Below are 57,671 nucleotides of genomic sequence, written 5' to 3' on the forward strand. Positions count from 1 at the left end.
GGGAATAAAAATATCGACTTCCCGCTTCAGCTCACTTGAACGCAATATACCATCAATAATTGCCTGATTACGGATAATTTCGGAGCCAGGAATCGGGGCGGGCCGTCCCTCTTGGATCGCAGTAACGAAATCACGTACTTTTTCATAAAAAATACTGATCTGATGCTGCTTGACTGGAAAAGCGCTCTCGGTGTGGTGACCCATAATATCATGGAACAGCGATACCGATGTAATCCCACCGTCCCAAGCTCCATTACCGGAAGGGGTAACCTTCAAGCCGGCATCCGTACCCAAAAACAGTGTCGGTCCCAGCGTGTCCATGTGCATAGCCCAGCCAATTTTGAAATTGACAACAAGATCACCTTCAAAGCGGATCATCGCCATTCCGAAGTCCTCAACCTCAAATGCGCTAGCCTGCGGATGATAATGCGGATTCGTACCAAAATGATTGCTGGTCATCGCTGAAACCGTCAGCGGCTTCGGATATCCAAGTGCGTTCAGCACCATATCCAACGAATAACAGCCGATATCGGCTAGCGCACCTGCCCCAGCCAACTGCTTCGAGATAAATGTTCCTTTCGGCATCCCTCTGCGCCGTCCACCGCCCGTTTGTACATAATATACATTGCCTAGTTGACCGGATCGAACGATATCACGAATCATCTGCATGTTCGGATCATAACGGGGCTGAAATGCAATGGAAAGCATTTTTTCGGTTTTTTTGGATGTCTGCACCATGTCAACCGCCTGCTCCATCGTAACCGCCATCGGCTTTTCCACGAGCACATGCTTACCCGCGCGAAGCGAGTCCACACTGATCGAATGATGCGAGACGTTAGGGGTACATACACTGACTCCGTCCAGATCCAATTCCAATAACTTGTTATGATCATCAAACGCCTTGACACCGTTAAGCTCATGCCTGGCTATGAATTCCTCAGCCTTGCCTGGGATGATATCTGCGATCCCAACAATCTCCACATCATTCATTAGCTGATAAGCCTTTAAATGCGCGCCTGCAATATTCCCACTGCCAATAATTCCGATCTTAATTGTCTTTACCACCTATGTCGCCTCCTGTACTAGTAACCAAACTTGATTGATAAGCCAAATTTTATCATGTTCCGGGTATGCTTCCTATTGCGAAAAGGTGACAAGAAGCTTCAACATTGCGACCTACACCCGATGCATTTTACGATAATGGGAAGGGCTTACCTTCATTTTCCTGGTAAATACGCGGCTCAAATAAAAACCGCTCTCATACCCGCAGCGTTCGGCGATTTGCTCTAGCGTCATCTCGGTTTCAAGCAGCAGCTTCTGGGCTTTCTGTATGCGAAGGGTCGTCAAATAATCGATCGGCGTTGTGCCGTGAGCCGCATGAAACTTTCTCGTAAACTGCACAGGGCTTAAATCCAGACTAGCACTCAGCTCCTTCAGGCTAATCGGTTCGTAAGCATATTGCTGCAGCCGTCTGGTTGCTTCCACGATCTTGGAGTCCTTGTCCTTGCGGTCGTCTGCCTGCTGGGAAAAACCACTCTCCATCTGGTACTGCTGCCACAGATCATTCAGATAATGGTCCCACAGCAGCAGCCTTTGCTCATCCGGCAGTCTTGTCAATTGGTGCATATAGGAGTAGGTAGAGGACAGCCGATTATGATCGATAAAAGTAAGCTGAACGGGCGGGGTAAAATGGGATACTTCCTCGTTACGAGAGGATGCTGCATTCGAGCGCACTAGAGGGAATGAGTCTGTTGGCCAGCCAAGCCTAATAAAATGGAACGAAACCGGATCCAACACCTCCCGTTCGAATACAACGCCAGGCGGACATAGAATGGCATCGCCAAATAAGGCGGTCCCAGCTGTCTCTCCGATCCTGTAACGGAAAGAACCATTCTCAACGGCGAACATCACCCATTCCGCATAGCTGTCCTGCCTGAATTGGAATTTGTCCTTCTTGTGCCAATACGCATAGCTGATAAAATAAGGCTTCCATTCCCATAACGGTATGTGCATGTGGCCCCTCCTCTGAAATCACTTGTCACCCTCTAACCCAGCAGCAGCGTTCGATTCTTGAATTACGAAATAAAGGGTATGTCTGATGTATAATCCGTGCATGTTCACCGTAAGTATAGGATTCTATAATGAAATTATAGATATTAATCATTATACTACCGAGGTGATCCTATTGAAAAATGAAACTGTGCAAACCGATATTACTATCGTTGGCGGCGGCTTATCCGGCGTAAATGCAGCTGTCGCAGCAGCCCGCTTGGGCAGGAAGGTAGCTCTGATTCAGAACCGCCCCATGCTCGGCGGCAATTCCAGCAGTGAGGTTCGTGTCTGGGTATGCGGCGCCACCTCTCATGGTGTTAATCGCTATGCGCGCGAAACCGGCATTATGGGTGAGATGTTCGTCGAGAACCAATACCGCAATCCCGAAGGCAATCCCTATTTATGGGATATGGTCGTGTTGGAAACCGTTTTGGCTGAGCCGAATATCCAGTTGTTTTTGAATACGGATGTGCATGAGGTCGAAGCGTATGGTGCTGAGGATGACCGTCGGATTGCTTCTGTCACAGGCTGGATGATGGGCTCCGAACGGAGAATTCGTTTTGAAAGCGAGCTATTTTTGGACTGCACGGGCGATGGGCTGGTAGGCTTCCTTGCAGGGGCGCAGCACCGGATCGGCCGTGAGGCGAAGAGTGAATATAACGAGGATTGGGCGCCTGAGGCCGCTGATAATATTACACTGGGCAGTACACTGTTATTTTATACCAAGGATGTCGGTCATCCGGTCCGATACGTACCGCCGAGCTTTGCCAAGGATATTGCAGCCACGACCATTCCGCTCAAAAGGGTGATCCGCAGCGGCGACAACGGCTGCAGCTACTGGTGGATCGAATGGGGCGGCGAGCTGGATACGGTGCATGAGAATGAGCGTATTCGCGATGAGCTGTGGTCGGTCGTATACGGCATCTGGGATTATATTAAAAACTCCGGACAATTTGAAGCCGAGACGATGACATTGGAATGGGTCGGCTCGATTCCCGGCAAACGCGAATACCGCCGTTTTATCGGTGATTACGTGCTGAACCAGAACGATATTCTCGCGCAGCGGGAGTTCGAGGACCGGATCGCCTTTGGCGGCTGGTCGATTGATCTGCATCCCCCAGGGGGCATGTACGCGACGGAAAGCGGCTCGAAGCACCTGCATCCCGATGGGATTTATCATATCCCATTCCGTTCGTTGTACTCCGTCAACGTGTCGAATCTGATGTTCGCCGGGCGCAACATCAGCGCCTCGCACGTAGCCTTTGGCACGACGCGCGTGATGGCCACATGCGCGGTCATTGGCGAGGCCGCGGGTACCGGCGCGGCCCTCGCCGTGCAGCACGGCGTGACGCCACGCGCCGTGTACGAGCAGCACCTGACGCAGCTGCAGCAAACGCTGCTGCGTCAGGATGCCTCGGTCATCGGCCTGCGAAGCAGCGATGACAGGGATCTCGCGCGCCGTGCGAAGCTCACGGCGTCGAGCACATTGCGACGGCTGGCGGTCGAAGACGCCGCGGAGCCGTGGTCACTGCAGGGCGGGGACGTCGCCCTGCTGGTGCCGGTGGCGCCGGAGCTGCAGCGAATTGAGCTGCTGCTCGACGCAGCGGCGGCAACCAAGCTTGAAGTGGAGGTGTGGAGCACCGGCCGCGCAGAGAATTATATCCCGCATCGGCTTGAATTCAGCGGCTTGGCTTCCATCGTATCCGGTAAACAGCAATGGGTCAGCATTCCGCTGGAGTGGAAGCCGATGGCTGCACAGCATGGTTTTATTATTGTCAAAGCCAACGAGCATGTGACACTATATGTATCCCATCAGCCACAAACCGGCGTGCTCTCGTTCATTAAAAATACGTCAACGACGACCTCTATAGACTTCAGCAATCATGATCCGGAGCAGCCCGTCGTGTTATGGAGTATGAAAAAGCTGGTGCGCAAGCCATTTTGCTTCCGCTTGTATCCGGAAACGTCCGCCTTTGAGGTCGATCATGTAACCGATGGTTATATCCGAACTTACGGTGAGCCCCACATGTGGCTCTCTGAGGCTCTGAACCCAGCTGGAACCGTCCCTGCTTCCCTTGAGCTTTGTTGGCCAGAGCCTGTGCAGATTAGTGAAATCCACCTTACATTTAATGACGATGTGAATGAGGATCTGATTAATTTGCATCATCATCAAACGTCGTTTCCAATTATACCCGAGCTGGTTCGGGATTATCGTCTGGAAGCCTATGTGGACGGCCAATGGGTAATCGTGCATGAGGAACAAGCCAACCGAAAACGCAAGCAAATCCACCAACTGCCAGCATCCATAAACACCCATCAGCTGCGATTGGTTATCGAGACGACCAACGGGAGCATGCACGCGGAAGTCATTGAAATACGTGTCTATGGTTAATTCATAAATAAGGCTGTCCCCATGCAAAGCACCAGCTGTAACCCGAAAGATAGACGCTTTGAAAAAGTATCCTTACGGGTCACAGTTCAGCATATGCTGGAGGACAGCCTTTTTATCTGCTTATACCTTAAGCAGCTTCTCGATATATAAAGACGGCTCCTGACTAAGATCAATAAAGCCACCTTCGACTTCAACTAACGGATTCACCGGATTCTTATCATTCAACATTACGATTCTACCTTGCTGACCATCTGATAGAATTACCTCGCATCCTATCAAATAAATCATCAGCTTTTCCATAAAGCTATGCACGACAAGAGGATCCATGGCCCCATAGGCATGTACCCACATGTTTCTTAATACCTCATACAAAGGCAGCTCTTCCCTGTAAGCTCTTTTCGAGGTCATCGCATGAAACACATCCGCAACAGCCACAATTTTACTCCATGGATCCATCTCGGAGCCTTTGATGCCGGAAGGATATCCACTGCCGTCTTCGCGTTCATGATGCTGCAAGGCTACAAGAGCAACTCGAGTGTCCACTTCGGATTGACTCATCAAGCAGGCGTAGCCAAGCTCAGGATGACGCTTCATTTGTTCATACTCCTCACTCAGCAAACGTCCAGGCTTCTGCAAAATAACAGGGGAAACAAATAGCTTACCCACATCATGCAGCATCCCTGCCATCGCCAGTCGAGGAATCTCATCCTCCGGAAGCTGCATCCATCTTCCGATCATCGCAGCCATCATCGCTACGCCCGCGCTATGTCGATACGTATAATCATCTACCTGCTGGATATTGAGCATAAATCCAATAATCCCAAAGTCTTTGGACAGGTCACATAGGGAAGGAAGTATGGTTTGCTTGATCTTCTCAAATGGAATGTAGCCACTGTGCTCGATTTCTGCAAAAATCTGCTTTACTTCCAGTACGGACTGATCCATAATCTGTTCCATTTCATCTAATGCCGGTTCCAGATCCTCTTGGCTGAGATGAATACAGTGTTCCAACAGCAAACGGCTTGATCTCTCATTAAGCAGCGTCGATGCGGGAAGCAGCAGAGCACTCTGGGATGTATAAATATCCTTTTTAATTCTCCGCCCTTTAAACGCATCGAAAGAATCGGATTTTTTCTTAGATATGACTTTTCCCCCTCTTTAACCTGCATTGGTCAGATTCGCTTCCAAGTAGCTTCGACCTTGTCCTCCTTCCATCAGGGAGTTCGCAGCTGCTGCATGATCCAGAATTTATCTATGGTCTGATTCTCGATGGCATCTAGTAAATCGACGCAAAAGTTATCGATGCATACGCGACCCGAAAACATTTTGCGAATCATGATCTTTTCTCTCGATTTCAATTGCGACAAGGAGCCGGTAACCCCCCCCACAATTGAAGCCGATATCATGCCGTCTGCCTCCAATCGGGAGCCTCTACACACAGCATCATTGTGATAAAATATAATGTTGTCTACAGAACGGAGTTCACTTTGCAGCACGCCTTCCTTGCGGATTAGAATATCTCCTTGTGACTGCAGCATAGAAAGATGGCATTGATCGATATCAATTTGCACGTTGGTTTCTTTCATGTTGTTAATCTTTTCGACGGTTTTTTTTAGATCCTGAATCAGGCTAAGCCAAATCTCTTCGGAACCCTGCGAATACATTTTTGATAAATCAGAGAAAATTTGCAGCTTATCAATCAAATACTGCCAGGCTTCTTGATCCTGGACAGGTATGCTGTGAACATTGGTGAGCAGCTTATGGATCAACTGTGGTATTTCCTTGAATTTATTATCGACCAGCAATTTGACAACTTGACCGAAAGCCGCATTTTGGCCTTTCTGCCTGACCTGATCGGTTAACAGCTTGGCGGCTTCCATCAACAGCGTCAGCTTCACGGACAATGCCTGTGAGCCTTCCCCAATACGAACGATCCTTTCACCACAGTAACCTGCGAACAGCTTGCTTTTAACAACATTGCCTTTAACAATGATGCTTCCCGTAGCTGTCAGCACGGCATTATACACACAGCCAACCACATAAATATTGCCGAGCGCTTCAATCGTCATATTTTCCGTTACATCCCCATATACCATCACATCCCCAGAGAAAACAATATTCCCAGTGCTTAGATTAACGTCACCCGAAACGATGTAAGCGGTTGAAATATCCAAATATAAAATCTGGGTACCGGTTACCCGCGGCCTGCCTTCTTTCATAGCAACAAAAGTATCGTCACGTAGTTCGACATGTTCTCTGGCTGCAATGATTACGTCATGCGGTTTGGGGGGAATCACCAATTGACGGTACACATTGTAGCCTGTAATACCTTCTATAAGCGGAATTTTTCGGGCAATAACCTGACCTTTACGTACAGAGGGAATTTTGAGCGAGTTTCGATAATCAATTCCACCATCGACCTCCATGAAGCTTCTTTCTACCCCTTCGGTGAAAAACAGCTCCATTCGTGCATCCTTACCCGGTACAGGGTAGCTGCCTTGAGCAACGAGGACAGGTTTAAAGGTAGGTGTCTGCAGCTCTTGATAAATACTCCCGATATCCAGATTGTGCGAAATCGATTGAAGGGCCAACTCCTGTGTCACATCAGCCAGCTCCAATTTTTGGATCAGCTCTCCAGTCTCCCGATCCAGCTCAAGTGTCACTTTAGAAGCCGGCTCTGTATTTTTCAACCTGGGTTGAACGAGCTCCGTTTGACGTACAATCAGGAACGCCTTCATCTGATCCTCAGATACAAGAATCTGAAACAAGGGCTCCGCTTCCGCTCTCCATTCGATTCGGTCATTACCCCTGACAGTATAAGGGCCCTCTACCACTTGGTCGTTAATGATTAAGCTTATCGGGTATCTGGCTTCGATAACAGGCAGAGCAGCCTTCGCCGTGTCCACTTGAACATGGATGTTGTCATTATGGACCCATATCCAATTCGTATCGTCGTTGCTGCTTATAGGAGCCTTTATCGATTTAGAGGCAGGTTTATTGACATTAGCAGCAGACGTCGGTTGGGACAGTTTCATGTTCTCCGTTTCTTTGATTGGAATGGTCATCCTCTTCTTCCTTTCCATTACCCGAATTCACAAAAAAAGACACCCTCCCGGATTAACGGGAAAGATGTCTCATACACTAAGCTCATCCGTATTCTCCCATTTTCGGTGGCATGGCGACCATAGAAATATCTTCTTTAGGTCCATTGCTTTGCGTCCTTGCCTTTCAGCAAGTTTGCCTTTATCGTATGTGAGTAATTGTTGCAAAAAGATGTGAAAATATAACTAATATCATTTAGAACTAACTACCTGTAAAATATTTACAAATTAATTCTAAAGAACCAATATAACCATGATTATATGACTAAATAGTAACATTTGAATACCAGTTTTACAATTCATTTCTATAAAAATCGGGATTTTTTTGTCGATTCTGCGCGATGAATTAGTACCATGTAGGTATCCTAACATCCTCTTGGAAGCATTCGTGGAATTACGTAATCAATCCTCCAGCCTTTCAAGCTCCTCCATTGTTGGCAAAGCGGCAAACACACCGTGACGCGTTGTCGTCATAGCGCCTGCCTTATTGGCAAAAGAAAAGATCGAGCGAACCTGCTCCTCATCGTTTAATATCGTTTCGATCTGCTCTGGAGTCACTCCACGCTCTGCAAGCTTGAGCAGCATGGCACCGACAAAGCTGTCCCCTGCTCCTGAGGGATCAATCGATTTGACCCGGATGCCCGGAATCGAGGTCATGGCCTGTCGGGTGATTACACAGCAGCCATATTCCCCAAGCGTTACAACAACTGCCTTTGCCCCCATCTCCAGCAGCTGCTGGACACCCTCTGCGGGTTCAAGACCTGTAAGTATCGCCGCTTCTTCCTCATTGACCTTCACGATGTCGGCAGTCCCGATATGGATCCTCAGGTCCTGCCTCATCGTTACTTCATCCGGCCATAAATCGGCACTCGAATTCGGACAGCAGCACGTTAGACCACCTGCCGCCTTAATTCGGCGCGCAGCTGCCAAAGCCGATGTCTGCGACAGCTCCTTCTTCAGAGGAGCAGACCCATAGTGATACACGGCAACGTCATCCAGCCATGTATCATCGAAATCTGCCGTCTTCCGATTCGTATCCATCACATCCGTCACACAGTCTGACGCCATCTTGTCCCCAGACTCTTGCTCATTCTCTTCGCACTGTCCAGTCCAAGCCTTGCTGTCTATGCCCATATTCATGCCGACGAGTGCGGCCTCAACTCCAGCAGCCTCCAGCTCGTTGCGTAAATATAACCCGGACGCGTCGCTCCCGATCTTTCCGATATATCGGGAGTCGCCTCCAAGCTTCGCTATCGCCGCCGCCACATAGGCAGGTGTTCCTCCACTTGCCAGCTGACCCAGAGATGCCATCCCAGTAGGCTGTCTATGCTCTTCCATTCTATATTCAGAAGTCCATAACTCATCGAAGCAAACTATTTTTTTGGGTCTCAATGCAAACATATAGATGCATAGCCTCCAAGATTACTTTTTTTATAAAATAAATTAGGTCTTAAGAACCTCAAGTTTAACTAATCATAGCATAAAACGTTACCAAAGGCACAAGCCAAGCCTATCTTTTTTGATGTTCCTAAATCTTACATCACACAATAGGAGGCAACATTGACAACCGGATCAAACCATAGTACGATTTGGACGAACCAAGTCACAGGTAGACCTTACCTGCATTTTCGTAAAAATAAGGGAGACCGACTGCATGCCTTATTTGCGTTTCAAAGGATTTTCCAACGAATATCTTCACTCCGTTGCTCCTCGTTTAGTAGAGGAATTTGCCCAGCTTGTTCATATCGACAAGAGTATGGTCAAGATTGAGACCTTGCTCACTGAAGCTATCACACAGGTGCCGCTCAGTCTGGAAATTTTGTTATTTCCCAGAAAACAAGAGGTACACGACGCCGTAGCAGCCAGATTTAATCAGATCCTGCGGGAGTCCGGCTATGAGCACGTTCATATCTTTTTTATTTTGTTGAGTCCCTATGTGTATTATAAAAACGGTGAGCCGATAGCCCAACGTCAAGCTGATGAGGACACCGAAATGGCCTTTAAGCACACATTAAAACGATCTTGAATAAGCAGGTTTTTGCAACGTTACTGTTTATATGTTAATAAAAACGATTGTCCATTTCCTTTCAGGAGCTGCGCAATCGTTTTTCTATTTGATTATGGAAACGTATCCAGCTTGCAGCAGACCTATATGTACAGCTATTTCATCTGCGCTTGCAGCCACCGGACAAGCTGATCGCTGGTGAAGCTCCACTGATCAGCAGCCGTAATCCGAGCATTCCCATCTCCTTTCTGTGGACCATAACTGCCAAATTGAGCATGATTGCCACCGGCAATTTCCACATAGCGTGTCTGCTCAGGCAAATAAGCCTTGGCCTGCTCAAGAGCGGTTTGATTCAGTACGCCGTCCTCTGAACCAAATAATGATAGCACGGGTAGTCCGGCTTGACGTAAGCTTCCTGCTTCATCCGGATATGAGGCGAGAAAAAACACTCCCTTCAGCTGCTTGGCATGCTTCACCGCGTAACGCGCTGCCATTACACCGCCAAGTGAGTGCCCGCCTATAACAAATGCTCGTTCTGGGGACGCCTCCATAATTTCAGCCGCCCTGTTTACTCCAAGCACAGCCAAATTTAGAGGCATTTTAACTATCCATGTACGAAAACCTTCATGTGCAAGCAGCTGCGCTAGAGGTGCATAGCTTTCTGGACGAACCAATGCTCCGGGATACAGGACCACATCCGTCTGCATGTCTACTGATGGCTCGAATAGAATCCGGTCTTTATGATCCGTAACCTTAACCCCGCTGCTGTCTCTCATCGCTTCGAGTCCTGCAAATGCTGGCGGATATGGCTTCAGATAGACTCCAGCCGCTATAGCAAGCATCAAGACTAACACTATAGTGACCGTCCATATCGTCTTTGGGGCTCTTAGCTTCATGGTCAGACCTCAATTCTTTACATATATTTACGTTCTATTCTTTATTTTACCCATTTATTCAAGCTTTCTGCAGGCAGCGCAAACAACCGGAAGCCTAATGGCTCCGGAATATGCTGTCTATATTGTGCTTATATGCGCGCTTACCAACTCTTCCTTCAATTAAACTTATCAAACCTATCGTACTCATCCGCTGTTGGCCACCGTCAGCTGGTCCTAGTCTAGAATACGCAGCTCTCTGGCCCGTGCTATCGCCTGTGCTCTTCGTTTGATCCCCAGCTTGCTGTAGATATTGAACACGTGGTTTTTAACAGTCCCTTCTGTTAGGCCAAAATGAAGAGCGATTTCCTTGTTCGATAAACCGGAGGACAACACTCGTAAAATCTCGACTTCACGGGCTGTCAGCGAATCTATCAGTGGCTGTGCAGCATAGTCCTCCATTACATTATGGTTATCCACCTCAGCTTCCGCAGCTGCTGCTTCCATGCGAGGCGCACCCAGTGATTCCAAATAAACCATTCGAGAGAATAGCATGTCGAGCACATCCAGCATTTCCTCCCTAAATACAGATGAAGCCAGATTGTTTTCCAAGTAAAGGATATAGGGATGCCGCATTCCCGGATGAGGGAGCGTCATGCACAATATGGAGCGCGGCATACTCTCGCGAATGTAAGGATCTGTAAAGTATGGACTTGAGGTAGCATCAGCCAGTACGATCCGCTCATCCGTCCGAACCACATAACGGACAATCGATGCAGCGAAAGCATCCTGCTCTGCCTCATGGAGGGTATGGTTTCCTGAAGCCGCCTCTATGGTGAACAGCACCTCTTCAACACTGCTCATCTTTAGCACATATCCTTTTCCTGCACCCGCATAGTGAATCGCTGATTCCAGAAAACGCTCCATTGAACTGCTATTTCCTACGCCGCCAGGCCAACCAGCAGCCTTCCTCATTACCGATTCATCGATGTTTCTAAACAATAAATATTCCCGTTCATCCTCGTCCACTCCGTTTTCATCGATCAGCCTTTCACCTTGTGCGATCCACGATCGCAGCGGCTCTGACGAACCAACTGACTCCATATTTGCCGAAACATTTGCGAACGCAGACAGTCCGGAGTATTGTTCACAAAGCTGCCGGACCTTGGCTATAGCGCCCCAACGTGCATAAGCAGAGCATGCTTCTGCAAGAATGGCATCAGCAGCTTTCAATATTCCAGAGACCCGGTAGAAGCTGGACATCCGCTCGCAAACCAGAGCTTCAATCATCACATTACCTTCCTCACGCGCAGCTGTCAGTGCATTCTCGTAACCTTCGGTCACAGCTAACTTATTGCCCTTGATTCGTATGGTTTCCGCCAATATCAGCAGATAAGCAGCGGACTGTTGTACATCATCCTCAGACCATTTTTTCATCGAGCGAAGCTGCTTGCCAAGCTCTGCGCGAATACTGTTCTGCTCTTCCGAGGGTGCCTCATCATAAAGCGCCGCCAACGAAAGCGATTGGTAAAAATGCTGTTTGCGCAGCTGGAACAAGGTGAGGTGTTTGGAATTAAACTTCGTACGTTTTACCCAGCCAAGCGCTTCACGATAAGATCTATTTAAGTAGGCTATCTGGATTTTACATGTACAAGCATAGAAAGCCTGGTTTTCTTGCGTCACATTGGAAAGCTCTCCGTTCATCAGCTCATCCAGCTCCATCCGAATTCCAGGCTTCCCTTCCAATTCAGCTATATAGCTGCGTGTGATTCGCAGCAAATTCCGTGTAACTTCATCAAGCATAGGCCAAGAAGTTGCTTCGTAGACCGATAGGCATGCTGACAGATCGCGCAAATCACCGGTATGATTGAGAATACTGAGTGATACTGAAAAGCCGGCAAAGGTCAGGTCCCCGGATTCCATTCCATAACGAGCTGATTTTTCAAAATGCTCTACAGCCTTGACAGGATTGCGGTATTGCTCAATGAGGCCTATTCCAAAATGCAGCCGGCATTTAAAGGTCGTATTCTCAAATTGCGCCGACAGCAGATAAGCACTCTCCATGAGTCGATAAGCAAAGCTGTAGTAATTAAATGCAATGCCCTGGATCATGGCATAAGCAACGAGCATAAACGTAAAAGCTTCGTTATTTCCATGCTTCAGCCCATATCGAACGAACTTGGCATATAATACAGCAGCAACTTCGGGATTGGAAATAAAAGCAGATGCTGAGATAGCCATAACCAAATCGGATAATGCCTGGTGCATAGGATCGATATTGATTGGGAGCTCCTGCAGCTCTGCGCCTTTACGCTTCAATGCCCAGAACGTTCTAATCATTTCTTGTCCGAGTACGACTTTGGACGGCTTCGCGGAAATTCTCCAGCCCAGCTCCTCCAGTCCTTTCAATCCAACTGCTACAGCTGTATCTTCTTTCTTTAAATAGGCGTACATAGCTACCCGGATTAAATAAATACCGGAGCGCTGAAGCGGGTCCACGGTATCATCCATCAAGCGCTGCAGCAGCTCCTCCGCACGGGTAGAGTGCCCACAAACGTATTCACATTCCGAAAGCTCCAACAGCAGCCTGTAAGCTAAAGGATCTGTTCCTGATTGATTCTCACCCAGCAGCAGCAGACCGGTTTCCAAAAAATGCTTTGCTACCGCATAAGCTATTGAAGCCTTTGATTTCAATCCTGCCTGAAGGTTATACTCGGCCAGCTTTCTTCGTTCAGTCTGATCCCTTATCTCATTGATCCCCAGATTCAAGTGATGAACGATATCAAAAAGTGCTTGCTCCTCATAACCGGGCTTTGTCTGAAGCTGCAGCATATATCCGATCTTTCCGTGCAGGCTTGCCCGCGCCTCTTCGGGAACTACTGCATATGCCGCCTGTTGAATTCGGTCGTGCATGAAGCTGTACAATCGATCCTCAGCCTGGTCCAAAGCTGTCTCCGATTCCATAAACAACAGGCCCTCTTCCAACAGCGGGTGTATGAGCTCATACATCTCCTGAAGTGGCTTTTCACTTACCAGAGCCGCTGTTGATAAACGAAATCGCTGTCCCATCGCTCCTGCTATCCCAAGCAGATCAATCGTTTCAGGAGGAAGCGTACGGATACGTGCACCAATAAGCTGTAGCACATCCTGATCATCAGGCAGCTCGTTAATAATTCCCTCATCCCATGTCCATAAGGCTTGCTCAACATCAAATATCAGCTTTTTCTCACGATACAAGCTGTCTAACAGACGATGCAAATATAAAGGATTTCCCCCTGTTTTTTGGTAAAGAAGTTTGGCCAGCCGACGCGAGCGAGCCAGCTCTCCACCCAGTACAGAGGCAATCCATTGATTGACCTGCGTGAAGGGTAGAGGTCTCAATGTAATATGCTTTATCCGTCCGGCATCGCTCATATGCGGAAACAAGAACTGCTCGAGCCCTACAGCAGCAGCGTGTTCCTCACCATCCTCATGGCTGCCTGAATCTGCTTCCCCCCGACGTGTACCAATGAGCATAAAACCTTGAATGGTAGCGTCCTGCACCCATTCTCGCAGGATGTCCAGGGTGGCTGGATCGGCCCACTGCAGATCGTCCAAAAACATCACCAGGGGACGTTCTGCGTCGGCAAATATTTGGATGAAAGCGGAAAATAACCAGCGGAAACGGATAACAGCTTCAGCCGGCTGCAAAGGCTCTGCCGGGGAAAGCTCTCCCAGAAGAGGCGTGATCTCTGGAATCAGTTCGGCAATAATGCTTGCCGACGTGCCCAAATCTGCTGCTAACCGACTTTTCCATTGCGTAATATGCTCCGGGGATTCCTGCCAGATTTGTTGAACTAGGCTTCGTAATGCCTGTAGAATAGGCTCATAAGGAATATCGCGATTCATTAAATCGCACTTGCCCGCGATAAACCGTCCTCCCCTTTGCATAATAGGATGCTGCAGCTGTCGAATCAATGTGGTCTTGCCGCTGCCTGAACGGCCTGTAACCCATACAAATGCAGGGCTGCCCCCACGGGTCAGCTTATAAGCATTCCACAACTCGGCCTCTTCCGCCTCACGGCCGAAGAGCCTCTTGGGCAGCTGAAAGCGGGCTGCATCATCCATTTGACCGATCGTAAACGGAGCAATCCCACCTGTCTCTTCTAATAAAGAGATACATTTCTTTAAGTCTGTCAGCAGTCCCGATGCACTTTGATAACGCTCATCTGGAGCTTTGGACAGCAGCTTCATTACGATATCACTGATGGGGCCCTGCAGTTCTGGACGCACCTCACGCAGTGGCTTGGGTACAATTGCCAAATGCGCATGCAGCCAATCCTCCGCACGATCTGCCTGCAGGGGTAAGCAGCCCGCCAGCATTTCATAATAAATAACACCCAGCGCGTATAAATCACTACGTGCATCTGGCGTCCGATTCATCCTGCCGGTTTGTTCCGGTGACAGGTACGCATACCTAAGCTTACGCTCCTCAATGAGCGCTGCGGTCCTGCAATCGTGCTGCAGCGTTATTCCATCCGGACTCAGATCACGGATGATCAATCCCTTCTTATGCATCCGCTCAACCAATTCGGCAAGGGCTACAGCTGTATGTATAAAAAGCTGGATGTCCCATCTCATTCCATCCAACCTCTGGCGCAGTTCACTTCTGTTAATATCCGTCATGGAGCCTCCCTTGTAGTCCTCACACAACTTGAATCCTCTTAAAATCCAACTTTGTCTTTCTTTTATTTTAACATCTTTTACAGCTCCATGTAACTAAAGTTATAGTTAATGTAAATATTCCTATCATAGAATTAATATGAAAAAAACAGCTAAAACCAAGAAAGTAACCAGTCATCTGCTCTACGAAAACAGAAAAAGAACCTTCCGTTTCCACTCTTATAGTGGTTTTGAAGGTTCCTTGCACATGTTTTGGAATGGAATGACTCCAGTTTACCCTTTAGTTATAACCCCATTTATTTCGCTTTTTGCAGATCTTGGATTTCTTTCATTGCTTTTTCGCAATCTGATTTGGAAACACCCGTTTTCACACACTCGTTAACATCGCTACTGGAAACACTTGTTCCACATGCAGTTGCCATAGCAACCAATAAAACAAGCACCATAAATTGTACAAATGATTTTTTCAACATCCTATCCATCCCCTTTTGTATAATACGCCTAAAGTCACACCGTATTCTGCACAAAGGCTAGTATAATGTCTTATCATGCAAAAGGAATGTAACCAAAGTACTAAAACCCTATAAAAATAAGAAAATTCAAAAAAACTTTCGATTCTTTTCGATATATTTAAGCGTCTATTACTTTAGTTAGATGTGCTTTTAGAACTAGTACGATAATATGAAAATAACTTGCAAGGGCAAGAAAAAGAACGATAAGGGAGAGATATTTACATGAAATCAAGAACAACTGCAGGAATCCTCGCTATTCTACTTGGAAGCTTGGGCGTTCACAAATTCTATTTAGGTAAAATTGGCTTAGGCGTTGTATACTTATTGTTCTTCTGGACTGGTGTTCCAGGAATTATCGGTTTGATCGAAGGTATCCAATATCTGACTAAGACAGATGAAGAGTTCCAAAGCAAATATGTTACTGCTTAAGCTGTAACTGATAGTTGTATAAATATACATAGTTATACGCTAAAAGCTTGGCCGTATGCAAGGGGCATACTCGACCAAGCTTTTTTGGTATAGCGGGACCACATACTTTCCATACAACGCACCTATACTTTTTCCCGTCAATATAGCCTCCATCACCAGTTTAGGCAACAAAGGCCTGCCTCCCCATATAGCAAAATGACCATGAACGTCATCTCATTGCCGATAATTAAGCTTCTCCTTTTATCCAGAGCCGTTAAGATTCATCCAATACTTTATTAACAGTCTCAATGATCCCCTTTTTTTGAAAAGGTTTTTCGATAAAATCCTTGGCTCCTGAGCTGATCGCATCCACTATTAAAGCAGTTTGTCCCATGCTAGAGCACATAATTATTTTCGCTAATGGATCGAATTTACGGATTTGTCTGACTGCCCCAATCCCGTCCAATTCGGGCATCGCCACATCCATCGTGACCAGGTCAGGCTTGTATTTTACATATGTATGAACAGCATCCCTACCGTTCGCAGCTTCAGCAACTACCTCGTGTCCGGCCTCAACCAACAGAAACTTGAGCATCTTCCTCATAAAAGCAGCGTCATCAACTACCATGACCTTTGCCATTATACGCCTTCAATTCCTTTCATTTTGATTTACATCCATATTATAGCAACTAAGTATTAGGTTATTTTTAGGTTACCCCCATTTATTTGTTAATTTTCCACACGCTTTTTTAATGGTTGCAATGAAATGTCGAAAAACCCCCTTTTGCTCGAGTGCAATAGGAGGTGAATCTTCAAAGGCAAGGTAATATCATCACAACGATCCTCAGCTTGCGGTACTTGAGATACCGAGTACTTTATTAACGGAATCAATGACACGTTCCTTCTGGAAAGGCTTTACGACAAAATCTTTTGCGCCTGCGGTGATCGCTTCTACAACCATAGCCTTTTGTCCCATCGCGGAGCATATAATGATTTTGGCTGCTGCATCCAGCTTGCGAATTTCTTTAACAGCCTCCACCCCGTCCATTTCGGGCATAGTAATGTCCATCGTAATCAAATCAGGCTTTATTTTCATATAAGCTTGCACCGCTTCCAAACCATTGGCTGCTTCTGCGACTACTTCATGCCCACCCTCAACCAGCATAGTTTTTAGCATCATTCTCATAAAAGCTGCATCGTCTACTACCATTACTCTTGCCATGCTATAACGCCCCATCTCTATATGTTCACTCTTGATAGGATGACTATATCAATTGGGAGTTATGGAAGTTTTAGATGCTTGTTGTACCTTAGTTAAATTTCTGAACAATTTACTAACAACTTAAGAGGCTGCCCAATCACCTTCATCATGCAAAAAAAAGAACAGCCAACCTGTACCCTCAGCCTCATTGAGACCTGCGGGGGAGGTGACTGCTCATCATTCATAAAAACAAGTCTATTCATTTATTCGCCAGGCTTTTAAATTTCTTCACCTGTTCAGTAATCGCAATCTCCGTAGGAAGCCGTTCGACGCTTGAGGCTCCGAAGAAGCCGGCAATTCCGTTCGTCCTGCCAAGCACATAATCGACATCCTCCGGCTCAGAAATTGGTCCACCATGGCAGATGACGATAATATCCGGATTCACGCTTTTTCCCGCATCATAAATGCGCTGCACCAGATCCGCCGATTCATCGAGCGTCAAGGCTGTTTTGGCTCCGATGCTTCCTTTGGTCGTTAAACCAACATGAGCAACAAGCACATCCGCTCCCGCCTGAGCCATTTGGATGGCATCCTCTTCATTAAATACGTAAGGAGTCGTAAATAGATCAAGCTCATGCGCTTTGCGGATCATCTCTACTTCCAAATGATAACCCATGCCGGTTTCCTCTAGATTTTGTCTGAATACGCCATCGATCAGCCCAACCGTAGGGAAATTCTGCACACCGGAGAAGCCCATATCCTTCAACTGCTTGAGATACACATCCATCAATCGAAAAGGATCCGTACCGCATACACCCGCCAGCACCGGTGTATCCTTAACGATAGGCAGAACCTCACTCGCCATGTCCACAACGATCTGATTGGCATCGCCATAAGGCATCAATCCGGCCAGTGAGCCCCGACCCGCCATCCGATAACGGCCCGAATTATAGATAATAATCATATCGACACCGCCCTCTTCCGCGCATTTCGCCGATAACCCTGTTCCCGCTCCTGCTCCTACAATGAATCGGCCCTGCTCCAATTGCCCGCGCAGCCGATTCAATATCTCTACTCTGGATATCGCCATCTCTTCTTTACCCTTCCTTCTTCTGTGTTAACAGCTCTAGTAAATAGCGAGCAATCGACTCTGCAACCACCGTATCATTGATATGTGTCTCCAATTCAATCAATGGAATATCCGGTCGTAGATGCTGCTTAATGCCTTCGTACAACGCTTGACGCTCTTCGGTTCCGGCAAAGGGCTTGGCTTCCATATCGAGCAGCGAAACGCCTTGCTTCGGAAACACAACGATAGTAGGGCCTGTGCCTGCACTTAGCTTCTGTGCCAGTCTCCGGCCTAATTCCCGATTCTCGTCAATCGTTGTACGCATCAATGTGGTTGTCGCGTTATGCTGATAAAAGGTGCGTTCCTTGAACTGTACTGGAACCGTTTCTGGAGCACCAAAGTTAACCATATCGAGAGCACCCACCGAGACCACCTGCGGAATGCCTGCCGCCCCCGCCGCCTCCAGACGGTTTGGACCGGCGCTGAACACACCACCAACCAATTCATCCGCAAGCTCCGTTGTCGTAATATCGGCAACACCCTTGATATAACCTGCCTTAATCAATTCTTCCATAGCCAATCCGCCTGTACCGGTTGCATGGAAGACGAGTAAATCATAACCCTGCTCCTCCAGGATTTCGCGAACGCGAGTTGCACATGGAGTTGTTACACCGAACATCGTAATACCCAAGGTTACCTTATCGTCCTCAGCTTCTTCCTTCATATTCAGTACCATACCCGCCAAAGCGTGAGCGGCATTGCTTAATATACGACGTGACAAGCGGTTCAAACCGGCAATATCAACGACGGAGTACATCATCGTAATGTCCTTCACACCGACATAAGGCCGCGTATTACCCGATGCTACTGTAGATACGAGCAGCTTCGGAACCCCGATAGGCAATGCTTGCAAAGCAGAAGCAGCTACAGTTGTGCCAGCCGTCCCCCCCATTCCAAACACACCGCCAATCACTCCCTGCTGTTCCAATCCGATCATGATCTCGGCCGCACCACGGGTCATTACTGCAATAGCCGTCCCCCGATCATTGTGTTGTCTCAATTGCTCAATGCTGGAGCCACCTGCTCTCGCCACTTCATCTGCCGTGATGTCTGGGGCAAATAGCGGATCTCCCAATACACCGGTATCTATAACCAACGTGGCTACTCCACATGCCTCCAGCTGATCTCTGACAAACTGAAACTCCAAACCTTTCGTATCCAAAGCTCCGAGCAAAACCGCCTTTTTCATTGCATGCTTCAGCTCCTCTTGTTCATAACCTGTAAACAAGCTTTCTGCATAACCCTCGGCTTGAAAGGATTATTGCAGCCCGTTCCGTAAATACGCATAACAATCCTTCATGCCCCCAAGTATATCGCCGCCGCTTTCCTCATCTGCCGAAATCCAGCCGGTATAACCAATGTCGCGAATACTGGCAAAGATCGGGCCGAAATCGATAGCTCCCTGACCGAGTACCCTCCACTCGCCCTGCTCATAATCCTTCATATGGAAGTTATCTATCACATGCCCAAAGCTGCGAATAACCTCCGCTACATCATCAATACCGGACTTAACCAAATGGGCTGTATCAATCGTAAGACCTACTGAACCCTCTTTTATTTGATTGAAAAAGATGTCAAAATCGCCCCGGTACATGACCGGATTGTTGTGATGATGGTGCAGTGACAGCTTGACTCCTTGCTGCTGCGCTTCAAGCCCTAAATTGGATAAAATGTCGGCATATTGGCGAATGTCGGTTGCTGTTACATCGGCTCTCGGAATTCCGTGACAGTACACGATTAGTTCCGTACCAATCGCTGATGCAAAACGAATCGTGCTTTGCAGCCTCTCTATACTCCCCGTATCCAAATTACCGCCAGCAATCAGGGCTGAGCCTATGCCAGGCAAATGTCCAAAGGCTTCTTTAAATCGTTCAGGTTCATTTAAATAAGGCATATATTGCACTGCTTTTAATTGAAGTCCGTCATAGCCAACAGCGCCAAATTGTTGAAAAAGCTGTTCCTGCTCCTCTGGTGTTGCTGTTAGTCTAGAAAAAGCCAGCTTGTTGCTCATCTCGATTGCTCCCTTGTCTTAAACTTATTGTAAGAGCAGATATAACCGGGAGAATTCGTTCATCCCCCGGCCATCCTGCCTATCCTTTATTCACCAATCGTCTGACGGTCCGGAGCCGAGTATGCAATAATCATTCGGCAAGGCTCCCAGCTGGTTGTGGTTGCATTGTGCGGCACATTGCGTGGAATACGCAGCATCATGCCTGGCTCCAAATGGAAAGTCTCGTCACCTAAAGTATGGTCGCATTCCCCGGATAAGATAAAGATGACTTCTTCACAATTCGGGTGCACATGCCTTGGGTTGGCCTGACCTGCGTTAATATAGACCATACCAAATGTCATTTCGCTGGCCGAATCGATATCCTGACCGCATAACCATTGAATTTTTCCCCAATTTTCGTTTAAAATGCGATTGGATTCCTGTTTTCTCAAGTCAGTAATGGTAGCCATACACTCTCAGTCTCCTTTTATGTTTACTTAGCTGCTAACCGCTCTTTATATGCTGCATTCATTTCTTGAATGATCTTTTGGTAATTGGCATCTGCCTTCAGATCGGCAACCAATTTGTCCCATGCATCAATACCGACCTTACCCATCGTAACCTGCGTTTTCATGTCGTTGATTTTCTTCGTATAGTCGGCCCCTAATTTGTTATTGGTTTCGGAGACCAGTCCGATCACAGGTATCGGTGTACTGATTTTGGCTTTTTCATCAATAATTTTTTTATTCTTTTCAAAAATTTCCTTCGGCATGCCTGGGGCAAATGCATACATATATGGATCATGTTTCATAAAGAGCTTGCCAAAAGATCCGGTACCCAGGTTGTCTTTCACCGATTGCTCGTTAGTTACAAAGAAACCATCTTCTTTTTTGTAATGCACGCCTTCGATACCGTATTGTGATAAGGTACTTCCTTCAGTTGAAGCTCCATAATCGAGCAGGGCCAAAATTTTGCGCATTTTCGCTTCTGGAACACTCTTCGGAATCGCAGTGACTCCGATAAATCCGCTGTTTTGCTGCTGGAATGGTCCTGTCCCTGGGCCTGATAAGGAAACGATCGGCTCCCAATTTACCTTCGGATCGCGCTTCCACTGATCGTAGGTCCAACGCCACATCGCTTCAATGGTTTCCGTCGTAACACCTACCTTGCCACTTGATGCCATATCGACCCAATCATCGTTTTTCATAACCGAGTAATCCGGCGGAATCAACTGCTCATCGAATAGTTTCTTCTTATACAACAAAGATTCGCGCATTGCGGGCTCAAGCGTAATATCGATAAGTCCGCCATCCTTAACCTTCCACTTGCTGGAGGCGGTATTATAAATGAATTCGATTTGATCGTTGGTACGCATTGTATAGCCGTAAGTGCCCTTCTTCCCATCCGGTTCCTTTTCTTTAAAAACCTTCATGACCTGATACAATTCATCAAGCGTTGTCGGCATCTTTAGGCCCAGCTTATCCAACCAATCCTTGCGAATAAAGAAAGTGGTTCCACCCTCAAGCGGACGAACAATCGGAACAACGTAGTTTTTACCGCCGATCTTCGAATTTTCCCACATGCTTTTTGGTGAATCCATTAAGTTCTTGTAATCCTTTAAATACGGGGTAAGATCCCAAAACGCACCCTGCTTCACCATCGTTAGGAACTGTGGAACGGTGGTATCCGGCAGTTTAATCGCATCGGGAAGGTCGCCTGAGGCCAAAAGAACATTTAATTTATCATTGAAAACCGTATCCGAAACCCAGGTGATGTTCAGCTTCGTATTCGTCCTTTTTTCAAATTCCTTCGTAACCGGATTATCCGGCGAGGGAGGTTGGGCAATCGAAAAGTTGCTAAAAATATTCAGGGTGACAGGTGCTTCCTTCTTGCCTTCCTCCCCCTTCGGTGCTGTTGCTGCCGGATTGCTGCCGGAGCAAGCTGCAGTTAATACGGCAACAACCGACAGCATGGCGATCAGTGCGTGCTTTCTTGAGCTTTTGTTCATAGCCGAACCCCCCATTAAAATGTAACTGCGATTAACCTTTAACTGAACCGAGCATGACACCTTTTGCAAAATGCTTTTGCAGAAACGGATAGACGGCCAAAATTGGGATCGTCGCAATGACGACTGCCGCCATCTTGATCGTTTGCTTCGGAAGCTGATTTTCTGACACCATCTCGGCAGCGGATGACCCGCCTGTAGAGGTTTCCGAATCGATCAGCATTGTCCTAAGCAGAACCTGCAGAGGCACCTTCGCATAATCATTGATAAACAGAATAGCGTTAAAGAACGTGTTCCAGTAGCCTACTGCATAAAACAAGCCGAAGGCAGCCAAAGCCGGGGCCGACAGCGGTAGCACAATGCGGAAGAAGGTGCCGATATCGTTGCAGCCATCGATCATGGCCGCATCCTCAAGCTCTACAGGAATGCTGTCAAAGAAGCTTTTCATCAGAATGGCGTTCCATCCGCTGATAAGTACAGGGATGATGAGCGACCATACGCTGTTGATCATGCCAAGGTCACGTACGACGATATAATTTGGAATAATTCCCGGATTGAACAAGATCGTGAGTAAAATCATCAGCATCAGAATACGTCTGCCTCTGAGTCGCTTGCGAGAAATGCCAAACGCCATCGCAGAGGTGAAGATCAGACTTAATCCGGTTCCGACCGTTGCCAGAAAGGTAGTCACTAATGTCGCATTTTTAAACGTATCCGTGTCTAATAAATATCGATAGGAGCCAAGCGACCATTTCTGCGGAAACAAAACAAAACCGCTTTTCTGAAGATATTCATAAGGGTCGGTAAAGGAAATAATAAACACATAATACAATGGGAATATGGTAATAATTCCTATAAGAGATAATGTAAACGCATTCAAAGTATTAAATAAACGTCCTCCAAAGCTTCCCTTCATTGTCCTGACCACCTTTTGTCGCTTGTGCTTAGTAGACACCATCCTCGCCAATCTTCTTGGCCAGTTTGTTGGCCACGATAACGAGCACAAGACCTACCAAGGATTTGAACAACCCTACCGCTGTACTGTAGCTGAATTGTCCACTCTGTATACCATTTCGGTATACATACGTTTCAAAGACGTCTGCATATTGGGCGACAGCTCCATTATTCATCAGAAATACTTGCTCGAAGCCGACATCCATAATGTGTCCGAGCCTTAATATGAGCAGGATCAGAATAACACTTCGGATTCCAGGCAGTGTTACGTGCCAAGCTTGCAGCCATCGATTGGCTCCGTCTATTTTGGCTGCTTCATACAATTGCGGATCAACAGCTGTAATGGCTGCCAGAATGATTATCGTTCCCCAACCGGTTTCCTTCCAGATGTTTTGCAGCACAAGCATTCCCCAGAATGTATCCGTATTGGTCAAAAAATCGTACTTAGGCAGTCCAATCGAAGCGATCATCATATTAACAATTCCTGAAGATTGGGACAAAAGTAAGAACGATATCCCTACGATGATGACCCATGACAGAAAATGCGGTAGATAAACAATGGATTGGATAACACTTTTAAAAAATTTGTTATTTACTTCATTCAATAATAATGATAAGACAATAGGCAGTGGGAAGAAAAACACCAGATTCAATAAACTGATTACCATCGTATTGCGGAATAGCAGTATAAAATCAGGATTAGAGAAAAATCGGATAAAATGCTCCAGCCCTACCCATTCGCTATTCCAAACACCTGCGTAAGGGGAGTATTCCTGAAAGGCAATGATGATACCCCACATCGGAAAATATTTAAATATGATGAAAAAAACGACACCAGGCAAAATCAGCATATACAAATATTTGTCACGTCGGATATCCGACAAAAGCGGCCGCCGCACTTTTTTCTTTTCTCTGGTGATGGACGATTGCATCGCAGATGATTGTGTTTCCATATTCACTACCTTCCACTTCCATCATTTTTGTAGTGGTTTCAGACTGGGTCCACGCTTACACCAGAATTCCGTGCTTTAATTGAACGATACGTTGCTCATCGGCCGATACATAGGCTGCGTCCAATATGGAGATTGTTTTGAGATTGTCCTTTGAGCTGTTAGGCGCTTCAACGCCCGTTTCCAGCGAGGTAAGCAGGTGATTCAAGCCCTCGTATGTAGCAATTTCTCTGGAGATATGATTTTCCCATGTTTCAGTTGGAGTCTTGTCGCCTTTACGGTAAAGTTCGGCACGATTATATCCGGTTACGATCGTTCCCGTTTCCCCAATCACGATCATCTCGGTTCTATTAAAGGTCGAGGAGAAGCTTTGTACATAAGTAGCAACGACGTTATTCTCAAAAACGACCTGAACGGTTGCATCTGTCTCACCTGCGCATTGAATGGCGGAGGAGGAGCGATTCTGACAAACGACCGATACAGCATCACAACCCAGAATTTGCCGGAACCCGTCAAACCAGTGTATACCCATAACAGACATTGCATTGCGTTCGCATTCCTGTCTCCAGCCTACATCCTGTCTAAAGAAAATATTGGTGAATACAATGGATGTGACTTTACCAATTACACCGTCAGCCACCTTGCCTTTAACGAGCTCAAACGGATAATGGCGTCTGAAGTTCTGATTGATCGATATCGGTATGCCCTTCTGTCTTGCTTTCTCGGTAATCTCGGTCGCTTCCGCCAAGGTATCGGAAAAAGGTTTTTCAACAAATACAGGAAGGCCAGCCTCAATCAACGGCAGTACAATTTGCTTGCGGATGGAGGTAGGCGTGCATACAACAACTGCTTCCACACCGCTATTTTGGATAAAATCGTTCAACTCTGTAAAGCGCTGAGGCACTCCATATTTATCCGCTTTAGCATGCAGGGCTTCTGGATTCGGATCGCACAGGGCCACGATCTCAATTCGCTCGGGATGATCCTTATACCCTACAAAATGCAATTCAGTAACACCACCAGCACCTACAATACCTACTTTGTACTTTTTCATTGTCCCACTCCACCCCTTAGAATTATTGGTTAACACAGTATGCTGATTCGACAAGGAAATGCACCTTCAGTCTACTTTCAACAAAGTTTATTTTTGATTAACTTAGTTGTATTTAATTCAACATTGTTGAACATATTTTATTTTACACCATCATTATCGATAATGCAACCGCTTTCTTTCAAAAAAATGACAGCTGTCTGACCTCTGCCGCATAAGAAGCGGAGAAAGGTTTCAAAATCCACAAAGAACCTGAAGCTGCGCTTCAGGCTCTTTATGATGTCATCGACTACGTTGGTGTGTTGGGGGACGTACTGCTCGCTTTGGACTGCGTGAATACTGCGACATACTTCACTTCATCCGTGATTGGGCTTAGCAGATGCTTTTCCACCGAATCGAAGTACAGACTGTCTCCAGGCTTTAACGTATACTCTACATTGCCTACCTTGTAGCGCATTTCGCCTTCCAAAATAAAGATAAACTCCTCGCCGTTGTGGCTGTATACATTTTTACTGTCATGCTCGTCCTTTCGTGAAACAAAAAGAAAGGGCTGCATCAACTTTTCACCACGTTCAACTGCAAAGGCAAAGAAGGAATAGCCCTTCTCCGTCTTGACAAGCTTCGATTCGCTCGTTTCCGATGCTGTATAAATCGTACCGGACCGCACTTGATCATCAAGTAGAAAAGAAACCTTGGTTCCCAAAGCATCGGCTATTTTGATTAAAGTAGCAATAGGTGGAACCGTTTTCCCGTTTTCAATCTTCGACAAGAGACTTTTGGAAAAGCCACATATATTGGCAATCTCCGTCAAATTGCGGTTCTGTTCTTTCCGTAGTTTCATAATTTTGTTCCCAAGATCCATAAGTTCATTCTCCTGTTCTCAAGGTAAACCATGTTTATCATAGCTAAACCTTGTGGAACAAGTCAAGCATTACGTGATTACCCCTTAACCGATCCGAGCATCACACCCTTGGCAAAATGCTTCTGCAAAAACGGATATACGAGAAGTATCGGCACAATAGCGAGCACAATCGAAGCCATTCGAATCGTTTCCTGAGGAATAACGCGGTCGTCCCCTCCCCCGCCTGCTGCGCCTACACCGTTTGAATCCGAATCGATAACGAGTGATTTAACCAACACCTGCAGGGTCCATTTCTTCGCATCCGTCAAATAGATCAGTGCATTAAAGTACGTATTCCAGTACGATACCGCGAAAAACAACGTAAAGGCAGCTATCGCTGGCATGGATAACGGGATGACAATCCGCCAAAACACTCCGATATCGGAGCAGCCATCAATATGGGCAGCGTCCTCCAGCTCGGGAGGCAGTGATTCCAGAAAGCTTTTAATGACGATCAAGCTCCATGCATTGGTTAAACCGGACAAGATCAAGGACCAATATGAGTTCAACAATCCAAGCTCCTTGATTAGCAAATAATTAGGCAAAATACCTGCATTGAACACCAGCGTAAAAATAACTGCACTAAGCATAAACCGCCGTCCGGGGACGACTTTTTTGGTCAGCACATAGGCAAAAGTAAACGAAATGATCACACTCAGCACAGTACCGATTCCCGTCACGAATACCGTACTTTTCAAAGCGTTCAAAAAGCTGTTCGTAGACAGGATATACTTGTAAGCCGATAAAGACCACTTCTCTGGCAGCAGGTAAAATTGCAGAGGCACGTAGACCTCGGGGTCCGTAAAGGACACACTGAACACATAAATAAATGGAAATACACAGGCTAGCGAAATCATCCCCAGCAGCGAGTAATTGATATAATCAAAAACCGTCATTTTTTTAGTCGCTACGAAACTCACGTGGTGTACCTCCTTAATAGATGCCCTCTTGACCCATTTTTTTAACTACATAGTTGGACATTATGACAAGGATCAAGCCTACAACTCCCTTGAACATGCCTACGGTTACACCTACACTGATTTTCCCTCCAAGAATTCCGATCGTGTAAGCATACGTATCGAACACCTGGGAAACCGAAGTAACCAACGGGTTATTCATAAGCAACAGCTGCTCAAAACCGACATCCGCCATATGGCCAAGCCGCAAAATCAATAAAATAATAATGGTCGGACGAATCGCGGGCAAGGTGACATGCCATATTTGCTTGAAGCGTGAGGCACCGTCTATGACTGCGGCTTCGTACTGCTGCGGATCGACACCAGCCATTGCGGCCAAAAAGATAATCGTTCCCCAGCCCACTTCCTTCCACATGCTTTGCAGCGTAATCATTCCCCAATAATAATTGGGGTTGGATAAGAAGGAGACGGTCTCATAGCCTAATCCCGAAATCATTTTATTGACTATGCCTACATCTGTGGAAAGCATGAAAAAGGTCATACTTGCTACAACGACCCACGATAAAAAATGCGGCAAATAAACAATCGATTGATTAATACGCTTAAATACCTCATGCCGGACCTCATTGAGCATCAACGCCAACAAAATAGGTACGGGAAACATGAAAATAATTCCAAAAATATTAATAGCAAACGTATTTCGCAGCATGATATAAAAGGTTTGGCTGGCAAACATTTCCGTAAAATTCGTTAGACCGATCCACGAGCTTCCCCAAAGCCCCTTATACGGGTTGTATTCCTTAAAGGCAATCAACAGGCCCCACAGGGGAGCGAACTTAAACAAAATAAAATAGAGGATTCCCGGCGCCGCCAGCACATACATCCATTTTTGCTGAACCATCGTTGACCACAAACTACGTCGTGATCGTTGTTTCGTTTGCTTCTGGATAACACCTGTTTGCATTGAAGTCACCTCATTATTTTCCCTTTATTCACTGATCTGGTATTCCGCATGAGCAAGCCACTCCGGACGAATCGTTACACCCCAGCCTGGTCCTTCCGGAACCTGCACTTTGCCGTCGCGAACCTCCAAAGGCTCCATAAAGAGGTTGTTCGTCCAAGCGTCCTGCTCTATTGTATACTCCATATGAGTCCCCGCGTTCGGAATGGCTGCGACCATGTGAAGTGTAAATATCGTAAGCATCGAAAGATTGGCTGCATGCGGTGTGCAGGTCATTCCGAAAGACTCAGCTATTTTGGCTACTTCCATCGCACGGCTGAAGCCCCCTACATAGCAAATATCCGGTTGGACGATATCGACCGCACGCATGCCGATCATACGTCTGAACTGCGCCAGATCTGTATCCTGCTCCCCGCCGGTGACGGGAATATCGAGAGCATCCGCTACCTGCTTAGTCCATTCCAGTTCCGTGTACGGACATGGCTCCTCAAAATGACATACTCCATATTGCGCCAGCATCCGTCCAGTTTCAATCGCTTTGCGCGGTGTGAAGCCGCTGTTCGCATCGACGTAAAGCGGCGTCTTGTCGCCGATGGCTTCCCTAACCGCCTTCACTACCTGCTCCGTACGGCCCGGGTATACATCTACGTCATTGCCAAAATTGTTAGCGATACGAATTTTAAAAGCACCATACCCATACGTATCCTGAAGACGCTTAATCCTTTCGGCCTCGGCCTCAGGTGAGATATCCCGCTTCATGCTGGATCCGTATACATCAACCATCCGCGGCTTACCGCCCACCAGCTCAGTTACGCTTTTGCCTAACCTTTTCCCCTTCAAATCCCATAAAGCCGTATCCAGCCCGCCGACCGCCCTGCATATATAAGAGCCTGGAAATTTGTGTTCTTCCCTGATGCAGGCCGCAGATAAAGCTTCGATCTCATCACAATCAGCTCCAAGTGCGTGAGGGGCAATTTGCTGATGCAGCACAAGCGCTGATATATTCGCATGATAGGGTGCGATTTGTCCATATCCCTGTAATCCATCCTCAGATGTGACACGAACGAAGGATAAATTTCTGGTCGTAAATGTTTCTATGCTTTCAATTTTCATGACTCTGCCTCCATTTCGTTTTCAATGCGTTGGATCTACCGGTGCTCGGATCTGTAGCCTCCCGGCGTGATCTGGACATGCCGCTGAAATATCCGGATAAAGTTTCGTTCGGAATAACCAATCGCTAGAGCAATCTCACCGAGACCTTGATCAGTATCCCTTAAAAGCCGCTTGGCTTCATCGATTTTGCTTTCCACTACATATTCCAGAAAGTTTTTGCCCATGCTTTTTTTGAACAGACGACTTAAATAGGACGGACTCACACCGACAATTTCCGCACACTGCACCAGTGATAAGTCGTTCCCGCAATTTTCGCTGATATAAGTACAAATGGTTTGAATAATCGACTCCCCGGCTGCTTCCCGATCGTTCCGGGTCAACCATAAGTACAGAGGGAAAAGTGTCTCCTCAAACCAGTCACAGATTTCCTCGGAGGTCTGTTTGTCGCTCAACTGTCCGAACAAATTATGCTCGATGACGTCCCCGGCATTGGCGCCCTGCCTTTCCAGAGAAACAATCAACGACGATAGCAATACATGGTAGCTCTGATAAATAAATACATAAGATTGGGAGCTTTGCAATATTTCCGTGAATCGTTTGAAATTTTGGGTGGCGAACGGAATATCCTCCTGCTCCAACGCAGCCACAACGGCTGCCTCCTGCTCACGGGGGTATTTGATCAGCGCCTGCTTCTTGACAGGCTCCACATCTTCAATAAATAAAACCGTTTCGGAGTCCCGAAATATCCGATATTGCAGTGCGGTTTCCGCTTCTTTGTATGACACTGGAACGTCAGCCGCATGTGCATATAATCGGCCAATACCGACGGTTACCTCGAACGATAAATAGTTCTGGAATGCGGTGGTGATGGCAGCTGCATATTCCCTTGTGTGATCCAGCATCGTTTGCTGTTCCATATCGGGTTTGAATTGCAGTATCGCCGCCCCTCTTCCCTGATAAGGAATTACGTAGCCTTGAAGCGAATGACTGCGCAATATCTCCTGCATCACATTAGCCAGCGAAAAGGCAACGATCCCTTTTTCCTCAGGTAAAAACCTTTTCTCTTTGTATATATTTTCGGCTTCAACTATCAGCACGACATTCGTCGAAGTCACATCAATCCCATACGTTCTGCAATCCTGAATAAGCGTTTCATTTCTCGTATAATCGCCACTCAACAGCTGAAAGAGAAACTTTTCACGCAAAGAAGGCTCTATTTTGTCCATATAAGCCCCAAGCTTTTTCGTTTCCTTACTTAAATAATCCAAAGACTCTTTAATAATATCCAGCTCATCGTCTTTATCCTGAATCCCATCTACACGGAGCGAACGGCTCTGATTAATCAATTGTTCAATTGGGGTATATGCCCGCTTGGAGGTGAAGTAGGTCAGAACAATCCCGACCCCGACAAAGATCACAAGAATCAATACCATCATCCCGCGAATCCAATCCAATTGATCCGTTATCGCTTGCTCCGGTATTACGGAAACATACGTTCTTGCAAACACATTTTTTACATACCTGTATTGTGCCGGCTTACCGTCAATGCCCTCGGCCACAAACTGACCGGAGCTTTTGTCCGAGGCTTGAATCATTTCTATACCCTTTAACCGGGCGGTTTCCTGCAAAAGCACGGTCTCGGATTTTCGCTCCATACCAAAGGGATCGTGCAATTTCACGATGATCAGCTCTTGAGCACGAGTCACAATGACCGTATCCGTCTCTAAAAACTTGCTGAGCGCCGACGTTTCAATCTCAAAGCCCAGCAGCCCCTCTGGCCCGCCGTTACCAATTAGCGGAAGCAATCGGGCAAAGGTCATATAGCCTTCCCTTTTGCTGAGCGGAGACCATTGGGTAAGATACTTGCTTTCCAGCAGTCGGTCGATATCATCCTTATATTTGTACTCTGCCCTCGGAATGGGTCCATATTCGTTAGAAAGAATAACACTGCCCGGGCTGTTATACAAAAAGATTTCATTAATAAAGCTGTTTGAGTTTTTAACCAACGCGATTTTTTTCAAAATTTCGATATTCCAAATGACGTTGTCACCGGATGAGCCTGCATAAGCTTCTTGTAGCATGGGGTCTTTGGCTAACTGGAGCGAGTCCTGCTCGATCTGTTGTAACACCCTTTCAGCACGGTCCTTTAAAATAGTCAAAGACGAATCACTTTCAGTCTGGATATAGGTTTCCATCCGATTCATCGAAAGCTGATAATAGACCGTGCTTGCCAAAATAACCGGAACGCATACGGATATGCAGCCGAGCCAGATCAGCTTATACAAATATTTTTTGGGGTTAGTCCGCCGCTCGATTCCCAGGTATTTCAAAAAAAACTTGCTCCAGTTCGCCATAAGTCCTCCCATTTTCTAAAGCTCAGCTTCTTGGTCTGAGCGGTATGCTGGCTATAATGATAGGGAGTGAAGCACGATACATCAAGTGCCAGCAGAAAATTCCCATATATGCTGTTCTAGCTGCCGATTTTTTCCTTATACTCTTTGGCAAATTCCTGGTAAGCCTTTTTGAATTCGGCGCTGTTGTTCAGTTTGTCAACATAGGCTTTGTATTCGTCCATGGAAATTTGTCCGACGATAGCTTTCACAACCATCGATTGCCAATCGCTATTGTATTTCGGCCAAATCGATATCCACGTATTGGAATTGATAATCGAGAAGAAATCGATTTTGCCAACCTTGCTGTACGATTCGACAGATGCCGATTTGGCATCGTTATACGCTTTAGGAGCCGCCGGATTGATGACTTTCATCTTATTGTTATACGCAAGAGGGAAGATAGCGCCTGTCCCATTGGCTGTTACCTGCTTCTTGCCAAGATCGGTTAGCTGCTGCTGCCCATCGACCATCGTATAATGAACACCCTCAATACCATAATAGTTATAATCGGTTTGCTCCATCGTTGTCGTTCTTTCGAAGAAATCAAGGATTTGCTTCACTTTCTCTTCCGGTACTTTTTTGGAAATATAGAACGCACCGGAGAAAGGCACGGATAACTGAACACTAACCCCTCCTGGACCTTTCATTGGTGGCAGTGAAATCACTTCCGCTTCCGGCTGTACTTTCTTGATTCCCTGCTCAAATGTGTAATCCCGCCAAATATTCCGGGCATACGAAGCGGCGCGTCCGGTGGTGTACATTTCTTCGGCCTGTGTTTGCTTGATAGCCGAGAAATCCTTAGCCAAAATGCCATCCGTATACAATTGACGGAAGTAGGCGACCATATCCGTGTAATTCGATGTTAATTGTTTATTAATTAGACCGCCTTCTTTGTCGTATACCGGATCAAGTCCTCCAAAGGCGGACAGGAAGCTGCCGTCACCATCAGCTAGCAAAAACCCTTGACCTATAAGGCCTACGGTATCTTTTTTGCCATTGCCGTCCGGGTCACCGTTGACAATCGTTTTTAATGCGGCCGTGTATTCATCCAATGTTGTCGGTACCGGCAATTTGAATTTGTCCAGCCAGTCCTTCCGCATTTTTAAGCTGATATCAATTTGCGGTCGATTTCTCGGCACTCCATATATGCCGCCGTCCGTTTTCATATAATTCCACACTTCTTTAAAGCTGTTATTCTTCAAATTGGGATACTTGCTTAGGTCACCTAGGAACGGAGCCAAATCCCAGAACGCTCCCTGTTTCACTGCGTTTTGCAAAGTCGGACGCGTGATATTACTCGCCACAATAACCTCTGGAATGTTACCCGAAGCTAATACCAGATCAAATTTGGTATCATAATCACCGGAAGGAATCCATTCCACATCCAGCTGCGATTTACTTTCCTTTTGAAACTTTGACCAATATTCATCATTCATGTTCGGAATATCGGCGTACGATGGCACCATGAATTGAACCTTAAGATCAGTGGGAGCCTGCGGAGTACTTCCTGCTGCTTGCGGCTTTGGATTATCGCCGCCACATCCTGCGACCACACCTAATGAGAGTGCCATAAGCAGGGTCGAGCTAACCGTCTTACAAGATAAAACCTTCATGTTCATAAACCTCCCTATTTCTTCTTTATTCTTTCTTCTCATGACGTCCCGATGCTAAGCCCATTGGGTTGAACGGTACGTGTGTAATTTTATTGTAGTGGGATCTTCGACTGCATGTAAGTGACAGTTTTTGAACTGGCTTTCGAAAATCGCTGATACAGCAAGTATTGTCACCCTTTGAGGAATGGTTCTCCTTCAGAAAGATGAAAACCGTAAACCGATAAATCATTATCCAAATATTCTGAAATTTTAATTAGATTCTAAGCTTAGCTTAAGCTTTCTCATCGGTAAGGGGCGTATAATGAAGCACATACCAACAACTGGAGGGATTGCTATGAGTCACGTTAAGGAATTTTTGATGGGTTTCTTCTATAGCTTTATTGCCATTGCTGCCCTGCCCTTTTTGCTCATTCAAAGCTTGTTAGATTTATAAAATGAGATTCAAGTCATTGTACAGATCCACAGCCGCTATTGCTAAATTCGTTCGTCTACTGTAAATTGGTAGTATATTCATCCAACTAAAGGCTTTAACCAAGGACATACGGTTAACGGTATGATTGCTCAGAGAGGGTGCACCCGGCTGCAAGGCGCCTCAATCATCGTTCAGCCCTCCCGCCTTGCAGCCGCGATGGGGAAATCCGTCGCCGGGGAAACCCGTTATTCCGTTTAAGGACTGCCGTTGTCAGACGGTGGTTGACTATAGGGTGGTACCACGAAACCGCATTCGTCCCTAACGAATGCGGTTATTTGATTTGGAGGAGCTACTTAATGAGACAACGACACGCTTTAATTCCTACTTTACGGGAAATCCCTTCCGATGCAGAGGCTGCCAGTCACCAATTACTGCTGAGGGCGGGCTATATCCGTCAATTGGCTGCAGGCATCTATACGTATCTGCCTTTAGGTAGAAAGGTGCTGCGAAAGCTCGAAGCGATTGTGAGAGAAGAAATGGATATGACCCAAGCTCAGGAAATTCTAATGCCCGCAATGCAACCTGCAGAGCTATGGCATCAATCGGGACGCCACGCGGTGTATGGTCCAGAGCTGATCCGCTTTCAAGACCGTAATGCCCGGGAGTTTGCCCTTGGACCGACTCATGAAGAAGTCGTTACCTCGCTAATTCGCGATGAAATCAATTCTTATCGCAAGCTCCCATTGATCGTATATCAAATTCAGAGTAAGTTCCGGGACGAACGGCGCCCGCGGTTCGGACTGCTGCGCGGAAGGGAATTTGTGATGAAGGATGCCTACTCGTTTGATACAAGCTGGGAAGGTGTCGATCTAGCTTATCAAGCCATGTATAACGCCTATCATCGTATATTTGATCGGTGCGGGCTGAAATTCCGTGCCGTAGAGGCGGATGCCGGAGCTATTGGAGGCGAGGGTGGGACCCACGAATTTATGGCGCTGACCGATATCGGAGAGGACACCATCGTTACCTGTGAATGCTGCGGGTATGCAGCTAATCTGGAACGTGCCGGATCACGACCTTTTACTGCTGGATTAGATAATTTAGATGGTTCAGATCGTTTGGATTTCTTGGAGAGTGAAAAAATCGCAACTCCCCATATAAAAACGATTGAACAACTCGTACAGTTTCTAAACGTGTCTGCTGATCAATTGATCAAAACTTTGATTTATGTAGCCGATGGCAAGCCAATTGCTGTGTGTATTCGCGGCGATCATGAGGTAAACGAAACGAAGCTTAAAAACTACCTTCATGCCGATAACCTGGAGCTTGCCGACGCCGATACGATTGCCCTTGCCACTGGGGCACCTTCTGGCTATATTGGCCCTATACAGCTGCCCATTGCTCTATTCGTGGACCATGAAGCAGCCCATATGAAATCGGCGATTACCGGAGCCAATCATGCAGGCTTCCATCTACGCAATGTAAGACCAGGGCGAGATTTTTCCCTGGAGTACACAGCAGATCTGCGCAATGTAGCAGAAGGCGACCTCTGTTTGCATTGCGAAAACACGCTGAAGCTGACCCGCGGCATTGAGATCGGCCATATTTTTAAGCTCGGTACCAAATACAGCGAGCCGCTGAAGGCTTGCTTCGTTGATGCTGACGGCAAAGAGCAGCCGATGCTGATGGGCTGCTATGGAATCGGCATTTCACGGCTGCTGTCGGCTGTTGTGGAGCAGTCTCATGATGCGAATGGCATATTGTGGCCGTTCTCGATTGCTCCTTTTCATGTCCATATCGTGCCCGTTTCGGTGCAGGATACGACCCAGATGCAGCTGGCTGAGAGCCTGTATGCACAGCTTGGCCGTCTTGGTGCTGACGTACTGCTCGATGACCGGGAGGAAAGACCTGGCGTTAAGCTCAAGGATGCCGACCTCATCGGCATTCCCATACGTATCGTTGTCGGCAAAAAAGCCGGTGAAGGGTTGATCGAATGGAAGGAACGTGGCTCGGCAGAGGCGCTTGAGCTGACCGCTCAGGAAGCAACCGAACAGGTTGCTCTCAGACTACGGAATCACGATCAGAGCCATTAAGCTTAAAGCGATATTCATAAAGTGAAACTGTGCGGCCAATAAAGGGCGTTACCAACATGATGCTCGAAAGGAGTAAAAAGATAAATGGACAACTATTTGCTGCGGGTTCGGGTCACCGGTCTGCTTATTGAGGATGGTCATATTCTGATCGTACAACAACGGGTTTCCTCCTCTAGAAATTGGTCTTTGCCAGGTGGCAAGGTTGAACGTGGTGAAGCCTTGGACCAGGCCTTAATCAGAGAGATGAAGGAGGAAACAGGGCTCGAAGTGCGGGTTTCGAAGCTGCTCTACGTGTGTGATCTGCCGGAAGCCGATCCTTCCATCATTCATATCAGCTTTTTACTGGAGCGGCTGTCGGGAGAGATTGTTCAACCGTCCAATGAATTTGAGAGTACACCCATTTATGAGGTGCGGATGGTTCCTATACAGGCGTTGCCCGAGTACGGCTTCTCGGAAACGTTCACGAATCTGGTGCTGAATGGATTCCCGGAGGCTGGAAGCTACCGGGGACACAAAAGCCAAATGGGTCTTTAAAGGAGCGGCTATGATGCAAATTTTATTAATCAGACATGGCGAATCCGAGGCAGATATTCTGCAGGTTCACGAAGGAAGAGCTGATTTTGAATTGACTGAACTTGGGCGCACTCAAGTGAAAGCGATGGCCGCGTATGTGAACGCCAAATTCCCGCCAGATTTCATATGGGCCAGCCCCTTGAAGCGCGCAAGCGAAACCGCTGCTGTTCTTGCTGAGCAGGTTGGATGTCCGCTGCATTTTGAAGGAGATTTAATGGAATTTAATAATGGCGCTTTGGCGGGTTTATCCTTTGAGGAGGCCAAGCGATACCCTGTCCCTAAGGAGCTTCATGAGCGTGTGGAGCAGGGAGAATCTGCAATTGAGTTTCGGATGAGAATCGAAGTTATCTTTTCAAAAATCATTTCAGATCCACGCTACGAACGGATTGCAATTGTTGCACACGGCGGCGTGATCAATAATATGCTCCGATCCTTTTTCAAAATGCCAGTGAATAAAGACTATTACTTCAAAAATGGCGATACCGCGATACATCTCATCGAAATCAAGAGCGCTGAAAGAATCGTTCATTTTTTAAATGATACTTCCCATTTACTTGCTCGGTCATAACCATTAACGGAGGCAAACCAACCTATGACACAAAATAACTTTTCCCCCAAGGCTCCTTTATTCAGAGACCCGATCTATGATGGCGCCGCTGATCCCGTTGTCATTTGGAACCGTCAAACCGCTGAATGGTGGATGATTTATACGAATCGGAGAGCAACAGCCGGAGGCCTTGGCGTTCAGTGGGTTCATGGAACAGACCTCGGTGTGGCTTCCTCCGCAGATGGGGGACAAAACTGGCTGTATCGGGGAACCCTTACCGGGCTTGAGCTGGAATGGGGCCGTAATACGTTCTGGGCTCCGGAAATCATCTGGCATGAAGGCTTATATCACATGTATGTGAGCTATATTCAAGGTATTCCGCAGCAATGGGCTGGGCATTCACGCCATATTGTTCACTATACAAGCCCTGATTTACTGCAATGGACGTTTCAATCCCGCTTGCCATTAAGCTCGGAGCGTGTGATTGATGCCTGCGTGCACAAGCTTCCCGACGGTAAATTTCGAATGTGGTATAAGGATGAGGACCATCATTCCCACACATATGCTGCGGATAGTGATGATTTGTACAACTGGACGGTAGTCGGACCCGTGATTAGAGGCCGCGGTCATGAAGGGCCCAACGTATTTATTCTTGGCGGCAGCTATTGGATGATTGTCGATGAATGGCGGGGTCAAGGCGTATACCAATCGGATGATGGCCTCAATTGGGTGAACCAGGGCCTTATCCTTGATCAGCCTGGAAACCGTGAGGATGATCAGGCAATTGGGCTTCATGCCGATGTCGTGGTGCAGGACGAGCATGCCTTTATCTTTTATTTTACTCATCCAGAACGTCAGCCCGGCCAGCCGGAACGTACTTATCAGGATCGTCGTACCTCGATTCAGGTTGCAAAGCTTACGGTAATAGATGGCAAACTGGTTTGCGACCGGGATGCGCCGTTTGATTTTCACATGATTGCTCCTGTATCTTGAATGATATGGAGTTAACAAATAGCTATGGAGTTGAATGGATCATATGAATACAACAGAATCGCTGCCTTTAACTTATGGACTGTACACGATGTGTTTAGTTCAGGACGGAGACCGTGTATTACTGGTAAATCGCCCAAGCGAAAAAGGATTCCCAGGCTATATCGGTCCTGGAGGCAAAATCGATTTTCCTGAAAGTCCTACCGAAGGAGCCATACGCGAAGTATATGAGGAGACTGGATTAACCGTTACGAAACTGGTCTTTAAAGGATTGTCTGAGCATGTTGATCCGAAAACCAGATATCGTTATATGGTGTTCAATTATGTAGCGATTGCCCATGAGGGCACGCTGCTGTCGAATCCGCCTGAAGGTGAGCTGCTCTGGGTTAAGATCAGCGAGGCTTTGGACCTCCCGATGCAGCCGTGGTTCAAGGAGCGCTTTCCTCTGTTCTTCGAAGAGGGAACCTTTGAAATTCACGCAGTATGGGACGAGGAACACAAGCAGACAATGAAGAAAACGGTGAAAAAGCTGTAGAGGTTAAGCAGAATCTATTGAAAGTTAGTAATTTTGCCGGTGTCCTTCTATCATTTTGTTTCATAGAGTATAGTGCACTTCAATCTTCTTATGAAAGGAGAGCATTCATATGTCTGACAAAGTGACTCTATCAACCGGTGTGCTGACCAGAGAGCCTGATACCATCACAGCCGTCATCAATCTCGCAAACATGGATAAGAATTCGCACCGGATTACAGTCGAAATATGGGACTGGTCCTCCTATTCCGATCCTGTACAGCTTCCTGTGCTTATAGGAAACGATGATCCAGTTGTATTCCCCTATCGTCTGGCTGGCAACAACTTGGCTGTGATGTATGCTGATTTGGATGAATCCGTCGATCTCTATGAAATTCGGATTATTTATCACAAAACCAAAAAAATCATAGTCAACTGTTTTGGAAGAAGCCTTCCTCCTTACACCAGTCAGCAAGGAAATACTGTACTTCAAAACCAATTGATCAAAATGAGTTGACCAAGGTATATAAGATTTATTTTCCCTATGCTTGCAGCTGCTAGCTGCTGCCCAGCATATACCATGCTGGGCTTTTTTGTGAAAGTCCGTGCTTTTCATGCTGAGGCAGCGACAAGAACTATATATACATGGGGCTGACAATAGATTGACTATATATGATGAACCAAAGAAACACACAGCCCGAGCGGATAAAGCGGACCCTTCTGGAGAAACGAAGTGTTCGCCTTTGCAGACGGATTCTTACCCCTATGGGGCTAAGAATCGAAAGAACCTGGCTGCAACAGCGATTGGAAGACGGGTCTGCTTTCGCAGCGCCTCTTTGCTGTCATGATGTTTAGTTCATCTTATATAGGGCTCTTCAGAACGCAAGAAGCCCCGAAGTGAAACCACGGATCTAGTTGGCTTCATTTCGGGGCAGAATCACAAGTTTACTTACTCAGTTCAATAATTCTTTTCTCCAAATACTTCGGCTCGATGACATGTAGCACTTCCAGCACGGTTCCATCCTTGTCAATCAGATAGTTGGTTGGAATCGCCTTATATTGATAAGCGTCCATGCTTCTTCCCTGGTAATCCAGCAGCACCGGAAATTTAAAATCAAATTCCTTGACCATATCCCGCGCATTGGCGACCTCATCCTGAACCGTGACATTCACAGCATACACATCAAAGCGGTCCTTGTATTGATTATACAAGCGAGTTAAATCGGGAGCCTCATCACGACAAGGTGTGCACCAAGAGGCCCAGAAGTTCAAGAGCAGAGGCTTATCCCGCTTGCCTCCCACTTTATAGGTCTGTCCGTCAAAGGCAGGCAGCTCCAGCGCCGGTGCAGCCAGACCAGGCTGAGGACCAACTCCCTCCGGCACTGCGGCCTTATTCTGCTGGGTTTTCACTGCCTGAAACACAGCGAATCCAGCTAAAACCAGGATGACACCCATAATGATCCAGTTACGCTTCATAACTAGCAGCTTCCTCCGATACCCGGCAGCGCTTTTAGCTGAATTCCGTGCGGCTGCGCCCCGACTTTAATATGCTCCACGACCTCCTGCTTGGCGGTATCTATAACCACAACCTCATCTGAGCCGCTTAACGTCACATATGCCTTGGTTTGCTGACGATTAAAGGAGATATGTCTAGCGCCGGACAAGCCAGTTAGCGATTTGATGACCTTACCGCTTGATAAATCAACAAAGCTGACCGCATTCCCCTCCATGCTGGTAACCACAGCGGTTAATCCGTCGTCGGTAACCACAACATCTGTCGCTCCTGGGGCCACACTAATTTTGCTCAGCTGTTTGCCGTCAGCAGTATTGTAGATCTCCAGTGTGTTATCGCCTGCGCTCGGAACGTACAGCTTTTTCCCGTCATCGCTGACCTTTATCGCGCGCGGCACTTTTCCAGTCGGAATCGTCTGCTGAAGCTGCTTGGTTTTGATATTAACGACATATACTTTATGATTTTCATGATCACTCACGTACAGCTTGTCGCCGAACAGCACTAGATAATTGGTTTTGGCGCCTGCTCCCAAATCAATCATTCCGGCTTCCTTGCCTTCCTTCGTATCGACCAAATAAATAAATTGATCAGCGACTGCTGCCACATACAGCATTTTATTGTCCGGCGACAGCACCATGCCGTGCGGCATTGGACCGACCGGAACTTCTTTCGTAACCTTCAGCGTTTGTGTATTAATGAAGGAAATCGTGCTGCTGTTCATATTCGCGGCATAGGCTTCACGCATAGTCGAAGAAAAAATAACGGTTGATGGTGCCTCTGAGAGAGGAATCTTGCCGACCACCTTGCTCGATACCACATCGATCACCGACAGGCTGTTGGTTTTTTCACTAGGCACATAAAATTGAACGCTCGTTAATTTACCGGCCGCGGATTGTTCGGTATTCACGGACTCGCCACCGGCTCCAGTTTTGGTTTGAAGGCGCTGTGCCGCCTCCTCTTTGGTCTCCATCGCACAGCCGCTTAATAAGACAGACATGGCAATAGCGAAAATCATCATCTTTTTTGAGTGTATCATTGCAGGCTCTCCTCACAACTTGGACAATTTATACATAAATAAATCATTGTATTTATATCGGAATTAGTGCTATTATACAGGAAGTAAAGCTTTAAAATCAACAATTCATTTCATCATGGGGGGAAATTAAAAATGAAAAAACCGGTCGTTATGATTACTTTATTAGCCTTAGCCATTGTATCCGCTGCATGCGGAAGTAAGGATGCCGCCAAGCCCGCAGCCAGCACACCAGCAACTACCGCGGCCGCGAAGCCAGAAGCTGCAACCTCTGCTTCCATTAAGGCAACAGATCCATATCCGAATGCACAGCTGTTGGCTGATGTAAAATGGACTGAGGAGCATCTGAAGGATGCTAAAGTAAAAATACTAGATGCTCGTGCCAAAGGCTATGAGCAAGGTCATATTCCAGGCGCGCTTTCGCTAAATTCCGGTCTATTGAAAGATGCCGCGAACAACTCCATTGTAGCTAAAGATAAATTTACTGAGCTGTTTCAAAATCTCGGTGTAAGCAGCGACACAACCGTGCTCATATACGATGAAGGCAATTCCTTGAATGCTGCCCGTGTTTTTTACGCATTGGAGTATTATGGACTCAAAGATCATGTTAAAATATTAAATGGCGGTTATGCTGCTTGGGCTGCTGCCTCCAAGGAAGTATCGACCGACACACCTGCTGCACCAGCAAAGGGTAATTTCACAGCCGCACCTAATGATAAGCTAATTACTACAAAGGAGCAACTAAAAGCATTGGATATTCAGCAGTGCACGCTGCTTGATGTCCGCTCTGCCAAGGAATACTCCGGAGATGACCTGCGTGGCAACCAAAAAGGCGGCCATATTGATAAGGCAATCAATCGGGAGTGGAGCGATGCCATCGATGCTAACGCCAAGGACGGCGTACCTGTATTTAAAAGCTATCTGGACTTGACTAAAGCATTCGAGCAAACCGGTGTCGACAAGGATAAGAGCAAAACTGTCATTCCTTATTGCCAAACCAACATCCGTGGCGCGCATACTTACTTTACGCTTCGCCTGCTGGGTTATACCGATGTTCGCCCTTATGAAGGTGCATTTGCAGAATGGGGCAATGCCGCAGATACAACTGTTGTAAAATAGAAAGGAGACAACTCCATGGCACAAATTATTGAAGGTGTATCTCATATTAGCTCACAGGAGCTGCAGGATATAGTATCCGACACAAGCAGCCCTATTATTATCATTGATGTTCGTGAGCCAGAAGAGTACGAAGCAGGTCATATTGACGGACTTCCTTTAATTCCAATGGGCGAAATCGCCGACCTGATGGATCGTCTTGATCCGAGCAAGGAGTATGTATTCGTCTGCCGTAGCGGCCGCCGAAGCTATGAGGTTGCCAAATTTTTTGGTAATAACGGCTTTGAGCGTGTGCATAACCACTTGGGTGGCATGCTGAATTGGGAGCAGCAGGGACACGATATTGCTTTCGGACCTGCCGAGGATATCATTGAAAATTTCAAACCTGAGCAATTGGAAAGGAAGCGTGGATAATGAGCTTGAACGAGCAGCAATTACTTGAAATCAAACCGGATCATATTGTCGATGCCATCGGCGAAGTATGCCCTCATACCTTAAATCTAGCACTGGCTGGCTTGAAAAAAGCCAAGTCCGGGGAAATTGTCGTTGAGATAACCGATCATTCGATTGCAACTAAAACGATTCCGGCAGCTGTAAAAATGAATAAATACGGTGAATTCCTTGGTGTCGCTAAAAAAGGCGGAAATTATCACATTTTTATCAAAAAAGCTTAAGCAGCATGATGAGAGAGTTCTTAGGCGGCTGAAATGTTCATCTTGGCGTTAGCTATGCTCCTGAATACGGCAATCTCAATGCATACCATTGGGGTGAACCGTATTCCTCACATTAGCATTGCCGACGCAGCTGAATACCTCAGCCGCTCTACTCTTGCTTCATCCAGCTTAGGCTCTGAATTTATTAATAGGTTAGGAAGGTCCACATCATGGCTTATACTTGGGATGTCTTTTTAATGGCAGCTATCTTTGGATTTCTGTACGGGTTTCTGCTGCAAAAGGCGGATTTCTGCTTTGTGGCCTCGATTCGTGACTGGATCAGCGTCAAAGATACCCGAATCCTTAATGGCGTACTTGTACTAATTGCAACGGCTTTACTAGGCTGGGGACTCGTGCTGACGCTTGATATTAAAAGCGTGTCCGACATCTGGACCGTACCGCTTGGCGGCGCTAACCTGCTTGGCGGCATTTTGTTTGGAATCGGTATGACAATTGCCGGCGGCTGTGGTTCAGGAACATTGTACCGCTGCGGCATGGGCTACATTCAATTCTGGATCGTGCTGTTGTTTGCAATAGCCGGCAATCTGCTGTTCGCATTCATTTACGATCCTTGGGCGCGTGATGCGCTTAAACCTCTTACCGTATTGGAAAACGGGTATACGCTATTCTCTTGGCCTTTGCCTTATTATGTGCTTCCTGTTGTGATCGTAGCCGTTATGGTGGCTATAGCGATTTACCGCTTTGGGTTGAAAGGTTTTGTTGGCGGCATCAAGTCGTCCTTGACAGATTGGGAAAGAAGCCCTTTGAAGCAGTCCCACTGGGATATCCGGTTGGTCGCATTCCTGATCGGAGTGGTAGCTACCATTCAATTCGTATTGATGTCCAATGTCAGTATTACCGGACCTGAAACAAGAATCGGAGCTGTTGCACTTGCGCAGCTGTTCGGTGACGATTTTGTATTTAACAATACGTATCTGAATGCGTTATTTGCTGATTTCCCGAAGATCGGACTAGGTCCTGAGGAAACACTCGTTATTTTTCTGGTGATCGGCTCATTTGTTGCATCACTATTGAGCGGCAGCTTCAAATTCCGTATTCCAAGAGCGTCGCGGCTTCCTTTTGCCATTGGCGGCGGCTTGCTGATGGGGGTTTCCTCGCGGATTGCACCCGGTTGTAATATCGCCAACGTGATTACGGGAATCGGCGGATTGTCACTAAGCAGTGTGATTGTCGTCATTGGCATGATCATCGGAATTGTTATCGTGGTTGCATTTGTGTTCAAAATGCCGCTGATGCTGTTCCAGCGCAGTGATGCTTTAGATGATTAAGTGATTCCGATTACGATAAAGGCTGCAAACGAAAAAAACGTCTAACCTTCTGGAAACGGGGGCTAGACGTTTTTTCATTTGCTCAATATGCGCATGCCAGAAAAAAGGATTGAATCCGATTGTTATCGAAAAAAATATGGCCAAAGCGGATAAATGTGGAACAATCTGGGTAATTAAAAAATGGGGCGATCCTATATCAGGGTGGCTTACAGAACACATATAGGGAGGGTCGGCCATGCTTGCCTCGCAAATCCATACGGATCGGATGACCAAGGAACAAATACATAAACTGCTGTACAATAATATGGACGATGACGGAAAACAAGGTGATTGCATTTTCGTATTCGGAAGCCGCAATGCCGTCACCTATCGGGTCCCCAAAGCTGTTGAGCTGTACAAGCAAGGTCGGGCAAATAAAATCCTGTTCACAGGCGGCGTATTCAACACACCCGAAGCAAGGACGATGAAAAGCAGCGCCATTCAGGCCGGTGTATCTGAAAAGGATATTATCATCGAAACCCGCTCCAAGCATACCAAGGAAAATGTATTAGCCGCTTTATTCGTGCTGGATCGGGCGATCGGACTTCATAGGATCAAAAGACTGCTGGTCGTAACGACCAATTATCATATGAGACGGTGCCTGCTCACCCTTCAAACGTATATGCCGCATTGGATCGAGTACTCCATATGCAGTGTAGATGACCAGGTAACCCGTGCTGACAATTGGTGGCTGCATGAAATTGGCACCAAACGAGTTCGCAAGGAAATTAATGGCCTCGTCAAATATATTAGACAAGGCCAAATTAATGATTTTGAATGTTAATAGTTCAGGCTGCTACCAGCTTTTCTACCATCCCTAACTCACTTAAACCAGCACCTTAAGCATAGCACTGATCGTTCCCGCATGGTTGTTATCATGAAGCAGATTGTTCATTAAAATCTCTTCTACATTGTCAGCTTTGGCAAAGTTTTCTTTAATCGGAGTTTGCAATCTTCCTGCGAACACCTCACGTATCCGATGTGGCTGCTGCTTCAGTTGCTCAACAATCGCTTCCCACGTCGGTGGATCCTCCGTCCAATCAGCAGGCTTCGTACCAGGTCCGAAAAAAGCACGGTACTCCGCAGGAATCTGGGTAGCTTCGCCAGCAAATCCAAATACCAGGCCTTCCGTAATGGTTAGAATATGACCGATTTGCCACAAGATCGAGTTGTTAAACCCCGTTGGTACCACAGTGCGCTGCTCTACCGGACATTTATCTACCAATTGCAGCAGGCGGTCCCGATATTTATCCATCGTGTCAAACATAAAAGCTTCTCTCATTCATTCAGCCTCCCAAATTTTTGCAGATACACCTACCCTATAATAACTTTGAAATTTCGGAGGATCAAGCCTTTCTAACGGAATTTCTCTTCATACGCTGAACAGCCCATACAACAGCACCGGCTCCAACCATGCAACCTCCTGCAGCGCAGACCCCATTCCATTCCCCGATACTCCATGCATAACTGCCAAGCGCTGAGCCTATGGAGCCGCCAATAAATGTACTGACCATGAATACGGTGTTAATCCGACTTCTTGCCTCTGGGACTAAAGCATAGATTCTCGCTTGATTCGAAATCTGGGAACCTTGAACACCCAGATCAAGTAATATCACACCCAAAATCAAACCCCACAGATATGAGCCTACTATCCAGAAGGAAAGATAGGACAATAAAGCCAACGCAATAAATATACCTACCATTCCTACTGCACTGAAACGGTCGGTTAATCGGCCTGCAGCTGGAGCAATAGCAGCACCCAATACGCCTACCAGACCGAATAAGCCCGCGATCTCACTGCCATAATGATAGGGGCTCCCTTCTACATAAAAAGCAAGCGCCGTCCAGAACACACTAAAGCCGCCAAACATTAAAGCCCCAAGCAGAGAAGCCTCACGCAAGACAGGCTGTGTCCGGATTAGCTCTGTAATCGATCTCATCAGCTGCCGATAGGTAAGGGAAACCTGCGGCTCGGCTTTGGGCAGCACCTTCCATAGCACAATGGCCAGAATCAGCATAAGAGCCGCGGCAATCACGTACATGGAACGCCAACCCATAAATCCGCCTACCACACCGGATACCGTTCTTGCCAGCAGAATCCCTATCAGCAGTCCACTCATGACAGTTCCGATAACTTTCCCACGCTCTGCGGGAGGAGCCAAATGTGCTGCAAGCGGAATGATGATCTGCGTAGTGACGGCTGTAAAACCAACAGCCAGGCTTGCAATATTGATCCATAGGATCGATTGTGAAGATGCAACTCCGATAAGCGCAACCATTTCGGCAAGAAGAATCATCACAATCAGCCCGCGCCGCTCCTTCATATCGCCGAGCGGCACGAATAAAAACATGCCTATTGCATAGCCAATTTGCGTAAGCATGGAAACGCTTCCGACTTCCCGCGCCGTGGCGTGGAAGGTGCGGCCAATATCTGCAAGCAGCGGTTGATTGTAGTACAGATTAGCTACAGACAATCCGCATGCCACAGCCATTAAAAGAATAAGTGCTCTTGTCATGATCGGCTTGCCAGATTCTAATTCTGCCCGATTTTTCATTGCTATTTCACTCATGTTCGTTATGCTCATCCCATTCATCGTTTACTTCGGCTGTTGAACCTTTTATTAGTATACTACGATTTCAGGCTCATTTCCGAAATATAATTATGAGAATTAAGCTTTCATCCTTGCCTACTCCGTAATCGATTTTCTGTAGCAGGCTGGCGATGAACCTGTCCAACGCTTGAATTGCCTACTGAAATGAGCAAGCTCCCGATAGCCGATCAGCTCGGCGACATGGTCAATAGAAAGCTCCTTTTGCATCAGGAGATGTTTGGCTTTTTGAAGCATCAAGGAAGACAAATATTGACGCGGAGAGATCTGATAGCGCTTTTTAAAAATTCGGTTGCAATAGGTGGGACTGATACCAAGCTCTGCCGCAATATCATCTATTCCTATTCGATCCTCATCGACAGGCCCATGAATGTGCGTATTTTTTACAAGATTCTCGATTTTTTCGGCAATATGGAAAGCAAGCTGCTCATTCATTTTCGGATCAATTTGTCTTTCTTTCTCCGAGGTTAATTCATCGGCTATCGTCCCAAACAATTGAAACAGCTCGGAGAGCATGAACATACGGTCGCTTACTTGCAGTGAAACGTTCTTTTTGGAAAACTCGATAAGGCGATTCAGATGGGGCAGCACTTTGCTGGTCATGGAGGAGTCACAAGGATAATAGGTTTGATTGGAGCCGTTAAGCACAGGCAGTAGTTGACCGTCATCGATCTGAAAATGCAGGCAAAAATAAGTAAATTCCTTTTCGTTGCCTGATCGATTAAAGTGTACCTCACCGGGCTGAATCAACAACATGTCACCCGCTTGTTGATTATATGTATTACCATTTATTGTAAACTCCTGACAACCTTCTATCAAGTAATTGATTTCATATTGAAAATGCTCGTGCGATGGAAAAAACCACGTTCCTTTGACATGGCGAACATGCATGCTGAATAGATGCAGATTGGTTTGAACATCCTTGGCAAAATATTCCTCCAATGTAAAATCACTCGTTTGCGGTCTTGCCGAATTAACCAAGCTGCTTCACCGCCTTATTGTTTAATAACACGGACTTATACACCGAGAGGTCCAGTGAATAAGTCCATGCTGCACGACCAAATATCCATCCGTGATGGTGCTTACGCTACTCCAAGATCATTTGGCCCCTCCACTCATATTCACCCGGCATCAAGTAAGCTATGCTATAGCAAGCAAAACACTTACACCTGCTGCTATTCCAGCTTAGGCTTAGGCTTTAAAATTATTATAACCCAGCTGCTGCAAATATTTTTTGCTAATTTGGATAGCTTCTAGGGAGGGATACATCGGCTGTCCTTTGCGGGTCTGGCTCCATTGGTTTCCGTCTAATTCTACATGAGCGTAGCCTTTGTATTCGATCTCCTCCAAATAGTTCAGGATCCCCTTAATGTCCACCGTTCCTTCCCCCAAAGGGGTGTATCCCAGAAATCCGGTCGTATCCACTTCCCTGCCTTGGGCATCCTGTTCGACAGGGCCTCCGCTATAATCCTTTACATGAACAATCTGTATCAGCTCATGGTAGGCTTTAATGATAGTCAGAGGATCGGAGCCTCCCTTGGCAATTTGACCAAGATCAGGCGCAAAGCTGACAACGCGTCTATCCACAGCTTCCATTACTCGGTGAATTTCCTCCTCGGTTTCTACAGGCGTGCCTGTGTGCGGATGAAAGCAGCACAGCATCCCCTTATCTGTGATCCGCTCGGCCAGCTCATTTAATGTCGAGATCATCTGTGGAAGATGCTCTGTTAAGGAGAAGGCTTGCCGATTAAGCATTTTACCTCCGATGATAACGGCAGGACCATTATATTTCTTGTACAGCTCTACCCATTCCAGCACCTTGTCGATTTCATCTCTACGAGTATCCGGATTTAATATATCCAAATGACAGTACAAGGAAGTCAGTTGAAGCTGATTACGCTCGAATATTTCCAATAGATCTCGATGGGCAGCCTCCCACTCCTCCAGCACCCAGCCAAACGTCTCCGTCCCCCAATAACCGCAAGCTGCGATTGCAGGAACAGCCGATGCGATATCTTCATTGGCCCAAGTAATGGCCGTGTGTCCAAAACGTATCTGTTTGTCCATTAAATTTCCATCCTCTCTATTCATGATCCGTTGGGTTGCGCCAAGAGAACTGCGGCTTGTAGCCAAGCTTCGTACGCAGCTTTTGGGCCGTAATGAGTCCTTCCGTCCCTTCCAAATGGGTCGCCAATCCGACCAGATCCGGCCAAACCTTGGCAACCACATCCTTGGTATCCTCTACATGACGACTGTCGGTAAGTAAATAAAAGGCCTCGAACATCTCCAGATGCTCCGCCTCTATAGCTAACGTAAAGGCTTGCGCCGCATCACGCGGGTCCACATATTGATAGGTGGTACCTATTGGACCACCGATATGATTCGGCCTTGCTTCCAACGTAATGCCGTATTTGTAATCATCCTTACGAGAAGGCCAATCAATTCCTTGCAGGCGAAAAGCGACCGCTCGAATTCCATACGCTTTGCCGTATGCACGCAATATTTCTTCCCCGAACACCTTAGACAACGCATACGAATCCTCAGGACGATTCGGGTGCTCCTCATCAATAGGCAAATAATCGACCTGGAAAGGAGTCCCGCTGAGCCTCCGTCCCATGCCCAGAGCATAGTATGACGAGGCAAAAGCAACGGTTTTTACATGCTTGAATCTGCGTGCGGCATCCATCAGGTAATACGTACCCATCGTATTGACCTTCATACATTCGTCCTCGGGCAAGTTTTGAATTCGCGACTGACCCGGATGAAGCTCAGTATCATAAGGAATCGCAGCCAAATGGATGATCGCTTCTGCTTGGGATAAAGATATCGCGCGCATACAATCCTCTAGGGTTGTCAAATCGCCTTTGACAAACTGTACACCCTTCGGATAATCAGACACATTCGGCGCCACACAATCAAAGCCGGTGACCCGGTAATCCCGCTCCACTAAATATTCAATGACATATCGTGCCAGTCTCCCGCTTCCACCTGTTACCAGAACATTTTTCATCTGCTTACCCTCTCCCTGATTGATTTTGAATATCTTTCAAATAAGCTACGCTCTGTGCATAAAATTCAGCTTCCTGCAGACTGACATCCCGTTCTGGATCCCACCTCATCCAACCGGGCTCTATGATCAAGTGCAAGCCATGGGAACGCGGGCTGCGCTCGGCTAACAGCTGAACGGCTCTCGGCAAATCAACATGCCCTTCACCAAAAGCACAGCCAAACGCCGTAAACGGGATATAACCTCTTATCGGAGAATCGACCACAACCATGTCCTTCATGTGCGTAGTAAAAGCATAAGGTGCCAACGCTTCAATATCTTCATTCGGATCGCAAAATACCGTAAACCCATTCGCGGTATCGAGCGCAGCGCCGACATGAGGGGAATCGACCTTATCGAATAGATGGGCCATTTCACGACCCGTAAAATCACAATGATTTTCCACCGCCAGTAAAATATCCGCATCCTTTGCGATAGCAGCCGCTTCCTTTAAGGATGGGAGCAGCGACTCGATATGATCATGAATAGATAAACTGCGATTATAACGGCTGCTCGTTATTTTCAATCGTCCGTATCCGGTTCGAACGACAGGCATATTCATAAGCTTTGCGTTTTCAATAGCCTTCATAAATTGCGTTTTAGCCTCATGGTCTGCGCCCACACCCGCCAATTGAAATACGCCGGGAACAGATGTCTCCAGCTCAATGCCAAGGGATTCAGATAGTTTTCCCAATGCTTCCAATAAAGCTCTGTCTTGGGGAAGATGTCGAGCCTGCAGCACGGTGCATCCGAGCTCCGCCGATCTATGCAGCAGCCATTCGGCTGTATGATCCTCTCCTACATCTTTGGGAACGGGATAAAAACCTCCCTGCATCCCGATTTTCATCGAACGTACTGTAGAGCTGATGGTTGTATCCGATAATAGCACCAATAGGCTCATCTCCTTCTAAATGGACAACGGGGAAAAATAGCACCTTTCCCCGCTGCTTTATGATGTTTCAGCTGCCTTTCTTATTTCTTGCTGCCCTTCCATTTGGCGTCATATTCTTTTTGCATAATGGAAATATATTCATCATTCCCCATGTTTTTAAGCTCCGCCTGGAACTTATCCCAATCCTTCTCAATGTCCCGGTTGCCAACGATAAAATCAGCGATATCTGCTTCCAGCTTTTTAGAAATCTCAGTCTTCAATTCGTTAAATCGGGTTGCCGTTTTTGGCTCAAAGAAGAACTTTGGCACCGAAACCTTGCCAGATGTCTTGTCGTATAGCTTGGCTGCGCTGTACAGCACCTTTTCCAAATCGAATTTGCCATCAGGCAGCACTTCTCTTGAATCCGATCCGAATGGCGGCCACGTCGAGTTAGCTCCCTGCCAATGCGTATTTTGCGGCTCCTGCCACAGATCCTTGCCTACGAGCTTGAATTTGGCCGGCTCGCCATTGGCCGCAAGAGTACCCTTCGGCACTTCCCAATTCACACCCTCTACACCGTAACGGCTTCGTAAATATGCTTCCTTTGAATACATGAAGTCGACCAATTTCATGACAACATCGGCATTTTTGCCATTGGCCGGAATGGCGAACTGATAAGATCCGACAACTCCAAACTCATTGAAATATGACGTTTGGAACCCGTTTGGTCCTTTTAAAGGAGGCACAATCTCATAATTCAATCTCGTTGCATCATTGGCCGCAAAGGCATGAGGGCCGCCACTCGGAACCGCAGCTACATTATTGCCATTGTTCAGCTCGACAATTTGCTTCAACTGCGCCTCATCGTTAGTGAACGAGGTCTGATCGATCAAACCTTCCTTAGAGAGCTTATTCAGATATCGAATGCCATCTCTCCACGCAGGAGTCGTATATGCAGCGATGACTTTATCATCCTTCACATACAAACCATTGGCGTCCTGATAGGTGAACGCGTTCATAATAAATTGATCTGCCTTAGCGAACCAACTCGTTTTGGAACCGACGATTCCGATCTCATCCTTCTTGCCATTGCCATTCGGGTCTTTTTCCTTGGCGGCCTTCAAATATTGGTACAGCTCATCCGTCGTTGTCGGCACGGTCATGTTCAAGCTTTTCAAGAACGATTTATTGACCCAGAACCGCATAGCACGGTCGCAGTTATAGCATATGCCCACCTGAGGGAGTCCATAAATATGTCCGTCCGGAGCCGAGGTCGCCTGCTTGATGTTGGGGTATTCGGTATACATCTTTTTTATATTGGAACCATGCTTGTCTATCAGATCTTCCATTTTCCGAATAATTCCTTGTGACCCGTAAGTCGCAAGAGATGAGTTATCCAGTGCAAAGTTGCCCATGATCAGATCTCCGAGGTCACCCCCCGAAGAAAGCTCCAGATTCAGCTTCGTTTTGGCATCGGCTACGGGATAAAAATTCCACTTAATATGAACGTTTGTCTGATCTTCCAGCCATGTAGTCAGCTCATTTTTTCCATACTCCCAGGATAAGACGGTCGGGCTCGAAGGTACGGTTATCGTGACCGTCACCTTTTCTTTGGAAATAGGCAGTACCCCTGCAGCCGATAAGTTCGTGTTCGTCGATTCTTTCTTTGCCGTATCTGCCGGTTTCTCTGAAGTACACGCACTTAACACTATTGCCATACACAGAAGGCTAACGACAACCCGGTTATACATCTTTCCTCGCATACACATTCTCCCTTCGATTTTTGTACCCTTCCAACCTATCTATTTGTATACAATCAAATCGGCCTACAACGTTAATGCCATCTGTAAGAGGTTGTTTGCAAGCCTCCTTCTGATCACGCACATTAAGGGCCGATGTACAACCGTTTTATCCTTTGATCGATCCAATCATCACGCCTTTGACAAAATGCTTTTGCACAAACGGGTACACTAGCCACACAGGCAAGCTCGCTACAATGATAATGGAATATTTGAGCAGGTCGGCTAATCCTTGCTTTTTGGTCATTGATTCCGGGTCTGTGATCGAAGCCGGGTCCACCTCGTTTTGAATCAGAATATCCCGCAGAATGATTTGTAAAGGAAAAAGCTCCTTGGTCTTCAAGTAAATAAAAGCATTAAAGTAAGCATTCCAGTGGGACACTCCATAAAAGAGTACCAGTACCGCGATAATCGCTTTGGACAAGGGCAGCACGATACTCCACAAAAATCTCAGGTGCGAGCACCCGTCCATGGAAGCGGCTTCAAAAAGTTCATGACTGATCGTCGATTGGAAGAAGGTACGGGCGATAATCATATTCCAGACAGCGAGCGCACCCGGAATGATCAAGGCCCACCTCGTATCGATCATCCCCAGCTGCTTAATCAAGAGGTAGTTCGGAATCAAACCACCATGAAAAATCATCGTAAACGCGAACGCATACATAATGAGATTTCGTCCTACCATTGTCCTTCTGGATAAGGGATAGGCAGCCATAATCGTAAGGACGACATTGATGCTGGTTCCCACAACCGTATAAAATATCGTGTTCGCATAAGAGGGAAGTATTCTCGGGTCCTTTAGTATCGCCGTGTAGCCTTCAAAAGAGAAATTAACAGGCCATAAAAACACTTTGCCGGATACTACAGCCAGCCTGTCACTGAATGAAGCACTGAAAATATAAATGAGCGGATACAGCACAACCAGCAACGCAACCAATAGGATCAAGTCGTTCAGGATATAAAAAATTTTGTCTGCATTCGTTAGCCCTACTCGATTGGATTTCATTCTGCAGCCTCCTTGGTTACCACAAGCTGGTTTGTCCTACTTTTTTGGCAATCTGGTTGACGGTTAAAATAATGATCATATTCACTACCGAGTTAAACAAACCTATGGCCGTTGCATAAGAATAATTAGGAGCACTAGAAGCGAGACTGACGGAATATACATAAGTAGAAATGACTTCAGAGGAAGAAATGTTCAACGGATTTTGCATCAAATAAATCTTTTCAAAGCCTATACCCATAATCGAACCGGCATGCAGAATCAGAAGCGTCACAATCGTTGGCAAAATACCAGGAATATCTACATGTCGGATTCGCTGCAGCCGTGTGGCTCCATCAATCGTTGCTGCCTCATGGATTTCCGGACTAATACCCGATAGTGCGGCCAAATAAATAATGGTTCCCCAGCCCGTCGTTTGCCAGATGCCTGACCATACATAAATCGACTTGAACCAATTCGGGTCACCCATAAAATTAATCGCGTCTATTCCGAATAAACCAATGCCCGTGTTCACAATTCCTACTCTCGGATTTAAGAACTGCAGGATCATACCTACCATAACGACGGTAGATATAAAGAAGGGCATGTACGTTATAAACTGTACGGTTTGCTTGAATTTGGTTCGAAGCGTTGCATTCAATGCCAGTGCCAGCACAATTGGAAGGGGAAATCCGGCAAGCAGCTCATAAAAACTGATAATCAACGTATTCCCGACAATTTTGGTGAACTGATAGGAATAAAAAAACTTTTCGAAATACTCAAATCCTGCCCAAGGACTCCCCCATATCCCATCCATAATCCTGAAATTTTTGAATGCCAGCTGAAGACCGAACATCGGCACGTAGTGGAAAAGAATTAACCAAGCAACCGGCAATAAAATAATGACGTACAATTGGTAATCATGGCGCATTTGTTTGAGCCGTATCCTATAATCTCTTCGGGCGGTGGAGATAGCTCTGGCTGCTGGTTTCACGGTTGTGGATTGCATGATGGTTAACCACTCCTTTTCAGGATATGAATAAGTAAAGCGTTTACATTATAGAATAACATGTCAGATAATTCAGATTAATTAATAGTTTATACCCATTTCACAAAAGGCAACATATCCAAATCGGATTCCATATTTACCCAAATGAGTACAGGGTGGCAGCTTGTGGAAAGCCCCCAAATCAGTGGATACATATGCAAAAATCCCTTGCCATAACAGGCAAGGGATTTTTCTTAATATGACTACTTATATAGGTCATTAATAAGCGATCATCTGTTGGAGATTAGAAACAGCTTGTGCGGTTTCCGCGCGGCTTGCAAGCTGATTAGGTTGGAACTGCTTCTCACCTCTGCCACTCATTAACCCGACGAAAGTCGCAGCCTTTACCGAGCCGAGCCAAGCCAATAGCCCCAACACGTACGCTGGTTGTATCCGAGAATGTAGTGACAGCTTTGGAATACACAGCGGTCAGCGTAACATGCATGCTTCGTGACACTGCCGCTTGTAGCAACTTTTTATTGACCAGCTTGCATAAACTGGCAGCCTTATTGCTCGCGCTTCAGCAACGCGCTGATGAGCAGCAGAGCTAAAGCTTGGCCGTATGGGGTTGGAGTTATTTTCACTTCGTTATACGCCTCGATTGTTGGCATAACGGGTGTCCCGCCAGAAACACCTTGAACGGCTCCGTATACGTCTACGTGGATCATAACAGCGTCGGCAGCTTTGCGTACCGCCTCGTGGAGCTGCTTGCGTAAGGAATCATCGGAGATAAGACCTGTACGCAAGGCTACTTCGAACCCATAAGCGATACCGGCTGTTGCTGATGTTTCCAGATAAAAGTCAGGACGGTTCATGACCGTATGCCACATACCATTTGCGGTCTGGAGCTTAAGCAAGCCTTGTACAAGAGCAGTATAGCGTTCCCCAATTTCAGCGGGGATCGAGGTTAGATGCTTGACCTCGGCAACAATTTCCGGTACACCAAACGTCACCCATGCATTCGCGCGTCCCCATCGCGCGGCTGACATATGATTGTGATTGTACCCGTCAAAGCCATGGAACAATACACCTGAAGTCTCATCCTGAAGCATCTGCAGATGGACTACGACCTGCTTAATTGCTTCGCGTGCCATGCCTTCATCTTTAGTTAACGATGCCAGACGCGCCAAAAATAAAGCGCCGACTACAAGCGTATCTGCCCATAGCTGCTCTGGGAAATCTACACCCTCGGTTACCGTATGCTCGAAGCCGCCTTCCTTCGTGCGCGGCGCTTCATTCATCAGCCATTCCCCGTGCTCGCGTACGAGCGGCATCCATTCCGCTGCCGCTTCTGGCTTCTTTCGCAGCAGCTCGGTCAATGCTGCGAACGGTGCTGTCGAATTGATCACTCGCTGCTGTGCCGCCTTGTGTCGATTGTCCCGCATCCAGCGCCATACATACTCGTATACCTCATCGGAGCCTATCACTTCACCATAGGTAACGGCAGCAATTAGACCGACGCCCGGCTTCCAGTCCCAATTGTCCATATTTCGCTGCCAATCATTCTCGGGTGCTGTTACCATGTACTCATAAACCTGCTTCGCCTTGTCCTGCTGCTTTCTGGTGTCCATATTGTATTTCCTCCTCTTACATTTCCCAGCAGAATATCTGCTTCCTGACCTGTTAAAATTTGCAGCAGCGCTGAATTCAACACATTCTTTTGGGCATGAGTGCGTTATCCTTTTACCGAGCCGATCATCGCACCTTTGGCAAAATATTTTTGCAAGAAGGGGTAAATCAACAATATCGGAACGGTTGCAATAATGATCATCGCCATTTTTACGGTAACGCCGATTTTCGGAACCTCTCCCGCCATAGCCGCATCAACAGCATCACTCGTCATTTGCATTAAGATTTGACGCAATAACACCTGCATCGTCATTTTGCTAATATCACTGTTGTACATAACTGCTTGAAAAAACATATTCCATTTGGACACCGCATAAAACAGCGTCAGCGTCGCAATAACCGGCAGCGAGATCGGAATGACAATACGCAGCAGTACGCCGATATCGTTACAGCCGTCTATTTTGGCTGATTCCTCCAGCTCGGTTGGCAGTGAGCGGAAAAAGCTGACCATAATCATCAAGTTAAATACGCTCAGTGCACTTGGAATAATCAAAGACCACAGTGAGTTCAGCAGCCCAAGCTCCTTGACCAGCAAGTAGGACGGAATGATGCCCCCATTGAACAGCATCGTGAAAAAAGCAATGAACAGCATAACACCTGTACCCTTGATAGTCCTTTTGGAGAGTGGATACGCGAGTGTCGTCGTGAGCAGCATGCTTAGTGCCGTACCGACAATCGTAATGAACACCGTATTTTGAAAGGTTTGAATAAATTGGCGATTTTGAAATACGGCATTGTAAGCGACTGTCGTCCACTGCTTGGGCCAAAATAAAAGCTGTCCCTCATATACCAGATGCGGTGTGGAGAATGACATCACCAGAACGTTCCAGAACGGAAACACCATCATTAGCGCCATCAGTCCAAGCAGCGCGTAGTTCACAAATTCGAACCCTATGTTTTTTTGTGATTTCATTTGTAATCTCCTTTCTAATAGAATTCGAAGAAGCGATATTGTATATGATGAATAATGAGCACAGCGGCCAAATCATCCTGGAGAAACGTAAGTGTTCGCCTTTGTTTCCGTAATTTTACCTATAAAGGTCTTATACAATATAAAAATAGGGAAACAACAGCGATCGTAAGGATATTTGGCCGCGAAGCGGGACTTATTTACCGAGCTTCTATCTACCATTAGCTGCAACAGCGATCATAGGAGTACCTTAGTCGCGCAGCGAAACTTATTCACCATCCATCCAACTTTTAAAATAAATAATTGTCGCTCGTCTTCTTAGCCAAATAATTCGATCCAAGTATCAGCACCAGACCTACAACCGATTTAAACAGCCCTACAGCCGCAGCAAAGCTGAAGTTGCCCTGAAGCACACCCGCCTTGAACACGTAAGTATCGAATACCTCGGCCACACTGCTGACCATCGGGTTGCCCATGATGTACAACTGGTCGAATGACAGGCTCATAATGTGTCCAATCCGCAGCAGCAGCAGTACAACTACCGTGCTCATCAGTGCCGGTATGGTGATTGACCTCATCTGCTGCCAGCGGTTAGCACCGTCTACACGGGCCGCTTCATACAGCTCAGGGTTGATTCCAGCCAGCGCTGCAAGGAATATAATCGTGCCCCAGCCCGCTTCCTTCCAGATGCTTTGCAGTGTGATCATTCCCCAGAACAGCTTCGTGTCCAGCAGCAGCTGTACCTTCGGAAATCCGAGGAAATGGA

Annotated in this window: 54 protein-coding genes and 1 riboswitch (2 of these 55 cut by a window edge); of the genes, 14 read left to right on the plus strand and 40 right to left on the minus strand. The window is 46.8% G+C overall.

Annotated features, from left to right (window positions below):
• Nucleotides 1–1,065, minus strand: partial view of a Gfo/Idh/MocA family protein gene (locus tag BM210_RS19830; protein ID WP_091172594.1) — the 5' portion only. It extends 9 nt beyond the left edge of the window; 1,065 of the gene's 1,074 nt are visible here — the first part of the coding sequence; its start codon is at nt 1,063–1,065; its stop codon lies off the left edge, out of view.
• A 111-nt stretch (nt 1,066–1,176) separates the two neighbouring features.
• Complete coding sequence (locus BM210_RS19835; protein ID WP_091172595.1) at nt 1,177–2,013, minus strand: AraC family transcriptional regulator; 837 nt, start codon at nt 2,011–2,013, stop codon at nt 1,177–1,179.
• Nucleotides 2,014–2,113: 100 nt separating this feature from the next.
• Between BM210_RS19835 and BM210_RS19840 the strand changes: the two genes are divergently transcribed.
• On the plus strand, nt 2,114–4,444 hold the full coding sequence (locus BM210_RS19840) for an FAD-dependent oxidoreductase (protein WP_371263512.1): 2,331 nt from the start codon (nt 2,114–2,116) through the stop codon (nt 4,442–4,444).
• Between the two features lie 120 nt (nt 4,445–4,564).
• Here the strand turns inward: BM210_RS19840 and BM210_RS19845 are convergent, their stop codons facing one another.
• From BM210_RS19845 to BM210_RS19855, 3 genes are all read right to left on the minus strand, one after another.
• Nucleotides 4,565–5,461, minus strand: coding sequence for an HD-GYP domain-containing protein (locus tag BM210_RS19845; protein WP_091172597.1), 897 nt, complete (start codon nt 5,459–5,461; stop codon nt 4,565–4,567).
• Between the two features lie 197 nt (nt 5,462–5,658).
• Nucleotides 5,659–7,509, minus strand: coding sequence for a FapA family protein (locus tag BM210_RS19850; RefSeq protein ID WP_177237905.1), 1,851 nt, complete (start codon nt 7,507–7,509; stop codon nt 5,659–5,661).
• Nucleotides 7,510–7,610: 101 nt separating this feature from the next.
• Nucleotides 7,611–7,696, minus strand: a riboswitch (cyclic di-GMP riboswitch).
• Between the two features lie 251 nt (nt 7,697–7,947).
• Nucleotides 7,948–8,946: a PfkB family carbohydrate kinase gene (locus BM210_RS19855; RefSeq protein WP_091172601.1), complete on the minus strand. Its 999-nt coding sequence runs from the start codon at nt 8,944–8,946 to the stop codon at nt 7,948–7,950.
• 253 nt (nt 8,947–9,199) lie between these two features.
• Between BM210_RS19855 and BM210_RS19860 the strand changes: the two genes are divergently transcribed.
• Complete coding sequence (locus BM210_RS19860; RefSeq protein ID WP_091172603.1) at nt 9,200–9,571, plus strand: DUF1904 family protein; 372 nt, start codon at nt 9,200–9,202, stop codon at nt 9,569–9,571.
• Between the two features lie 134 nt (nt 9,572–9,705).
• On the opposite strand, the gene BM210_RS19865 is transcribed toward BM210_RS19860, so the two are convergent.
• From BM210_RS19865 to BM210_RS34890, 3 genes are all read right to left on the minus strand, one after another.
• Entirely contained in the window at nt 9,706–10,446 is a 741-nt protein-coding gene (locus tag BM210_RS19865; protein WP_091172605.1) for an alpha/beta hydrolase, read from the minus strand.
• A gap of 213 nt (nt 10,447–10,659) precedes the next feature.
• Nucleotides 10,660–15,087 carry an AAA family ATPase gene (locus BM210_RS36110; protein WP_091172606.1) on the minus strand — a complete coding sequence of 1,476 codons (4,428 nt, stop codon included), beginning with the start codon at nt 15,085–15,087 and terminating at the stop codon, nt 10,660–10,662.
• A gap of 293 nt (nt 15,088–15,380) precedes the next feature.
• Nucleotides 15,381–15,557 (minus strand): hypothetical protein, encoded by a 177-nt coding sequence (locus tag BM210_RS34890; protein WP_177237906.1) that lies wholly within the window; start codon nt 15,555–15,557, stop codon nt 15,381–15,383.
• A gap of 261 nt (nt 15,558–15,818) precedes the next feature.
• Here BM210_RS34890 and BM210_RS19875 point away from each other — a divergent pair, with 261 nt between their 5' ends.
• Nucleotides 15,819–16,025 (plus strand): TM2 domain-containing protein, encoded by a 207-nt coding sequence (locus BM210_RS19875; protein WP_091172608.1) that lies wholly within the window; start codon nt 15,819–15,821, stop codon nt 16,023–16,025.
• A gap of 39 nt (nt 16,026–16,064) precedes the next feature.
• On the opposite strand, the gene BM210_RS35760 is transcribed toward BM210_RS19875, so the two are convergent.
• The 17 genes from BM210_RS35760 to BM210_RS19955 form a co-directional block, all read right to left on the minus strand.
• Entirely contained in the window at nt 16,065–16,196 is a 132-nt protein-coding gene (locus BM210_RS35760; protein WP_256223844.1) for a hypothetical protein, read from the minus strand.
• An 82-nt stretch (nt 16,197–16,278) separates the two neighbouring features.
• A complete protein-coding gene (locus BM210_RS19880; protein WP_091172609.1) occupies nt 16,279–16,644 on the minus strand; it encodes a response regulator in 366 nt (121 codons plus the stop codon).
• Nucleotides 16,645–16,848: 204 nt separating this feature from the next.
• Entirely contained in the window at nt 16,849–17,226 is a 378-nt protein-coding gene (locus tag BM210_RS19885) for a response regulator (RefSeq protein ID WP_091172611.1), read from the minus strand.
• A gap of 238 nt (nt 17,227–17,464) precedes the next feature.
• On the minus strand, nt 17,465–18,295 hold the full coding sequence (locus tag BM210_RS19890) for a phosphoenolpyruvate hydrolase family protein (RefSeq protein WP_091172612.1): 831 nt from the start codon (nt 18,293–18,295) through the stop codon (nt 17,465–17,467).
• Nucleotides 18,296–18,302: 7 nt separating this feature from the next.
• Complete coding sequence (locus BM210_RS19895) at nt 18,303–19,523, minus strand: Tm-1-like ATP-binding domain-containing protein (protein ID WP_091172614.1); 1,221 nt, start codon at nt 19,521–19,523, stop codon at nt 18,303–18,305.
• A gap of 69 nt (nt 19,524–19,592) precedes the next feature.
• The gene (locus BM210_RS19900) at nt 19,593–20,345 is read right to left on the minus strand and encodes a sugar phosphate isomerase/epimerase family protein (RefSeq protein ID WP_091172616.1); all 753 of its coding nucleotides are present in this window, start codon (nt 20,343–20,345) and stop codon (nt 19,593–19,595) included.
• An 86-nt stretch (nt 20,346–20,431) separates the two neighbouring features.
• Nucleotides 20,432–20,794, minus strand: a complete 363-nt coding sequence (locus BM210_RS19905; RefSeq protein WP_091172618.1) for a cupin domain-containing protein — start codon at nt 20,792–20,794, stop codon at nt 20,432–20,434.
• A gap of 23 nt (nt 20,795–20,817) precedes the next feature.
• A complete protein-coding gene (locus BM210_RS19910) occupies nt 20,818–22,332 on the minus strand; it encodes an extracellular solute-binding protein (protein WP_177237907.1) in 1,515 nt (504 codons plus the stop codon).
• Nucleotides 22,333–22,363: 31 nt separating this feature from the next.
• Complete coding sequence (locus BM210_RS19915) at nt 22,364–23,245, minus strand: carbohydrate ABC transporter permease (protein ID WP_091172622.1); 882 nt, start codon at nt 23,243–23,245, stop codon at nt 22,364–22,366.
• A 28-nt stretch (nt 23,246–23,273) separates the two neighbouring features.
• Nucleotides 23,274–24,236, minus strand: coding sequence for an ABC transporter permease (locus tag BM210_RS19920; RefSeq protein ID WP_091172624.1), 963 nt, complete (start codon nt 24,234–24,236; stop codon nt 23,274–23,276).
• Between the two features lie 55 nt (nt 24,237–24,291).
• Nucleotides 24,292–25,287 carry a Gfo/Idh/MocA family protein gene (locus BM210_RS19925; RefSeq protein ID WP_091172626.1) on the minus strand — a complete coding sequence of 332 codons (996 nt, stop codon included), beginning with the start codon at nt 25,285–25,287 and terminating at the stop codon, nt 24,292–24,294.
• Between the two features lie 286 nt (nt 25,288–25,573).
• Entirely contained in the window at nt 25,574–26,146 is a 573-nt protein-coding gene (locus tag BM210_RS19930; protein WP_091172628.1) for a helix-turn-helix domain-containing protein, read from the minus strand.
• 77 nt (nt 26,147–26,223) lie between these two features.
• Nucleotides 26,224–27,105 carry a carbohydrate ABC transporter permease gene (locus BM210_RS19935; RefSeq protein ID WP_091172630.1) on the minus strand — a complete coding sequence of 294 codons (882 nt, stop codon included), beginning with the start codon at nt 27,103–27,105 and terminating at the stop codon, nt 26,224–26,226.
• 13 nt (nt 27,106–27,118) lie between these two features.
• Complete coding sequence (locus BM210_RS19940; RefSeq protein WP_256223845.1) at nt 27,119–28,066, minus strand: ABC transporter permease; 948 nt, start codon at nt 28,064–28,066, stop codon at nt 27,119–27,121.
• Nucleotides 28,067–28,090: 24 nt separating this feature from the next.
• A complete protein-coding gene (locus BM210_RS19945) occupies nt 28,091–29,176 on the minus strand; it encodes a mandelate racemase/muconate lactonizing enzyme family protein (protein ID WP_091172632.1) in 1,086 nt (361 codons plus the stop codon).
• Nucleotides 29,177–29,211: 35 nt separating this feature from the next.
• Entirely contained in the window at nt 29,212–31,530 is a 2,319-nt protein-coding gene (locus tag BM210_RS19950; protein ID WP_177237908.1) for a helix-turn-helix domain-containing protein, read from the minus strand.
• Between the two features lie 116 nt (nt 31,531–31,646).
• Nucleotides 31,647–33,182, minus strand: a complete 1,536-nt coding sequence (locus BM210_RS19955; RefSeq protein ID WP_177237909.1) for an extracellular solute-binding protein — start codon at nt 33,180–33,182, stop codon at nt 31,647–31,649.
• Between the two features lie 768 nt (nt 33,183–33,950).
• Between BM210_RS19955 and BM210_RS19960 the strand changes: the two genes are divergently transcribed.
• The 6 genes from BM210_RS19960 (at nt 33,951) to BM210_RS19985 (ending at nt 38,825) form a co-directional block, all read left to right on the plus strand.
• On the plus strand, nt 33,951–35,687 hold the full coding sequence (locus tag BM210_RS19960) for a proline--tRNA ligase (RefSeq protein WP_091172638.1): 1,737 nt from the start codon (nt 33,951–33,953) through the stop codon (nt 35,685–35,687).
• A gap of 84 nt (nt 35,688–35,771) precedes the next feature.
• On the plus strand, nt 35,772–36,221 hold the full coding sequence (locus BM210_RS19965; protein WP_091172640.1) for an NUDIX hydrolase: 450 nt from the start codon (nt 35,772–35,774) through the stop codon (nt 36,219–36,221).
• 13 nt (nt 36,222–36,234) lie between these two features.
• Entirely contained in the window at nt 36,235–36,828 is a 594-nt protein-coding gene (locus BM210_RS19970; protein ID WP_091172641.1) for a histidine phosphatase family protein, read from the plus strand.
• A 24-nt stretch (nt 36,829–36,852) separates the two neighbouring features.
• Nucleotides 36,853–37,800 carry a family 43 glycosylhydrolase gene (locus BM210_RS19975; protein ID WP_091172643.1) on the plus strand — a complete coding sequence of 316 codons (948 nt, stop codon included), beginning with the start codon at nt 36,853–36,855 and terminating at the stop codon, nt 37,798–37,800.
• Nucleotides 37,801–37,843: 43 nt separating this feature from the next.
• Entirely contained in the window at nt 37,844–38,332 is a 489-nt protein-coding gene (locus BM210_RS19980; protein WP_371263508.1) for an 8-oxo-dGTP diphosphatase, read from the plus strand.
• Nucleotides 38,333–38,441: 109 nt separating this feature from the next.
• The gene (locus tag BM210_RS19985; RefSeq protein WP_091172646.1) at nt 38,442–38,825 is read left to right on the plus strand and encodes a hypothetical protein; all 384 of its coding nucleotides are present in this window, start codon (nt 38,442–38,444) and stop codon (nt 38,823–38,825) included.
• A 428-nt stretch (nt 38,826–39,253) separates the two neighbouring features.
• Here the strand turns inward: BM210_RS19985 and BM210_RS19990 are convergent, their stop codons facing one another.
• Both BM210_RS19990 and BM210_RS19995 read right to left on the minus strand, forming a co-directional pair.
• Nucleotides 39,254–39,784, minus strand: a complete 531-nt coding sequence (locus BM210_RS19990) for a TlpA family protein disulfide reductase (RefSeq protein ID WP_091172647.1) — start codon at nt 39,782–39,784, stop codon at nt 39,254–39,256.
• A gap of 2 nt (nt 39,785–39,786) precedes the next feature.
• Nucleotides 39,787–40,857 carry a YVTN family beta-propeller repeat protein gene (locus BM210_RS19995; protein WP_091172649.1) on the minus strand — a complete coding sequence of 357 codons (1,071 nt, stop codon included), beginning with the start codon at nt 40,855–40,857 and terminating at the stop codon, nt 39,787–39,789.
• A 132-nt stretch (nt 40,858–40,989) separates the two neighbouring features.
• Between BM210_RS19995 and BM210_RS20000 the strand changes: the two genes are divergently transcribed.
• From BM210_RS20000 to BM210_RS20020, 5 genes are all read left to right on the plus strand, one after another.
• A complete protein-coding gene (locus tag BM210_RS20000) occupies nt 40,990–41,973 on the plus strand; it encodes a sulfurtransferase (protein ID WP_256223847.1) in 984 nt (327 codons plus the stop codon).
• Nucleotides 41,974–41,988: 15 nt separating this feature from the next.
• Entirely contained in the window at nt 41,989–42,384 is a 396-nt protein-coding gene (locus BM210_RS20005; RefSeq protein WP_091172650.1) for a rhodanese-like domain-containing protein, read from the plus strand.
• Nucleotides 42,384–42,644: a sulfurtransferase TusA family protein gene (locus tag BM210_RS20010; protein ID WP_076231163.1), complete on the plus strand. Its 261-nt coding sequence runs from the start codon at nt 42,384–42,386 to the stop codon at nt 42,642–42,644. The genes BM210_RS20005 and BM210_RS20010 overlap by 1 nt, the downstream gene beginning before the upstream one ends.
• 209 nt (nt 42,645–42,853) lie before the next feature.
• The gene (locus BM210_RS20015; protein ID WP_091172652.1) at nt 42,854–43,972 is read left to right on the plus strand and encodes a YeeE/YedE family protein; all 1,119 of its coding nucleotides are present in this window, start codon (nt 42,854–42,856) and stop codon (nt 43,970–43,972) included.
• Between the two features lie 235 nt (nt 43,973–44,207).
• Entirely contained in the window at nt 44,208–44,795 is a 588-nt protein-coding gene (locus BM210_RS20020; RefSeq protein WP_091172654.1) for a YdcF family protein, read from the plus strand.
• Nucleotides 44,796–44,837: 42 nt separating this feature from the next.
• On the opposite strand, the gene BM210_RS20025 is transcribed toward BM210_RS20020, so the two are convergent.
• From BM210_RS20025 to BM210_RS20080, 13 genes are all read right to left on the minus strand, one after another.
• Nucleotides 44,838–45,293, minus strand: a complete 456-nt coding sequence (locus BM210_RS20025; protein ID WP_091172656.1) for a DinB family protein — start codon at nt 45,291–45,293, stop codon at nt 44,838–44,840.
• 64 nt (nt 45,294–45,357) lie between these two features.
• On the minus strand, nt 45,358–46,581 hold the full coding sequence (locus BM210_RS20030) for an MFS transporter (protein ID WP_218184950.1): 1,224 nt from the start codon (nt 46,579–46,581) through the stop codon (nt 45,358–45,360).
• Between the two features lie 117 nt (nt 46,582–46,698).
• The gene (locus BM210_RS20035; protein ID WP_091172658.1) at nt 46,699–47,601 is read right to left on the minus strand and encodes an AraC family transcriptional regulator; all 903 of its coding nucleotides are present in this window, start codon (nt 47,599–47,601) and stop codon (nt 46,699–46,701) included.
• A 210-nt stretch (nt 47,602–47,811) separates the two neighbouring features.
• Nucleotides 47,812–48,687, minus strand: a complete 876-nt coding sequence (locus BM210_RS20040; protein ID WP_177237910.1) for a sugar phosphate isomerase/epimerase family protein — start codon at nt 48,685–48,687, stop codon at nt 47,812–47,814.
• A 16-nt stretch (nt 48,688–48,703) separates the two neighbouring features.
• Nucleotides 48,704–49,630, minus strand: a complete 927-nt coding sequence (locus tag BM210_RS20045; RefSeq protein WP_091172661.1) for an NAD-dependent epimerase/dehydratase family protein — start codon at nt 49,628–49,630, stop codon at nt 48,704–48,706.
• A gap of 4 nt (nt 49,631–49,634) precedes the next feature.
• Nucleotides 49,635–50,555 (minus strand): sugar phosphate isomerase/epimerase family protein, encoded by a 921-nt coding sequence (locus BM210_RS20050; protein ID WP_256223877.1) that lies wholly within the window; start codon nt 50,553–50,555, stop codon nt 49,635–49,637.
• Nucleotides 50,556–50,638: 83 nt separating this feature from the next.
• Nucleotides 50,639–52,300: an extracellular solute-binding protein gene (locus tag BM210_RS20055; protein ID WP_218184951.1), complete on the minus strand. Its 1,662-nt coding sequence runs from the start codon at nt 52,298–52,300 to the stop codon at nt 50,639–50,641.
• A 145-nt stretch (nt 52,301–52,445) separates the two neighbouring features.
• Entirely contained in the window at nt 52,446–53,342 is an 897-nt protein-coding gene (locus BM210_RS20060) for a carbohydrate ABC transporter permease (protein WP_091172666.1), read from the minus strand.
• A 16-nt stretch (nt 53,343–53,358) separates the two neighbouring features.
• Nucleotides 53,359–54,327, minus strand: a complete 969-nt coding sequence (locus BM210_RS20065; protein WP_091172668.1) for an ABC transporter permease — start codon at nt 54,325–54,327, stop codon at nt 53,359–53,361.
• Between the two features lie 258 nt (nt 54,328–54,585).
• Nucleotides 54,586–54,744, minus strand: a complete 159-nt coding sequence (locus BM210_RS34355) for an S-layer homology domain-containing protein (protein WP_143101072.1) — start codon at nt 54,742–54,744, stop codon at nt 54,586–54,588.
• Between the two features lie 128 nt (nt 54,745–54,872).
• The gene (locus BM210_RS20070; protein ID WP_091172670.1) at nt 54,873–55,937 is read right to left on the minus strand and encodes a glycoside hydrolase family 88 protein; all 1,065 of its coding nucleotides are present in this window, start codon (nt 55,935–55,937) and stop codon (nt 54,873–54,875) included.
• Nucleotides 55,938–56,041: 104 nt separating this feature from the next.
• Nucleotides 56,042–56,908 (minus strand): carbohydrate ABC transporter permease, encoded by an 867-nt coding sequence (locus tag BM210_RS20075; RefSeq protein ID WP_091172672.1) that lies wholly within the window; start codon nt 56,906–56,908, stop codon nt 56,042–56,044.
• Nucleotides 56,909–57,195: 287 nt separating this feature from the next.
• Nucleotides 57,196–57,671, minus strand: partial view of an ABC transporter permease gene (locus tag BM210_RS20080; RefSeq protein ID WP_371263509.1) — the 3' portion only. It continues 490 nt past the right edge of the window; only the last 476 of its 966 coding nucleotides appear in the window; the start codon falls outside the window, past its right edge — the gene reads right to left on this strand; its stop codon occupies nt 57,196–57,198.

This window comes from Paenibacillus sp. 1_12 (genome assembly GCF_900114475.1).
Lineage (GTDB): Bacteria > Bacillota > Bacilli > Paenibacillales > NBRC-103111 > Paenibacillus_S.

Bases quoted from the DNA above. Each gene is read 5' to 3' on its own strand.
- BM210_RS19835 (WP_091172595.1), bottom strand. From the start codon at position 2,013: ATGCACATACCGTTATGGGAATGGAAGCCTTATTTTATCAGCTATGCG.
- BM210_RS19840 (WP_371263512.1), top strand. From the start codon at position 2,114: ATGTTCACCGTAAGTATAGGATTCTATAATGAAATTATAGATATTAAT.
- BM210_RS19850 (WP_177237905.1), bottom strand. From the start codon at position 7,509: ATGACCATTCCAATCAAAGAAACGGAGAACATGAAACTGTCCCAACCG.
- BM210_RS19855 (WP_091172601.1), bottom strand. From the start codon at position 8,946: ATGTTTGCATTGAGACCCAAAAAAATAGTTTGCTTCGATGAGTTATGG.
- BM210_RS19860 (WP_091172603.1), top strand. From the start codon at position 9,200: ATGCCTTATTTGCGTTTCAAAGGATTTTCCAACGAATATCTTCACTCC.
- BM210_RS19865 (WP_091172605.1), bottom strand. From the start codon at position 10,446: ATGAAGCTAAGAGCCCCAAAGACGATATGGACGGTCACTATAGTGTTA.
- BM210_RS36110 (WP_091172606.1), bottom strand. From the start codon at position 15,087: ATGACGGATATTAACAGAAGTGAACTGCGCCAGAGGTTGGATGGAATG.
- BM210_RS34890 (WP_177237906.1), bottom strand. From the start codon at position 15,557: ATGTTGAAAAAATCATTTGTACAATTTATGGTGCTTGTTTTATTGGTT.
- BM210_RS19875 (WP_091172608.1), top strand. From the start codon at position 15,819: ATGAAATCAAGAACAACTGCAGGAATCCTCGCTATTCTACTTGGAAGC.
- BM210_RS19880 (WP_091172609.1), bottom strand. From the start codon at position 16,644: ATGGCAAAGGTCATGGTAGTTGATGACGCTGCTTTTATGAGGAAGATG.
- BM210_RS19885 (WP_091172611.1), bottom strand. From the start codon at position 17,226: ATGGCAAGAGTAATGGTAGTAGACGATGCAGCTTTTATGAGAATGATG.
- BM210_RS19890 (WP_091172612.1), bottom strand. From the start codon at position 18,295: ATGGCGATATCCAGAGTAGAGATATTGAATCGGCTGCGCGGGCAATTG.
- BM210_RS19895 (WP_091172614.1), bottom strand. From the start codon at position 19,523: ATGAAAAAGGCGGTTTTGCTCGGAGCTTTGGATACGAAAGGTTTGGAG.
- BM210_RS19900 (WP_091172616.1), bottom strand. From the start codon at position 20,345: ATGAGCAACAAGCTGGCTTTTTCTAGACTAACAGCAACACCAGAGGAG.
- BM210_RS19905 (WP_091172618.1), bottom strand. From the start codon at position 20,794: ATGGCTACCATTACTGACTTGAGAAAACAGGAATCCAATCGCATTTTA.
- BM210_RS19910 (WP_177237907.1), bottom strand. From the start codon at position 22,332: ATGAACAAAAGCTCAAGAAAGCACGCACTGATCGCCATGCTGTCGGTT.
- BM210_RS19915 (WP_091172622.1), bottom strand. From the start codon at position 23,245: ATGAAGGGAAGCTTTGGAGGACGTTTATTTAATACTTTGAATGCGTTT.
- BM210_RS19920 (WP_091172624.1), bottom strand. From the start codon at position 24,236: ATGGAAACACAATCATCTGCGATGCAATCGTCCATCACCAGAGAAAAG.
- BM210_RS19925 (WP_091172626.1), bottom strand. From the start codon at position 25,287: ATGAAAAAGTACAAAGTAGGTATTGTAGGTGCTGGTGGTGTTACTGAA.
- BM210_RS19930 (WP_091172628.1), bottom strand. From the start codon at position 26,146: ATGGATCTTGGGAACAAAATTATGAAACTACGGAAAGAACAGAACCGC.
- BM210_RS19940 (WP_256223845.1), bottom strand. From the start codon at position 28,066: ATGCAAACAGGTGTTATCCAGAAGCAAACGAAACAACGATCACGACGT.
- BM210_RS19945 (WP_091172632.1), bottom strand. From the start codon at position 29,176: ATGAAAATTGAAAGCATAGAAACATTTACGACCAGAAATTTATCCTTC.
- BM210_RS19950 (WP_177237908.1), bottom strand. From the start codon at position 31,530: ATGGCGAACTGGAGCAAGTTTTTTTTGAAATACCTGGGAATCGAGCGG.
- BM210_RS19955 (WP_177237909.1), bottom strand. From the start codon at position 33,182: ATGAAGGTTTTATCTTGTAAGACGGTTAGCTCGACCCTGCTTATGGCA.
- BM210_RS19960 (WP_091172638.1), top strand. From the start codon at position 33,951: ATGAGACAACGACACGCTTTAATTCCTACTTTACGGGAAATCCCTTCC.
- BM210_RS19965 (WP_091172640.1), top strand. From the start codon at position 35,772: ATGGACAACTATTTGCTGCGGGTTCGGGTCACCGGTCTGCTTATTGAG.
- BM210_RS19970 (WP_091172641.1), top strand. From the start codon at position 36,235: ATGCAAATTTTATTAATCAGACATGGCGAATCCGAGGCAGATATTCTG.
- BM210_RS19975 (WP_091172643.1), top strand. From the start codon at position 36,853: ATGACACAAAATAACTTTTCCCCCAAGGCTCCTTTATTCAGAGACCCG.
- BM210_RS19980 (WP_371263508.1), top strand. From the start codon at position 37,844: ATGAATACAACAGAATCGCTGCCTTTAACTTATGGACTGTACACGATG.
- BM210_RS19985 (WP_091172646.1), top strand. From the start codon at position 38,442: ATGTCTGACAAAGTGACTCTATCAACCGGTGTGCTGACCAGAGAGCCT.
- BM210_RS19990 (WP_091172647.1), bottom strand. From the start codon at position 39,784: ATGAAGCGTAACTGGATCATTATGGGTGTCATCCTGGTTTTAGCTGGA.
- BM210_RS19995 (WP_091172649.1), bottom strand. From the start codon at position 40,857: ATGATACACTCAAAAAAGATGATGATTTTCGCTATTGCCATGTCTGTC.
- BM210_RS20000 (WP_256223847.1), top strand. From the start codon at position 40,990: ATGAAAAAACCGGTCGTTATGATTACTTTATTAGCCTTAGCCATTGTA.
- BM210_RS20005 (WP_091172650.1), top strand. From the start codon at position 41,989: ATGGCACAAATTATTGAAGGTGTATCTCATATTAGCTCACAGGAGCTG.
- BM210_RS20010 (WP_076231163.1), top strand. From the start codon at position 42,384: ATGAGCTTGAACGAGCAGCAATTACTTGAAATCAAACCGGATCATATT.
- BM210_RS20015 (WP_091172652.1), top strand. From the start codon at position 42,854: ATGGCTTATACTTGGGATGTCTTTTTAATGGCAGCTATCTTTGGATTT.
- BM210_RS20020 (WP_091172654.1), top strand. From the start codon at position 44,208: ATGCTTGCCTCGCAAATCCATACGGATCGGATGACCAAGGAACAAATA.
- BM210_RS20025 (WP_091172656.1), bottom strand. From the start codon at position 45,293: ATGAGAGAAGCTTTTATGTTTGACACGATGGATAAATATCGGGACCGC.
- BM210_RS20030 (WP_218184950.1), bottom strand. From the start codon at position 46,581: ATGAGTGAAATAGCAATGAAAAATCGGGCAGAATTAGAATCTGGCAAG.
- BM210_RS20040 (WP_177237910.1), bottom strand. From the start codon at position 48,687: ATGGACAAACAGATACGTTTTGGACACACGGCCATTACTTGGGCCAAT.
- BM210_RS20045 (WP_091172661.1), bottom strand. From the start codon at position 49,630: ATGAAAAATGTTCTGGTAACAGGTGGAAGCGGGAGACTGGCACGATAT.
- BM210_RS20055 (WP_218184951.1), bottom strand. From the start codon at position 52,300: ATGCGAGGAAAGATGTATAACCGGGTTGTCGTTAGCCTTCTGTGTATG.
- BM210_RS20060 (WP_091172666.1), bottom strand. From the start codon at position 53,342: ATGAAATCCAATCGAGTAGGGCTAACGAATGCAGACAAAATTTTTTAT.
- BM210_RS20065 (WP_091172668.1), bottom strand. From the start codon at position 54,327: ATGCAATCCACAACCGTGAAACCAGCAGCCAGAGCTATCTCCACCGCC.
- BM210_RS20070 (WP_091172670.1), bottom strand. From the start codon at position 55,937: ATGGACACCAGAAAGCAGCAGGACAAGGCGAAGCAGGTTTATGAGTAC.
- BM210_RS20075 (WP_091172672.1), bottom strand. From the start codon at position 56,908: ATGAAATCACAAAAAAACATAGGGTTCGAATTTGTGAACTACGCGCTG.